At 55.8% G+C, this 57671-nt stretch carries 50 protein-coding genes and 2 pseudogenes (2 of these 52 running past the window's edge); 26 read left to right on the forward strand and 26 right to left on the reverse strand.

Annotated elements, in window-relative coordinates; genetic code table 11:
* The 4 genes from ACT2B1_RS20485 to ACT2B1_RS20500 form a co-directional block, all read right to left on the reverse strand.
* Positions 1 to 296 carry the start of an ABC transporter permease subunit gene (locus ACT2B1_RS20485; protein ID WP_170389022.1) on the reverse strand. 634 nt of this gene lie to the left of the window's left edge, so 296 of the gene's 930 nt are visible here — the first part of the coding sequence; its start codon is at positions 294 to 296; the stop codon falls past the left edge of the window.
* A gap of 10 nt (positions 297 to 306) precedes the next feature.
* Positions 307 to 1230: an oligopeptide ABC transporter permease OppB gene (oppB, locus tag ACT2B1_RS20490; protein ID WP_171212408.1), complete on the reverse strand. Its 924-nt coding sequence runs from the start codon at positions 1228 to 1230 to the stop codon at positions 307 to 309.
* A gap of 66 nt (positions 1231 to 1296) precedes the next feature.
* Positions 1297 to 2925: a peptide ABC transporter substrate-binding protein gene (locus ACT2B1_RS20495; protein ID WP_171123430.1), complete on the reverse strand. Its 1629-nt coding sequence runs from the start codon at positions 2923 to 2925 to the stop codon at positions 1297 to 1299.
* Between the two features lie 398 nt (positions 2926 to 3323).
* Entirely contained in the window at positions 3324 to 4565 is a 1242-nt protein-coding gene (locus tag ACT2B1_RS20500; protein WP_481669072.1) for a lytic murein transglycosylase, read from the reverse strand.
* 179 nt (positions 4566 to 4744) lie between these two features.
* Between ACT2B1_RS20500 and ACT2B1_RS20505 the strand changes: the two genes are divergently transcribed.
* Genes ACT2B1_RS20505 through ACT2B1_RS20530 form a run of 6 tightly spaced genes read left to right on the forward strand, consistent with a single transcriptional unit; the run spans position 4745 to position 11278 of the window.
* Entirely contained in the window at positions 4745 to 5707 is a 963-nt protein-coding gene (locus ACT2B1_RS20505; RefSeq protein WP_254428835.1) for a cytochrome ubiquinol oxidase subunit II family protein, read from the forward strand.
* On the forward strand, positions 5704 to 7794 hold the full coding sequence (locus ACT2B1_RS20510) for a cbb3-type cytochrome c oxidase subunit I (RefSeq protein ID WP_171239269.1): 2091 nt from the start codon (positions 5704 to 5706) through the stop codon (positions 7792 to 7794). Before ACT2B1_RS20505 ends, ACT2B1_RS20510 begins: the two co-directional genes overlap by 4 nt.
* On the forward strand, positions 7791 to 8423 hold the full coding sequence (locus ACT2B1_RS20515) for a cytochrome c oxidase subunit 3 (protein WP_171212404.1): 633 nt from the start codon (positions 7791 to 7793) through the stop codon (positions 8421 to 8423). The genes ACT2B1_RS20510 and ACT2B1_RS20515 overlap by 4 nt, the downstream gene beginning before the upstream one ends.
* Positions 8416 to 8742, forward strand: a complete 327-nt coding sequence (locus tag ACT2B1_RS20520; RefSeq protein ID WP_171125178.1) for a cytochrome o ubiquinol oxidase subunit IV — start codon at positions 8416 to 8418, stop codon at positions 8740 to 8742. Before ACT2B1_RS20515 ends, ACT2B1_RS20520 begins: the two co-directional genes overlap by 8 nt.
* A gap of 32 nt (positions 8743 to 8774) precedes the next feature.
* On the forward strand, positions 8775 to 9758 hold the full coding sequence (locus ACT2B1_RS20525; protein WP_171125175.1) for an HlyD family secretion protein: 984 nt from the start codon (positions 8775 to 8777) through the stop codon (positions 9756 to 9758).
* Positions 9755 to 11278, forward strand: a complete 1524-nt coding sequence (locus tag ACT2B1_RS20530) for a DHA2 family efflux MFS transporter permease subunit (protein WP_481669073.1) — start codon at positions 9755 to 9757, stop codon at positions 11276 to 11278. Before ACT2B1_RS20525 ends, ACT2B1_RS20530 begins: the two co-directional genes overlap by 4 nt.
* Here ACT2B1_RS20530 and ACT2B1_RS20535 read toward each other — a convergent pair.
* Together ACT2B1_RS20535 and ACT2B1_RS20540 are read right to left on the reverse strand one after the other, a co-directional pair.
* The gene (locus tag ACT2B1_RS20535) at positions 11275 to 11637 is read right to left on the reverse strand and encodes a fluoride efflux transporter FluC (protein WP_481669074.1); all 363 of its coding nucleotides are present in this window, start codon (positions 11635 to 11637) and stop codon (positions 11275 to 11277) included. The genes ACT2B1_RS20530 and ACT2B1_RS20535 overlap by 4 nt on opposite strands.
* Positions 11634 to 12002 (reverse strand): fluoride efflux transporter FluC, encoded by a 369-nt coding sequence (locus ACT2B1_RS20540; protein WP_171125170.1) that lies wholly within the window; start codon positions 12000 to 12002, stop codon positions 11634 to 11636. Before ACT2B1_RS20540 ends, ACT2B1_RS20535 begins: the two co-directional genes overlap by 4 nt.
* 218 nt (positions 12003 to 12220) lie before the next feature.
* On the opposite strand from ACT2B1_RS20540, the gene ACT2B1_RS20545 reads away from it, so the two are divergent.
* From ACT2B1_RS20545 to ACT2B1_RS20555, 3 genes are read left to right on the forward strand one after another with little or no spacing between them, the layout of a single operon-like run.
* Positions 12221 to 13801 (forward strand): FMN-binding glutamate synthase family protein, encoded by a 1581-nt coding sequence (locus tag ACT2B1_RS20545; protein ID WP_481669075.1) that lies wholly within the window; start codon positions 12221 to 12223, stop codon positions 13799 to 13801.
* A gap of 59 nt (positions 13802 to 13860) precedes the next feature.
* The gene (locus ACT2B1_RS20550) at positions 13861 to 14406 is read left to right on the forward strand and encodes an RNA polymerase sigma factor (RefSeq protein WP_481669076.1); all 546 of its coding nucleotides are present in this window, start codon (positions 13861 to 13863) and stop codon (positions 14404 to 14406) included.
* Positions 14396 to 16333: a vWA domain-containing protein gene (locus ACT2B1_RS20555; protein ID WP_481669077.1), complete on the forward strand. Its 1938-nt coding sequence runs from the start codon at positions 14396 to 14398 to the stop codon at positions 16331 to 16333. The genes ACT2B1_RS20550 and ACT2B1_RS20555 overlap by 11 nt, the downstream gene beginning before the upstream one ends.
* 43 nt (positions 16334 to 16376) lie before the next feature.
* Here the strand turns inward: ACT2B1_RS20555 and ACT2B1_RS20560 are convergent, their stop codons facing one another.
* The 4 genes from ACT2B1_RS20560 to ACT2B1_RS20575 are packed head-to-tail and all read right to left on the reverse strand — an operon-like array spanning position 16377 to position 20287.
* Positions 16377 to 17027, reverse strand: a complete 651-nt coding sequence (locus ACT2B1_RS20560; protein WP_171123408.1) for an ABC-type transport auxiliary lipoprotein family protein — start codon at positions 17025 to 17027, stop codon at positions 16377 to 16379.
* Complete coding sequence (locus ACT2B1_RS20565) at positions 17024 to 18340, reverse strand: MlaD family protein (RefSeq protein WP_171125162.1); 1317 nt, start codon at positions 18338 to 18340, stop codon at positions 17024 to 17026. The genes ACT2B1_RS20560 and ACT2B1_RS20565 overlap by 4 nt, the downstream gene beginning before the upstream one ends.
* A gap of 5 nt (positions 18341 to 18345) precedes the next feature.
* On the reverse strand, positions 18346 to 19161 hold the full coding sequence (locus tag ACT2B1_RS20570) for an ABC transporter ATP-binding protein (protein WP_171123405.1): 816 nt from the start codon (positions 19159 to 19161) through the stop codon (positions 18346 to 18348).
* A 1-nt stretch (position 19162) separates the two neighbouring features.
* Positions 19163 to 20287 (reverse strand): MlaE family lipid ABC transporter permease subunit, encoded by a 1125-nt coding sequence (locus ACT2B1_RS20575; RefSeq protein WP_481669078.1) that lies wholly within the window; start codon positions 20285 to 20287, stop codon positions 19163 to 19165.
* A 239-nt stretch (positions 20288 to 20526) separates the two neighbouring features.
* Here ACT2B1_RS20575 and ACT2B1_RS20580 point away from each other — a divergent pair, with 239 nt between their 5' ends.
* From ACT2B1_RS20580 to ACT2B1_RS20595, 4 genes are all read left to right on the forward strand, one after another.
* Positions 20527 to 22059 carry a sulfatase-like hydrolase/transferase gene (locus ACT2B1_RS20580; RefSeq protein WP_171125157.1) on the forward strand — a complete coding sequence of 511 codons (1533 nt, stop codon included), beginning with the start codon at positions 20527 to 20529 and terminating at the stop codon, positions 22057 to 22059.
* A 111-nt stretch (positions 22060 to 22170) separates the two neighbouring features.
* Positions 22171 to 24036: a PAS-domain containing protein gene (locus tag ACT2B1_RS20585; protein ID WP_481669258.1), complete on the forward strand. Its 1866-nt coding sequence runs from the start codon at positions 22171 to 22173 to the stop codon at positions 24034 to 24036.
* The gene (locus tag ACT2B1_RS20590; protein ID WP_171125153.1) at positions 24036 to 24737 is read left to right on the forward strand and encodes a response regulator transcription factor; all 702 of its coding nucleotides are present in this window, start codon (positions 24036 to 24038) and stop codon (positions 24735 to 24737) included. Before ACT2B1_RS20585 ends, ACT2B1_RS20590 begins: the two co-directional genes overlap by 1 nt.
* A gap of 229 nt (positions 24738 to 24966) precedes the next feature.
* Entirely contained in the window at positions 24967 to 26433 is a 1467-nt protein-coding gene (locus ACT2B1_RS20595) for a M10 family metallopeptidase C-terminal domain-containing protein (protein WP_481669079.1), read from the forward strand.
* Between the two features lie 54 nt (positions 26434 to 26487).
* Here ACT2B1_RS20595 and ACT2B1_RS20600 read toward each other — a convergent pair whose 3' ends face one another.
* The 4 genes from ACT2B1_RS20600 to ACT2B1_RS20615 all read right to left on the reverse strand — a co-directional run bounded on the left by ACT2B1_RS20600 (position 26488) and on the right by ACT2B1_RS20615 (position 30074).
* Complete coding sequence (locus ACT2B1_RS20600; protein WP_481669080.1) at positions 26488 to 27501, reverse strand: DUF2955 domain-containing protein; 1014 nt, start codon at positions 27499 to 27501, stop codon at positions 26488 to 26490.
* Entirely contained in the window at positions 27491 to 28555 is a 1065-nt protein-coding gene (locus ACT2B1_RS20605; protein ID WP_171123361.1) for an HlyD family secretion protein, read from the reverse strand. Before ACT2B1_RS20605 ends, ACT2B1_RS20600 begins: the two co-directional genes overlap by 11 nt.
* Complete coding sequence (locus tag ACT2B1_RS20610) at positions 28552 to 29631, reverse strand: AI-2E family transporter (protein ID WP_171125145.1); 1080 nt, start codon at positions 29629 to 29631, stop codon at positions 28552 to 28554. Before ACT2B1_RS20610 ends, ACT2B1_RS20605 begins: the two co-directional genes overlap by 4 nt.
* 173 nt (positions 29632 to 29804) lie before the next feature.
* Entirely contained in the window at positions 29805 to 30074 is a 270-nt protein-coding gene (locus tag ACT2B1_RS20615) for a potassium channel family protein (protein WP_371808189.1), read from the reverse strand.
* 233 nt (positions 30075 to 30307) lie between these two features.
* Between ACT2B1_RS20615 and ACT2B1_RS20620 the strand changes: the two genes are divergently transcribed.
* Genes ACT2B1_RS20620 through ACT2B1_RS20635 form a run of 4 tightly spaced genes read left to right on the forward strand, consistent with a single transcriptional unit; the run spans position 30308 to position 35570 of the window.
* Positions 30308 to 30634: a hypothetical protein gene (locus ACT2B1_RS20620; RefSeq protein WP_171125143.1), complete on the forward strand. Its 327-nt coding sequence runs from the start codon at positions 30308 to 30310 to the stop codon at positions 30632 to 30634.
* Complete coding sequence (locus ACT2B1_RS20625; RefSeq protein ID WP_481669081.1) at positions 30591 to 33014, forward strand: DUF3141 domain-containing protein; 2424 nt, start codon at positions 30591 to 30593, stop codon at positions 33012 to 33014. Before ACT2B1_RS20620 ends, ACT2B1_RS20625 begins: the two co-directional genes overlap by 44 nt.
* Positions 33011 to 34405: a bifunctional enoyl-CoA hydratase/phosphate acetyltransferase gene (locus tag ACT2B1_RS20630; RefSeq protein WP_481669082.1), complete on the forward strand. Its 1395-nt coding sequence runs from the start codon at positions 33011 to 33013 to the stop codon at positions 34403 to 34405. Before ACT2B1_RS20625 ends, ACT2B1_RS20630 begins: the two co-directional genes overlap by 4 nt.
* Positions 34398 to 35570: an acetate/propionate family kinase gene (locus tag ACT2B1_RS20635; RefSeq protein WP_481669083.1), complete on the forward strand. Its 1173-nt coding sequence runs from the start codon at positions 34398 to 34400 to the stop codon at positions 35568 to 35570. Before ACT2B1_RS20630 ends, ACT2B1_RS20635 begins: the two co-directional genes overlap by 8 nt.
* A 2-nt stretch (positions 35571 to 35572) precedes the next feature.
* Here ACT2B1_RS20635 and ACT2B1_RS20640 read toward each other — a convergent pair whose 3' ends face one another.
* The 12 genes and pseudogenes from ACT2B1_RS20640 to ACT2B1_RS20695 form a co-directional block, all read right to left on the reverse strand.
* Complete coding sequence (locus tag ACT2B1_RS20640) at positions 35573 to 36043, reverse strand: phage holin family protein (RefSeq protein ID WP_481669084.1); 471 nt, start codon at positions 36041 to 36043, stop codon at positions 35573 to 35575.
* Between the two features lie 10 nt (positions 36044 to 36053).
* On the reverse strand, positions 36054 to 36299 hold the full coding sequence (locus ACT2B1_RS20645; RefSeq protein ID WP_171123346.1) for a hypothetical protein: 246 nt from the start codon (positions 36297 to 36299) through the stop codon (positions 36054 to 36056).
* Between the two features lie 105 nt (positions 36300 to 36404).
* Positions 36405 to 37400, reverse strand: coding sequence for an endonuclease/exonuclease/phosphatase family protein (locus tag ACT2B1_RS20650; RefSeq protein WP_171123597.1), 996 nt, complete (start codon positions 37398 to 37400; stop codon positions 36405 to 36407).
* Positions 37400 to 38446: an ABC transporter ATP-binding protein gene (locus tag ACT2B1_RS20655; protein WP_171239282.1), complete on the reverse strand. Its 1047-nt coding sequence runs from the start codon at positions 38444 to 38446 to the stop codon at positions 37400 to 37402. The genes ACT2B1_RS20650 and ACT2B1_RS20655 overlap by 1 nt, the downstream gene beginning before the upstream one ends.
* Positions 38447 to 38457: 11 nt before the next feature.
* Positions 38458 to 39351 (reverse strand): annotated as a pseudogene (locus tag ACT2B1_RS20660) (ABC transporter permease subunit).
* Positions 39352 to 39362: 11 nt separating this feature from the next.
* Positions 39363 to 40244 (reverse strand): ABC transporter permease subunit, encoded by an 882-nt coding sequence (locus ACT2B1_RS20665; protein ID WP_481669085.1) that lies wholly within the window; start codon positions 40242 to 40244, stop codon positions 39363 to 39365.
* A 73-nt stretch (positions 40245 to 40317) separates the two neighbouring features.
* A complete protein-coding gene (locus ACT2B1_RS20670; RefSeq protein WP_481669086.1) occupies positions 40318 to 41622 on the reverse strand; it encodes an extracellular solute-binding protein in 1305 nt (434 codons plus the stop codon).
* Positions 41623 to 42028: 406 nt separating this feature from the next.
* Entirely contained in the window at positions 42029 to 42694 is a 666-nt protein-coding gene (locus ACT2B1_RS20675; protein ID WP_171125127.1) for a D-lyxose/D-mannose family sugar isomerase, read from the reverse strand.
* A 17-nt stretch (positions 42695 to 42711) separates the two neighbouring features.
* Positions 42712 to 43638 carry a carbohydrate kinase family protein gene (locus ACT2B1_RS20680; protein ID WP_481669259.1) on the reverse strand — a complete coding sequence of 309 codons (927 nt, stop codon included), beginning with the start codon at positions 43636 to 43638 and terminating at the stop codon, positions 42712 to 42714.
* A gap of 38 nt (positions 43639 to 43676) precedes the next feature.
* Positions 43677 to 44657, reverse strand: a complete 981-nt coding sequence (locus tag ACT2B1_RS20685) for a glucokinase (RefSeq protein ID WP_254428840.1) — start codon at positions 44655 to 44657, stop codon at positions 43677 to 43679.
* 42 nt (positions 44658 to 44699) lie between these two features.
* A pseudogene (locus ACT2B1_RS20690) lies at positions 44700 to 46001 on the reverse strand (GH1 family beta-glucosidase); the annotation flags it as partial.
* A gap of 2 nt (positions 46002 to 46003) precedes the next feature.
* On the reverse strand, positions 46004 to 47035 hold the full coding sequence (locus ACT2B1_RS20695; RefSeq protein ID WP_481669087.1) for a LacI family DNA-binding transcriptional regulator: 1032 nt from the start codon (positions 47033 to 47035) through the stop codon (positions 46004 to 46006).
* 219 nt (positions 47036 to 47254) lie between these two features.
* Here ACT2B1_RS20695 and ACT2B1_RS20700 point away from each other — a divergent pair, with 219 nt between their 5' ends.
* The 9 genes from ACT2B1_RS20700 to ACT2B1_RS20740 all read left to right on the forward strand — a co-directional run.
* Positions 47255 to 48523 (forward strand): ABC transporter substrate-binding protein, encoded by a 1269-nt coding sequence (locus ACT2B1_RS20700; protein WP_171125121.1) that lies wholly within the window; start codon positions 47255 to 47257, stop codon positions 48521 to 48523.
* Between the two features lie 63 nt (positions 48524 to 48586).
* The gene (locus ACT2B1_RS20705; protein ID WP_481669088.1) at positions 48587 to 49594 is read left to right on the forward strand and encodes a carbohydrate ABC transporter permease; all 1008 of its coding nucleotides are present in this window, start codon (positions 48587 to 48589) and stop codon (positions 49592 to 49594) included.
* Between the two features lie 4 nt (positions 49595 to 49598).
* Entirely contained in the window at positions 49599 to 50747 is a 1149-nt protein-coding gene (locus tag ACT2B1_RS20710) for a carbohydrate ABC transporter permease (RefSeq protein ID WP_481669089.1), read from the forward strand.
* Positions 50748 to 50756: 9 nt separating this feature from the next.
* Entirely contained in the window at positions 50757 to 52412 is a 1656-nt protein-coding gene (locus tag ACT2B1_RS20715) for an alpha-glucosidase (RefSeq protein ID WP_481669090.1), read from the forward strand.
* A 3-nt stretch (positions 52413 to 52415) separates the two neighbouring features.
* Entirely contained in the window at positions 52416 to 53504 is a 1089-nt protein-coding gene (locus ACT2B1_RS20720; RefSeq protein ID WP_481669091.1) for an ABC transporter ATP-binding protein, read from the forward strand.
* A gap of 317 nt (positions 53505 to 53821) precedes the next feature.
* Positions 53822 to 54946, forward strand: a complete 1125-nt coding sequence (locus ACT2B1_RS20725; RefSeq protein WP_481669092.1) for an extracellular solute-binding protein — start codon at positions 53822 to 53824, stop codon at positions 54944 to 54946.
* A 118-nt stretch (positions 54947 to 55064) separates the two neighbouring features.
* On the forward strand, positions 55065 to 56177 hold the full coding sequence (locus ACT2B1_RS20730) for an ABC transporter ATP-binding protein (protein ID WP_171125113.1): 1113 nt from the start codon (positions 55065 to 55067) through the stop codon (positions 56175 to 56177).
* 12 nt (positions 56178 to 56189) lie between these two features.
* Positions 56190 to 57110, forward strand: coding sequence for an ABC transporter permease (locus ACT2B1_RS20735; RefSeq protein ID WP_171125111.1), 921 nt, complete (start codon positions 56190 to 56192; stop codon positions 57108 to 57110).
* On the forward strand, positions 57107 to 57671 hold the start of the coding sequence (locus ACT2B1_RS20740; RefSeq protein WP_171123311.1) for an ABC transporter permease. It continues 695 nt past the right edge of the window; the window shows 565 of its 1260 coding nt (coding positions 1–565); it begins with the start codon at positions 57107 to 57109; its stop codon lies beyond the right edge, outside the window. The genes ACT2B1_RS20735 and ACT2B1_RS20740 overlap by 4 nt, the downstream gene beginning before the upstream one ends.

The raw sequence follows: 57671 nt of genomic DNA on the forward strand, positions 1-57671 counted from the left end.
AGGTCGCGCCCCAGATCATCGACGCCAAAGAAATGCCCGGTCTCGACCGAAGGCATCCCCATGCCCCGGACGTCACCCATGACATTCCAGTCGATTTCTTCGTTGTTCCACACAGCAAAATAAGGCCCGATAAGAGTGAACAGAACGATCAGACCCAGAATGAACAGACTGGCCATTGCAGCCTTGTTCCGGACAAACCGCATACGCGCGTCCTGCCAGAGCGAGCGGCCCTGAATGACCGTATAGTCGGTGATATCCTCGGCCAGATGCGCAGCTTTTTGTGATTTTCCAAGCATTGCCGGCCCCTCAGTAACGAATTTTCGGATCGAACCAGGCATAGGCCAGGTCGGTCAGCAGGTTCACCAGCACGGTCAGAACGCCATACAGGATCGTGACGCCCAGAAGCACGGCATAGTCTCGTGATAGGGCGGACCCCACATAGGCTTGTCCCAACCCACCGGTTGAAAAGTAGATGTCGACAAAGACCGAACCGGTCAGAACGTAAACAAAAACTGGCCCAAGATAGGATACGACCGGTAGAAGCGTGGGTTTCAGAGCGTGCCGCCAAATGACGGTTCTTGTCGGCAAGCCCTTGGCGCGCGCGGTGCGGATAAAGTTCGAGTTCAGAACTTCCAGCATCGAAGACCGGGTGATCCGGGCGATCGACCCCATGTAAGAGGTCGCCAGAGCGATCACCGGCATGATCAGGTAAGGCCATTGCCCGCCGTTCCATCCGCCCCCGGGCAACCAACCCAGCCAAAGGGTGAATGTCAGTATCAGGATCGGCCCCATGATGAAGTTCGGCAGCGCCTGTGCCGCTATCCCCAGACCAACTGCGAAATAGTCGATCCAACTGTTGTGTTTGATCGCAGCAGCGATCCCAAGGCTGACACCCACGGCCGTCGCGACAAGGAAAGACAGCGAGCCATAGGTCAACGAAATCGGAAAGCCCTGAGCGATGATGTCATTCACGTCGCGGTCCTTGAACTTGAAGGACGGGCCGAAATCGAAATGTACGACGATGTTGTACAGATAGTCCCAAAGCTGTTTCCACAACGGCTGGTCCAGTCCGTACCGCGCCTCGATATTAGCCAGAACCGCCGGCGGCAGGGGCCGCTCTGACGTGAAGGGTCCGCCGGGTGCGAAGTGCATCAAAAAGAAACTTGCAACGATCAGCAAAAGGATCGTTGGGACGGCGATTAGCAACCGCCGGACGATATAGGCAAGCATTTCATGCCCCCAATTATTGGCTTTGCCCCAAAGAACTCTCCGGGGCAAAGCGTGATCAACAGATGATTATTCAGCGATTTTGTAGAGGTTCTTGGAGTACCAGTTCTGCTCTACGTTATTGACCGGCCAGTTCCCAACGTCGCTGTCCATCATGTAGACGCCAGCATAGTGATAGATCGGGATTACAGGGGTCTCTTGTGCGATGATCCGCTCGACCTCGGTATACAGAGGCGCGGCATCGTCCGATGTTTTGGCTTGGGCCAAAAGCTCGTCAACTTTGGCATTGTTATACTTGCCGTCGTTGTAGCCTGAGTCCGATTGCAGCAGGTCCAGGAAGGTTGAGGCTTCGTTATAGTCGCCGCACCAAGCGCCACGGGCCAGATCGAAGTTCTGGTTGCCGCGCTCTTCCAGGAAGATCTTCCATTCCATGTTGGCGAGTTCGGCGTTTACACCCAGCTTCTGCTTCCACATCTGGCTCAGCGCCACCGCGACCTTCTTATGAGCTTCCGAGGTGTTGTAGACCATCTCAAAGCTCAGTGGATTGTCAGGACCGTAACCTGCGGCAGCCAGCAATTCCTTGGCCAATTCGTCGCGTTCCTGCTGAGACATCGAGGCCATTTCTACTTCGGGAACCGTGAACCCGGCGGTCGCCTCAGGAGCAAAGGTGTAAGCCTGAGGCTGGCCACCTGCCATGATGTTTTCCGTGATGATCTTGCGATCTACTGCCAGCGACAGCGCTTGGCGGACATTCGGGTCTTTGAACGCTTCGGGGCCGCCGTCGGAAAGGTTGAACGTGTAGTAATAGTTGCACAGGCGCGGGAAGCTGATGGCCTCTTCCGGGTGCTCTTTCTGCAGGCGTGGGAACTGACCTGCGGGAACCTCGGTGCGGTCCAGTTCACCAGCCAGATAACGGGTCAGGGCGACGTTTTCGTCGTTGATGACCAATGCGACAACCTTGTCGACGATGGTGTTGTCGTTGTCCCAGTACATCTCGTTACGCTCACGAACCGAGCGTTCCTGCGGCAGGTGTTCGGTCAGAACATAAGCCCCGTTCGAGACGATGTTTTCAGGCTTGGTCCACGCGTCGCCAAACTCTTCGATGACTTTCTGCGGGGCAGGGAAGGTCGTGGAATGCGTGGTCATCTGCGCGAAATAAGGCAGAGGGGCGCTCAGTTTGACCTCAAGCGTGTGGTCGTCAATGGCGGTGACGCCCAGCTCATCCACAGGTTTATCGCCTGCAATGATTTCAGCCGCGTTTTCAATCGACATCAGTTCCATGAACCAGGCGTAGGGCGACGACAGCGCTGGATCGACCGCGCGTTTCCATGCGAAGACAAAGTCGCCAGCGGTTACCGGGTCGCCGTTGGACCACTTGGCGTCATCGCGAAGGGTAAACGTATAGACGTCTTTGGTATCGTTGGTGGTGAATTCGGTGGCGACGCCAGGAACCAGATTACCGTCTTCGTCCTGGTTCATCAGCCCTTCAAACAGGTCGCGCACAATCTCGGCACCCGATACGTCCTCGACGACCTGCGGGTCGACCGAGCTGTGTTCGTCCAGAATACGATAGGTGAATGTCTGATCATCCGCCAATGCTTCGCCGGTTTCAGGGTGCGTTCCGGCGGCCAGTGCCGCGCCGGTGATCATGGTCGAGGTCAGCAGCCCCGCCAGCGTTGTCCGAATATGTTTGTTCATATTTTTACTCCCGTTTTTTGGCGGCATTGTTGGCCATCCCAACAAGATGGCAGAGAGCCGCCTTGTTTGCCCGACTGCGAAAGCGCGTGTACAGGTCCGAAAATTGCTGAATTGGTTCGCAAAATGGGCTGCGCCGCAGTCTTTCGGTTTTCAGTCGGGAACGTGGTTGCAAAAGTCGCCTTTCACTGAAGCCGACGTTGGCATTATTTAAAAAAAGGTTAAAGCCTCTGCCCGCAAATTAGGCAGTTGTATGCGAATTGTGAAGGAAACGGCGTGGCGCCGGAAATATTATGATGAAACTAGATGCGTTCTTAACATTTTCGTGAACGGTGGCAGCGCAGGGTGACGCTTGACGCAGCGTAAGCCTTTTAGCAAACAGCCTCTCAAATCGCGAATCGCTAACGGCTTAGGGTTGTTTTCATATGTGCAGCAGGGAAACAGGTGGGCACCTGACCGGTCGCTTCCTGCCAGCGCCCGATCGAACGACGGGTTTTGAATCCCGCAAGGCCGTCCGCACCGCCAACGTCATGCCCCTTATGTTCAAGGGCGCGCTGCATAGCTGCGATGTCCGAACGATAGAGATCACCCACTTTGCCCCACTGACCTTGGAAGTTGCCGACACCGTATTCAATCCGGTCCCCGACATGGCCGACGAAAAGGGCATAAAGATCGCTTTTGTTGTATTCCTTCAGAACATAGAAATTCGGCGTCACCAGAAAGGCCGGGCCACTTCGTCCTGCGGGCATCATCAGGAATCCTTCGTCAGAAAGCTCATGTTGCGGGAAAGGTTTGCCCGAAACTCTGGAAACCCCCATCTCTGCCCAGTCCTGTATTGGGCGTCCCTGATCCGGCCCTTCAAGGGCGCAGGATATGGACTTTGGCACAGAAACCTCGAATCCCCAGTCGCGACCGGACACCCAGCCATGTTGCGCCAGATAGTTCGCAATAGATGCCATCGTATCCTCGGGCGATGTCCAAATATCGGATCGTCCGTCGCCATTGCCGTCCGCCGCAAAGGTCAAAAAGCTTGACGGCATGAACTGTGGTTGCCCCAGCGCACCGGCCCAACTGCTTTTCATTTCACCCGGCGGCGCATGCCCTACTTCGGCGATTTGCAATGCCGAGATGAGCTCGCCCGCGAAGTATTCTGACCTGGTACTCATGAACCCCTTTGTTCCTAGCACTTCAAAGACATTGTGCCGGATCGGGACCTGACCATATCCGCTTTCCTGCCCCCAGATGGCCAGAATGATGTGTGATGGAACGCCGGTTCTGACCTCAATCTGGGCGAGGGTTGTCGAGTGGCGCTGTGCCATCTTTCGGCCAACGGATGTTGCGCCCTGCACCGTGTTGGCCTTGAAATACCGTGCAGGTGAGCCGAATTCGGCCTGTTTCTGCTGTTTAGGTACTTTTTGTGTCCCACCCGGAGGGACCAGATCCGGCAGTTTCCAATTAAGAGTGACGCCGTTAAAGGCGCGCTCCATTGTGCGTCGGGAAACACCTTTGGCTTTGGCTTGCGGCCAAACGGTTTCCCATAACCACGTCTGGAATTGCTGCTCGACCGCTCCGCGGTCCAGTGCGGTTGCGTTTGTGGGAAGACACCAGAGGCCAAATATCACGATAAGCCAACGCATGTGCATAAGGTGTCGCCCGAGGATTGCGGCAAGTCAACACTGACGTCTGACGGCAATTGTCTGCGCGTAATTCCGCGGTTGATCATACCGGGTGCAGGACAATCCCCGGTTACGAAAAACCTTGAGAAAACTCGGAAGTCTGCCGATAGTTGCCTGTAAACAAAGGCAGGAAAGGACAGACAGGAGTGGCCACTATCAGGTTCACAAACGTGTGGCAGACACTTGGGATTGCGATCACAGTTTTCGCTCTTTGCTCGCACGCAGCCTGGGCGAGTGACAGTTTCCTGAATCCACGTGGCCCAATCGCCGAGGTTCAGAGGCTTCACCTGCTGCGCGCGACGGTCCTGATCATGCTGGCGGTTTTGCCTGTTCTGGTTCTGGTACCCTTGATTGCCGTGCGTTACCGGCGACGCAAAGAAGGTGCCGCCGCGTATCGGCCAAACTGGGACTTCTCGTCCCCTCTTGAATTCGTCATGTGGGGTATTCCGGTTCTGATCGTGGCCTTATTGTCCTTCTATCTTTGGAAAGCCACCCATCGCTTGGATCCGTACACCGCGCCCTTTGGTGAAACACCTGCCTTAAATGTGCAGGTCGTGGGATTGGATTGGAAATGGCTGTTTATCTACCCGGACCTAGGCATCGCCAGCGTCGGCGAGATGGGGATACCCGTCAAACAGCAGATTGCGATGACGTTGACCACGGACACCGTGATGCAATCTTTCATGATTCCCGCTCTGGCAGGCCAGATCTATGCCATGCCGGGAATGACAACCAAACTGCATGTTGTGGCTGACGCCCCGGCGACCATGCAGGGTGAAAATACGCAATATAATGGCCGGGGCTTCACCAAGCAGAAGTTTCAGACCCTGGCCATGCAGCCAGACGCATTCTCCGATTGGGTGGACACCGTTCGGGCCAACGGGATTCCCCTGAACGCAGACACATACCGAACATTGGCCATGCGCACGGACCGGGATGAGGTGCAGGCCGCTTTGGGTACATCTGATATGCCGGATAATGCGCTGTATTTCACCACAGAAGGCGCGGATTTGTTTCAGACAATCCTGCACCGATACCACCACGAAGAACCGTTGCCCGCAGATCAACAGCCGGGAACGGCAGAATACGGGCAGGAGGCGCAGCAATGAGTTCTGCGGATACGGGTTTCTTTGGCCGGCTAAGCTGGGAGTCGTTCCCTCTGGCGGGCCTTATTCAGACTCCGAACGCGAACGAAATCGTCGCCAATGCCGCTGCGGGTGTTGTGATCGTCGGTATTCTGGTTGTTGTCGGCGCCCTGACATGGTTCCGCCTTTGGGGACCGCTTTGGCGCGATTGGCTGACAAGCGCAGACCACAAGAAAATCGGCATCATGTATATTGTCTTCGCGATCGTGATGCTGGCGCGCGGGGTCCTTGAAGGCGTGGTCATGCGCGCGCAACAAGCAGCGGGTCCCGGCGACGGGTTTCTTGAAGCCGAACACTTTGCCGAATTGTTCAGCACGCATGGCACCATCATGATCTTTTTCGTGGCGGTGCCCTTTGTCTTTGGATTGGCGAACTTTCTGGTTCCCCTGATGATTGGTGCGCGTGACGTCGCATTTCCTGTAATGAACCAGATCAGTCTTGGCCTGACGGTCTCGGCCGGGATGATGCTGATGGTTTCTTTGCTTGTCGGTGAATTCTCGACCGGGGGCTGGACGGCTTACCCGCCCTATACGGGTGCCGCTTTCAATCCCGGAGTTGGGCCGGACTACTGGATTTGGGCAATCGTTGTTTCCGGGATCGGGACGACGCTGACCGGGATCAATTTCGCGGTGACGATTTACAAACTGCGTGCGCCGGGCATGAAATTCATGCGTTTGCCGATGTATTGCTGGACGATTATCTGCAGCTCGATCCTGATCGTTTTTGCGATGCCGCCGCTGGGTGTCGCGGCCTTGATGCTGGCCGCCGACCGGTATCTGGATTTTCATTTCTTCACCAATGACCTTGGCGGCAACATGATGAACTATGCCAACCTGTTCTGGCTGTTCGGGCACCCCGAGGTTTATTTGCTGGTTCTTCCCGCATACGGAATTTATTCCGAGGTATTCGCGACATTCTCGGCCAAGCGGCTTTACGGCTACAATTCCTTGGTCATCGCGACGATGTCCATTGCGGTGCTGTCCTTCACCGTCTGGCTACACCACTTTTTCACAATGGGTCAAAGTGCGCTGATCAATGCGGTCTTTGGTATTGCGACCATGCTGATCGCTATCCCCACCGGGGTAAAAGTGTATGACTGGATGGCGACCCTGTTCCGGGGCCGTATTCGGTTTTCGGTGCCGATGCTCTATGGTTTGGCGTTCCTTATGCTCTTTGTCATCGGGGGGCTTTCAGGCGTGATCCTTGCAAACCCGACCGTGGATTATCAGGTTCACAACACCCTGTTTCTGGTTGCCCATTTCCACAACGTCCTGCTGCCCGGGGTTCTGTTTGGCCTGCTGGCAGGGTACAATTACTGGTTCCCCAAAGCCTTCGGGTTCCGCCTGAACGAAACCTGGGGTCGTATCACGGTTGTCCTGTGGACAGTTGGCTTCATGCTGACATTCCTGCCCCTGTACTTTGTCGGCCTGATGGGAATGCCGCGCCGGTCTTTCAGTTGGGAAGACCCGAGTTTTCACCCATATATGATCGTGGCCGTTTTGGGGTCTCTGGTTATTTTGTCCGCCCTGCTTGCTGTGGTGGTTCAATTGTGGGTCAGCATTCGGGACCGCGAGAAAACCCGCGTCCCAGTTGGCGACCCGTGGGATGCCCGCACGCTGGAATGGTCAATTCCCGCACCCCCTCCGCCATACAACTTTGCCATTATTCCGCATGTCACCGACCGCGACGACTTTGCCGCCGCAAAGGAAAGGGGCACGGCTTATCCGGCGCCGGGCGCTTATGAGGACATCACCCTTCCACGTAATACGCGGATCGGATTCATACTCTGCGTTCTCAGCGGCGTTTGGATGTTTGCCTTGGTTTGGTGGATCTGGTGGTTGGCGGCGTTGGTCACCATTCTGATGTTGTTGTCTTTCGTTGCGTGGACGTTCAAAACGGACATCGAAGAGGTTATTCCAGCCGCGCAGGTTCAACAGGAGCATGAGGCCTGGCTGGATCTTGTCCACGCCTCTGCCCCCATCAATCGTGACTTTGAAATCTCTTCGGAAAATCGGGGGCGTGCTGGCCCGGACCTGGAGGTCGCCACATGAAGCGCGCACCGACACACAGTTATCCCGGCCTGAACCTTGGTCGTCGGCATCCGGGTGCTGACAAGGCCAGCGAAGTTGTCACCTTCGGCTTTTGGGTCTTCCTGATGAGCGATCTGGTCTATTTCGGGCTGATGTTCGCCATATATATCACCATGATCGACGCGCAGGCGGGCGGGCCGGGGCCACACGAACTGTTCGATCTCAAAAGCATCTTTGCGCAGACCCTGATCCTGTTGACCAGCAGCCTGACGGTCGGGCTGGCAATGTTGGCACTGAAATACAACCTGCCGCGTTCACGCATCGTGCTGTGGTTTGGCGTGACCTTGGCTCTGGGGCTCGGCTTTCTGGTGCTGGAAATCCGGGACTTTGTCGCCATGGCGGAAAAAGGCGGCATCCCGCAGCGCAGCGGGTTTCTGTCCGCGTTTTATGGTCTTGTACCGCTGCACGGTCTGCACGTCGCCGCCGGGTGTCTGTGGCTGATTGTTTTGGGCATCCAATTGCGACTGATGGGACTGACAGATTTGCTGATGTCGCGCGTAGTTCGGCTGGCGCTGTTTTGGCATTTCCTTGATCTGATCTGGATCGGGATCATTACGATCGTTTATTTCGGAGGTCTGACCTATGGATAGACGCAGCGAAATGCACAGGCGCGAGCGGCGGCGTTACGTCATTGGTTACGGCGGTTCCCTTTTTCTGACGATAGCCGTCTTTTCTATCGCCTATGTTTTTGGGATCGAAACAAAAGGGGTCTATCTGGCAATCGGCCTTCTTGGGCTGGCGCAACTTGTCGTTCAACTGGTTTATTTTCTTCATATCGACCGTCGGCGCAGTAGCCGCGAAGACCTTGACCTGGTGCTGTTTTCAACGCTGGTCCTTCTGATCATCATCGTTGGAACAGTCTGGATCATGGGCAACCTGGCGGTCCGTATGCATACCATTCCAATGTGACCAAACCGCGATCAAAAACGGAGACCGTCAAAATGAAATCCTTTAAAGCCGTCGCGGCGGTGGCAATGCTGATTGCAGTGGGCGTTGGCCTGCTACTGTTCTGGCGCCATCAAGAACGGTACCCGTCAACCAAGGATGCCTATGTGGGGGCCAATATCGTGAATGTGGCCGCTCAGGTCACGGGGCGGGTGGACGAGGTTGCGGTCGTAGAAAATCAAGCAGTCAAGGTCGGCGACTTGCTGTTTACAATTGACGACACCCAGTTCAGCGCGTCGGTGGATCAATCCAGGGCAAATCTTGGCAGCGCCGAACAACAGGCGGAATCCTACGCCACTCAGATCGTTGCAGCCGAAGCTTTGGTTGCGTCTGCACAGTCGGCCTTGGAAACATCCAAGAAAAATCTTGAACGTTCCAAGGCCCTTTTTGCGACCGGCGATCTGGCGCAGGCGTCCTTGGATCAGGCGACATCGGATTTCGCGCAAGTCTCTGCCCGGCTGACAACCAGTCAATCAAGTCTGTTGGCATTGCAAAGCGGTTTGCAGGCCAAACAGGACGATGTTCTGTCCGCTCGGGCTCAGTTGGAGATTGACGAGGCCAATCTTGCCTGGACCAAAGTTTTTGCAACTGCGGATGGATGGATCGCGAACCTGACATTGCGCCCCGGCTCCGCCGTGCCCGCAAACGCGCCTCAGTTTTCGATTGTTGAATCCTCAGAATGGTGGGTGGACGCGAATTTCAAGGAAACGTCTCTGTCACGTATCAAGTCCGGACAGCCTGTAACAATTCAAATCGACATGCTCCCGGGGGTGACACTTAGCGGGACAGTTGAATCCATTGGCCGCGGATCTGGAGATACGTTTTCATTACTGCCTTCCGAGAATGCCACTGGTAACTGGGTCAAGGTCACGCGCCGCTTTCCAGTGCGGGTCAAACTTGATCCAACAGAGGCCCCCTTGCGCGCAGGAGGCAGCACAAAGGTCACGGTAGATACGACTTCGGATCAGGTCGAGGAATGACACCTTCGACCGCAGGCCACGTCAATCGGGTGATCGTCGTCGCCGTGGTGCTGAGCGCCATTCTCGAGGTGTTGGACAGCACGATCGTCAATGTCGCGCTGCCTCATATTCAAGCAGCTTTCGGCGCAACCACCGATCAGGCAACGTGGATTCTGACCAGCTATATTGTCTCGGCCGTTATTGTCATGCCCCTGACTGGGTTCGTAGCCCGCAGGGTAGGACGGCGGCGATTGATACTGTCGGCTGTGATCGGTTTTGCCTCCATGTCGGTCATGTGTGGGCTGTCCTGGAGCTTGGAAACGATTGTGGCCTTCCGGTTGGCACAAGGCATGTTCGGGGCTTTCCTAATTCCCTTGTCGCAGTCCATCTTGTTCGATGCCTTCCCGCGCGAGAAACGAGGACAGGCCATGGCCGTCTTTGGGCTTGGGGTTGTCGTTGCACCGGTACTTGGTCCAACGATTGGCGCGATATTGACCGAGTATTTCTCGTGGCGAATGGTGTTTTTCGTAAATCTGCCGGTTGCGGCGATGGCGTTGTTGCTATTGGCCGGAGAATTGCCTGACGACGAAACCGAAGATGTGCGGATCGATTGGAAAGGTCTTGCGTTGTTGGCGATTGGGATCGGTTGCTTGCAATTTGTTCTGGATCAAGGGGAAACCAAGGACTGGCTGTCCTCGCGCGTCATTCAGATTGCACTGATTGCTTCGGTTCTGGGCGCGCTTGGGTTCCTTGTTCACGGCCTGTCCTCGAAAACGCCGGTTGTCGACCTTCGCCTTTTTGCAGACCGAAACTTTGCCCTTTGCAATCTGGTAATCGCAGGATTTGCTATCTCGCTGTTTGGTGGCATTGCCATATCGCCAACCCTTGTACAGAACTTGTTGGACTATCCGGTTATCGAGTCCGGCCATCTGTTCATCCCCCGAGGCATTGCGGCGGGCGCTTCAATGGTTTTGACGGGCGCTGTTTTGTCATCCCGGTTCGATCCACGTGTTCTGGCCGGGCTTGGTATGCTCTTGACCGCTATTGGGAATTTCATGCTTGGTGCGCTTAATCTGGACGCGGGGTTCTGGCAGTTGGCCTGGCCAGGCGCGGTAAGCGGGTTGGGCATGGGTCTTGTGTTTGTCCCCATGTCTATTCTGGCGTTTGAGAGCATTTCGCAAGCGCGCCAAGACGAGGCTTCGGGTCTGTTCAATGTCACACGACAGCTTGGATCATCGGTTGGAATTTCTTTGGTTGGAACATGGGTCGTTCGCGGATTGCAGACCAATACATCGGTGCTGGGCCAAAACGTAACGCCGTACAGTACTGCTGCGCAAAACTATCTGGAACCGCTTGGTTTGACGCCGGACAGCGCAGAGGGCGCGGCAATTCTCGGTCAGGAGGTTTCTCGGCAGGCCGAGTTGATTTCTTATCTGACCGTATTCAACAATTTGGGTTTGTTGGCGTTGGCGACGATACCATTGCTGTTGTTCTGCAGGGCTCCCAAGCCGGGGGCGCAGGCCGCTGTGCACGCCCATTAGCGGGTGATGACAAGCCCCAGCCAAAGGGCTGACCAACACAGTATGATGCTTAGGAAGATGTTGCCTGCGGCCAATGCAATCGTGCGCTCTCGTCTCAGTTCCAGTGATTGATAGGCGAAACTGGAAAACGTCGTGAACCCGCCACAAAAGCCAAAGACCAATCGCCTTTCGTGTTCGCCCATATCGGCGGGACCCCCAAGATAGCCGATCCACAAACCCAAAATTAGGCTTCCCAGCACATTGACGATCAGCGTCGAAACTGGAAGATTGTGCCGGATTATCAATGCGATTGCATGGCGCAAAACAGCACCCAACCCTCCGCCCAGACCAAACATCGCGTGAAGGAACAGGTCGCTCATTCACCTGACCTCTGGTCAAGGGTGTGCCGTCCGATCCATTCGCCAAGGATGGCCGCTGTGATACCGATGACGACTTCTAGCCCGGCGGCGGTTGCTGCGTTCGCGACGCTGGTTTCCGCCAGACGCTCGAGCTCTTGGACAAAAGACGAGAAGGTGGACAACCCGCCGCAGAACCCGACGGCGCCAAAATGCAGGACATGAGCATGAACGCGATGTCGGATCGAATAAAGCCAACCCAGAACGAAACACGCCGCGACATTGATCCCGAAGGTCGCGGTAAAAACCGGGGCACCCGGGATCGTCGTTGAAAGGCTTTCTCGCAACAGCGAACCAGCGGCCCCGCCGACAAATACGGCCAAAAACATAAGGGCCCAAGTCCGAAACGCTGGTCGCGTCTTTTTTACAGCCAATGATCCCGCCCAAATTTACCTGTCTTTCCAGATACAGACAGCAAACAACCTGATCAACAGAAGACCCGACTTCACAATGAAGCCCTTTTTTGTGAAGTGCGGTGTAAACTCTTGCAAGCAAACGTGGATCTGCTCAACGATTGGGTAAGACTATGGCGGTATCGGAGAGCAAGATGATTGTACGCAGACTCTATTACATCCTCAGCTATGTTTGCTTGCCGTTAACTCTGCTCTGGGGTTACTTCTGGCCGCCTGCCTATTGGTTGCTGGTGATACTGGTGCCTTATGCGGTGATCGGGCTTTACGACATGCTGACTACCAAGCACAACGTCCTGAACAATTACCCTGTTCTGGGCCACTTCCGTTACATGTTGGAATTTGTAAGCCCTGAAATCCGCCAGTATTTTGTTGAGACCAATGAAAGCGGTCGACCCTTCAACCGAATTATCCGGGGTCTGGTGTATTCACGGGCGAAAGGTCAGGTCGATACTCAGGCCTTCGGCACCCAATATGACATCATGACCGTCGGTTATCACCGGGCAAATCATTCTCTAGCCCCCAAAGACGTACCGGAAAGCGAAGAGCGCGTTACATTGGGCGGTCCGCAATGCAAACAACCTTATAGTGCGTCCCGCCTGAATGTCTCGGCCATGAGTTTCGGGGCGCTTAGTGCGAATGCAATTCGGGCACTGAATGGCGGTGCCAAGGACGGTGGGTTCGCTCATAACACGGGTGAAGGGGGGTTGTCGCCGCATCACTTGGCCGAAGGTGGAGACATCATCTGGCAGATCGGTACTGGCTATTTTGGGTGCCGGACTCATGAGGGTGCTTTCGACAAAGACAAATTCGCTGAAAAGGCCCGAAATCCCGTTGTCAAAGCGATTGAGATCAAGCTGTCTCAGGGGGCGAAGCCGTCGCACGGCGGCGTATTGCCTGCGGCAAAAGTAGATCAGGAAATCGCTGATATTCGCGGCGTTCCGCTGCATCAGGACGTAATCTCTCCGCCCATTCATTCTGCCTTTGACGGACCGACCGGGCTGTTGGAGTTTGTTCAGCACCTGCGGGACATGTCGGATGGCAAGCCTATCGGGTTCAAGCTATGCATTGGTCGCCCTTCAGAATTCATGGCGATTTGCAAGGCGATGCTGGAAACTGAAATCCTGCCGGATTTTATCACGATTGACGGGTCCGAGGGGGGTACGGGCGCAGCCCCTGTTGAGTTTACCAACAGGTTGGGGATGCCGTTGAACGAAGCGCTGATCTTCGTGAACAACTGCCTGCGCGGCGTCGGATTGCGAGATAAAATACGGATTATCTGCTCGGGCAAAGTGGCCACCGGGTATGATATGGTGGAAAAATTCGCTCTCGGAGCAGACATGTGCAACGCCGCCCGTGCAATGATGTTTGCAGTCGGATGCATTCAGGCCCTGCACTGTAATACCAATCGCTGCCCGTCCGGTGTGGCAACGCAGGATCCGGTGCGGGGGCGTGCGGTGAATGTTCCTCAGAAACGCCAACGCGTGCACAGGTATCATGACGCCACGCTCGAGAGCTTCCGAGAGCTGTTGGGCGCCATGGGCAAAAGCACGGTGTCAGAATTGCGCCCGTCGGACATTCGACGCCGAACCGCAGATGAGCGAGAGCATTCGTATGGGGAACTCTACACATTTCTGGAGGAGGGGGCGCTGCTGACGGAGTCGATCCCTGCCGAGTTCAAGGCTGATTGGGACTTGGCACAGGCATCCCGGTTCTGATTTTTTCAAGAACCGCCAAGGATTGACCTTTGTGATCCGTCTTACCATTCGTGATGCGCATGAGTACTTCGGATGAGGATCTGGCAATGGCCGCCGCCAACGGTGACGCGAACGCGTTTGCCGCCCTGTTAGAGCGCCATTACGACCGGATATTCCGGCTGGCGTTTCGCCTGTCCGGACGCGCCGACCAAGCCGAGGATTTGACGCAGGACATCTGCCTGACACTACCAGCCAAGATCACGGGATTGCGCGGGGATGCGCGATTTACGACTTGGCTCTATCGAGTGGTCGTAAACGCTGCTGAAGACGCGAGGCGAAAGCGTGCCAGCCGTAGCCGCGCTGCAGATGGCTGGGGGGATGTCGAACAGATGCGACGGGCCGAGGCAGCCGAGACCGCAGAGGCCGTCGACTGGTTGCAGCGCGCAATGCGGGCGTTGCCGACGGAGTTACAAGACACTTTGGCGTTAACGCTGGAAGACGAACTGACCCATGCTCAGGCCGCTGATGTGCTGGGTGTCTCTGAAGGCACTGTGTCCTGGCGGATGTCTGAAATCCGAAGACGTCTCCGCGCCATGCGAGATGAGGAGCTGGCCGATGACAGATGATTTGGACCAGCTGATATCCATGATGGATGCGGCCACCCCAACGCCCGACGCCAATCGGCGGGCCGCAAATGTGGCTTTGGCTCAGGAAAACTTCGTGGCAGCCCAAGGAACGGGCGCCACGAAACGTCCCACTGTCAAGCGAGGCCCGTTGGTCCGCCTGTCAGAAGGAGCTAAATTGATGTTGAATGCCCTGTCTCACCGTGGAGTTCTAACGGCGACAACGGCCATCGCCGCTGTCGCATTGGTCGTCATCCTGCCCCAGACGCGGGACACTGTCGTCCAGCCCAGTTTTCGGGTTGAAGACCACCTACCGCAACCTGTCGCCGAATTGGATCGTGAAGAAGTCGCTCCGTCGCAATCACCAGAAGTCTTGTTAGATGAAGCATCCGAACCTGTCGCGACAAGCAAACGACAGGAAACTGCTTTGTCGCAAGCAGACCAGTCGACCATCAGGATCGGTAGGGGTGCGGTGATGGAAGCGCCAGCAATCGTCGCTGTGCCGGCAGAGCGCTCGCTCAGTACCCGGATTGAACAGAACACCGAAGCGTTTTCGAACGGGGAGACAAATCCACTTAAGGTTACGTTGGAAGATCCTGTTTCCACGTTTTCGATCGACGTCGATACGGCCTCCTATTCGATTGTGCGCTCGTCGCTTCTGAATGGTCACCTGCCGCCGCCTGAAGCCGTTCGGGTCGAAGAAATGGTGAATTATTTCCCGTATAGCTATCCTGTGCCCAAAGGGGACGCCCCATTTCGTCCGTCCATTACCGTCAGCCCGACACCTTGGAACGAGGCGACGCAATTGGTTCATATCGGTATCCAAGGGGCATTGCCCGAAATTGCTGATCGTCCCCCTCTGAATTTGGTCTTTCTGATCGACACATCGGGTTCGATGCAGGATCCAAACAAGCTGCCTTTGCTGAAGCAATCGTTCCGTCTGTTGCTGGCGGAATTGCGGCCCGAAGACCAGGTCTCGATCGTCACTTATGCAGGCAGTGCGGGGCAGGTTCTTGAGCCGACCAGCGCAACAAAGAAATCTAAAATTCTGAACGCGTTGGACAGGCTTCAGGCAGGTGGATCAACCGCGGGGCAGGCAGGATTACAGCAGGCTTACCAAGTTGCTGAAACCATGGGTTCAGAGGGCGAGGTTACGCGCGTTCTTTTGGCCACGGATGGCGATTTCAATGTCGGTTTGTCCGATCCCGAAGCACTGAAGGATTTTATTGCCCGCAAGCGCGACAGCGGCACATATCTCAGCGTTTTGGGTTTTGGCAGAGGAAATCTGGATGATGCAACGATGCAGGCATTGGCGCAAAACGGCAACGGGCAGGCGGTTTACATAGATACATTGGGTGAGGCGCGGAAGGTTCTGGTTGATCAGTTGACCGGCGCATTATTCCCGATCGCAAATGACGTGAAAATTCAGGTTGAATTCAACCCCGCGCAAATCGCCGAATACCGCCTGATCGGGTATGAAACCCGCGCTTTGCGGCGTGAGGATTTTTCGAATGACAAGGTAGATGCCGGTGATATTGGCGCAGGCCACAGCGTGACCGCAATCTACGAAGTCACCCCGGTGGGCTCTGACGCGATCCGGAACGGCCAGTTGCGGTATGGCGAGCAAGCTGTTTCCAACGGGTCAGAAGAAATTGGGTTCTTCAAGATGCGCTACAAGGAACCCGGTGCGCAACAAAGCCGTTTGATCGAACAGCCCATTCTTTCTGAGCAGGGAGAGATCACGGACGATGTGCGGTTCTCATACGCAATTGCTGGCTTTGGACAATTGCTGAGGGCTGGGGCGTATCTTGGGGGTTGGACCTTTGATGATGCAATCCGCCTGGCCAATACTGCGCGCGGCGAAGACCCTTTTGGCTACAGAGCCGAAGCCGTTACGCTGATGCGCCTTGCACAATCATTGGGTCGGTGAACTGGGACGGGCGCTGTCGGACAGCGCCCATTTTCGATCGCGTCTAGAACGACCTTGGATTGTTTGCGGCGTGGGTGTGTATCTTACGGATACTCCACTCGACCGCGTCGCGCATGGTCTTGCCCAGGGCGACATCGAAAGCTGTGACCAAGTCTTCAGTTTGATCACTGGCGGCAACGACGTTTTCCTGGAACGAGCTAGATGCGATGATCTTGTCCTCAAACTCATCGATGATCTTGATGTTCATCCGAACCTCGACCCGCACGGTCGAGGAATTGTCGGTCTCGCTTACGACTATACCTTGGAATTCGCGCAGGTCGGGAACAACAACATAGTCTGCTCTTAGGCCAACAGTTGATCTGCCGACGGCGGCCACTTTGCCGCTGTTTTCAAAACTCTCAACCAACAAAGTTTGAACGATCAGCGGCGCGCGATCTACCCATCGGGCCCTAGATAAGTACTGCACCTGCAAGGGGGTGGGCTGAATTGCGATCTGATCCGTGTTGACTGCGGCAGTCGCCGAAGGCTCTTCGACAACGATCTGCCTTTGGACGCGCGGCAGGGACGAGGAAAAGGTGCTTTTTGGTGTCAAAAGATAAAGATCGTTTGGCTTGGATGCCTGCTGAAGCGTGCCCAGCCCGGTGCAACCGGCCAACGAAACGATCGCCAGAGCGGTAAGAAATGACCTGATCATTGGCGAAACTCCGATGCTTGGGTCCCCAGTAAGAAGCGAGCGGGGTCCCGTTCGACCCTGTCCACCAACCGATCCAAGCTGACGACCAAACGCTGAGACTCTTCGATGAAGCGCGTGAATTGGGGCAAGCCAACTCGCAAAAAGTCGGACAGTTGACGCCGGTTGTCCTGCACGATTCCGTCGATAGTTCCTAAAAGTTCCGAGGCGGATTGTGACGCACTTAAGATATCGTCTGAGATTTCGTCCAAACGCTCGGTGACGTTGGTAACGGTCGAAGCCACCTGATTGGCCGCATTTCGGATATCTGCCATCACCTGACCGACATCCTCGTCAATTATGCGATTGGCCGAGTCAAATGCGCGTTCCGCCGAGGTCAGAGTTTTCTGAGCGGTATCCATCGCACCCGTAACGGAGCCCAGTGTTTCGTTCGCGTTGAGGAATGTTTCCGTCGCCGTCGCCAGCGCCACAGAGCCTTCGTTAGAAAGACCGGTCAGATTTTCAGCCAGGGTCGACGCCCGGTCAAGAAACGGTTTGAGGTCCTGTTGAATGACCCGGTCAGCGGACTCGATGGTGTTTTTCGCGCTTTGCAGGGTCTCAGTTGCCGATTCAGACGCGGTTTTCACGCTGTTGAGCGTATCCGTTCCCGTCGTCAGAGTGGTTTCCGCAGTATCGGCGAGTTCATCCAGACGTTTCGAGAATGCCGAAATTTCTTTGGCGGCGCCACCAAGGTCCGAGGAAAGTGATTCAAAGTCTGAAAGTGTCTTGTCCAACTGGCCCGTTGCCTGTGCCACGTTTTCCAGAATATCCGATACGGCCGCGCGGTTTTTCTCATCCACGATCTTGTTGACGTCCTCAAGCAGTGTGATCGCTTTTTCCAGCAGCAGCGGCGCGCCTTCGAACAAGGATTGAATCGCACTTCGCTTGCTTTTGATCAGGCTGTCTTGCGGAAGACGTTCTGCAGTCGGAGAGCCCCCCGTTAGTTCCACGTAACTGACTCCTGTGACTCCCAGCGACTGAAGTTGCGCAATTGTTTCGTTCGTGACAGGGATTTCTGCGTCAATTTCAATGCGGACCCGCACTTTGGATGGGTCTTCTTCATCCAGATCCAACGAGATCACCTGACCCACGGGAAGACCATTGAAACTGACCCCGCCGGCCGCCGACAGGCCCGATACGTTGTCGAATAGCACGTCGTAGTAGGCGTATTGGCGCGACACTTCGAATTTTGCCAGCCACAGGAAGAACCCAAACGCTCCGAGAATACCCGCAAGGGTAAATGCGCCGATCAGGATATAGTTCGCTCGGGTTTCCATAACGTCTACCTGTCTTGCCCCTTCTCTTGCGCAGCACGCGCGCGGGGGCCCGTAAAGTATTCCTGAACCCAAGGATGATCGACTTTGGTCATTTCTTCAATCGGGCCTTCAACAAGCACGCGTTTTTCTGCAAGAACTGCGACGCGATCGCAAATGGCATAGAGGCTGTCCAGATCATGTGTGACCATAAAGACCGTTAAGCCGAGAGCGTGTTGCAATTCGCCGATCAACTCGTCATAGGCCGCGGCACCAATCGGATCCAGACCGGCTGTCGGTTCATCAAGAAAAACGATTTCCGGGTCCAGCGCGAGCGCCCGCGCAAGTGCAGCGCGTTTACGCATCCCCCCCGACAGTTCGGACGGAAATTTGCCGCAGCTCAATTGCGGCAGCCCTACCAGACTGATTTTTAGCCCACCAAGCGCGGTCATCAGGCTTTCGCTCAGCCCTGTATGTTCTCGCATCGGGGCCATCACGTTTTGAAGGACAGTCAGCGACGAAAAGAGCGCGCCGTCCTGAAACGCCACCCCCCAACGTTGTTCGATACGCTGTCGTTCCTGTTCGGGGCCGTTCAAAACGTCGACCCCCAGCACGTCGATGCTGCCGGCTGCCGGTTTGTTCAGCCCGACGATTGTACGCAACAGAACCGATTTGCCCGTGCCAGAGCCTCCGACGATGCCCAGAACCTCGCCGCGCCAGACATCTAGGTTTAGATCCTGATGTACAACTTGCGGGCCGAATTGATTGGTCAGATTGCGAACGCGAATTACGGCCTCGCGTTTTGTGTCGGTCTTTGCGGTATTCTCAAGGGGTGTCCCGTCCATTTCAGACCCCCATGACAGAGAAAAAGATTGAAAACAGGGCGTCCAGCGCAATGACCATGAAGATGGATTGAACGACCGAAGCGGTCGTGCGCTGCCCAACGCTCTGGGCCGAGCCTTTGACCTGCATTGCCTGCCAACAGGCGACGACTCCGATGACCAGTGCAAAGAATGGCGCTTTGATCATCCCAATGGCAAAGTGCCAGATGCCGGTGTTCTCCTTCAGCCGGGTCGCAAACATGCCCGGGCTGACATCAAGGTCGATCCAGCTCATCAACCCTCCGCCAAACAGGGCGGCCATGTCAGCTATGAAGCCCAGGATCGGCAGCATGATCAGCAGGGCGACAACGCGAGGGATCACCAGTACTTCGATGGGATCCAACCCCAAGGTTCGCATCGCGTCAATCTCTTCCTGCACTTTCATCGAACCTATCGAGGCCGTGAATGCCGATCCAGACCGACCCGCCACAATAATGGCCGTCAGCAGAATGCCCAATTCCCGCAGGACTGAAATTGAGATCAGTTCGACGACAAAAATTTCGGCGCCAAACTGCTTGAGTTGCGTTGCGCCTTGAAAAGCCAGAACAACGCCGATCAGAAAACCCATCAAGGCCACAATCGGGATCGCCTTGAATCCGACCTCCTCCATCTGCGACACCAATGCGGCACGGCGCAGCCGGCGCGGCATCAGGACAGTTCTGAACAGCCGATGTAAGGTCAGGCCCAGAAACCCCAGAATCGACAGGCTGTCGTTCCAGCCTCCAACAGTGCGTTTGCCGATACTCGCAACCCAGTCGGCAAAGGTGCGATGATGTGCTGCGGCACCCGGTTCGTCGGGGATGTTTTTGGAAACCGTGTCAATCAGGTCGGAATATGCAGGTGTCACACCCTGAAACTGAACATCTGCCCCCGTTGCCTGAACACGGCGCGCAAGGTCGGCGACAAGCCAGGCGCCGCCGGTGTCCAGGGCCTGCACATTCGTTAAATCCAGTACGACCGAGGTCCCGTCAGGTTTGAAAGAAGAAAAAGCGTTTTCAACGCTGCTGAGTGACTGCGTCACCAATTCACCTGATACCTTGAGGTAAACGCCGTCGGCGTTCCAGTCAGATTGAATCGCTGGTTGTGTCATGGGCGTATGTGATGTGAAACCGCGTTGCGCTGCAATGCATTTTTGCAGGCCATCCGGGGAATGTGGCTTAACAACAGCGCGTTCGCGTCGGTTCCTTTGGCCTTGTTTGTCAGGGCCATGAACTTGCTTAGGGCCGGGCAAGGGGCGTTTGGATCTCCGCGCGACAATCTTGTTGCCCGCGACCGCGAACCAAGACAGAGTTTGCCCGGACCCACGTCTACGGAATCATGGAGAATGGAATGCGGCGCGCGGGAAATGTCCTGTTCATCATCATAGATCAATTGCGGGCCGATTGTCTGAACGGAGCGTTGGCCGCGCATGTCGACTTGCCGAACCTGCGGGAGTTCATGACGGATGCCGTTACATTTGACCGCCATTATTCCGTGACGAATCCGTGCGGACCGTCCAGAGCGTCGATTTTGACAGGCCAATACGCGATGAACCATCGTTCAGTGCGCAATGGAACGCCTTTGCGGCATGACACACCAAACATTGCCACCGAGGTGCGAAAGGCTGGGTACGTGCCGTTGCTGTTCGGCTATACCGACACTACGGCAGACCCAAGGGTTCACGACCCCAATGACCCGATCTTGCGATCCTATGAAAACCCGATGTCCGGGTTCGAAGAAGTTGTCGAAATGCGGTTGGAGGAATCTTACCCTTGGCGATCCCATCTTTTGCAAAAGGGTTATGAATTCGACGATTACTGGGACGTCCATAAACCCGTAGCCCCAGACGCAAGCAAAGCTCGCCTTAATGACCCAGCCATGTACGCGGCGCAAGACAGTGATACCGCGTTCCTGACAGACGTATTCCTGAACAGCATGGCGTCGCGCGTAGGTGAGGGTTGGTTCGCACACTTGACCTATATCCGACCACATCCGCCGCTGGTGGCCCCCGCGCCTTATAACAACATGTATGATCCGACGGCTTTGCCCCGGCCTGTTGGCTTTGCCGACGCAGACAGCGAGCGTGCTTTGCATCCTTTCTTTGGGCCGACGATGGCCAAACAAACTCCTGCCGATTTTGTTTTGGGTTTCGACCAGGTCGACCCGACACCCGAGAACATCCAGACGCTAAGAGCCGTGTACCTGGGGCTGGCCACCGAGGTAGATCATCACGTGGGTCGTGTTCTCCGGTTTCTCAAGGACAGCGGCCAGTACGACGACACTTTGGTAGTCATCACCGCCGATCACGGTGAGATGCTGGGGGACCGACATAGTTGGGGCAAAATGACTGTCTATGATGCGGCCTACCACACGCCTCTGATGATCCGCTTACCTGGAAATCAGGCTCGGGCAGGCGCGGTTGTATCAGAACCAACCGAGTCCATAGATATCACCCCAACCATTCTGGAATGGGTTGGACAAACGATCCCAAACTCGATGGACGGGCGATCCCTTATGCCGGTCCTGCACGGGCAGGTCCCGGATGATTGGCGCAGCTATACGTTCAGCGAATTGGATTTTTCCCAACCAGAAAGACCAACCATCTGGCAGAGAGAACTGGGAACCGGCCACAGCGACTCATGCCTTGGAATACTGCGCGACGCCCGGTTTACACTGGTTGAATTCGCCGCGGACGTGGCGCCCATGCTGTTTGATCACGCTGCTCAGGGAGAGATGGAGAACGTCGCTGAAAAGCCAGAATACGGGACTGAACTTGCACGCCTGACGCGCCTTATGTTGCGCCATCGGATGCGAAATATGGACCATACTTTGTCCCTTCACTCGATCACGCCAGATGGGCCTATGTCGAAAGACCGGTTTTGAAGTTCACCCAACCTGTCACGCCGAACCCCCCTACACCTGCGATAATTCCGGTGTTACGCATGAGGGGTGCGGAGGGCGGATTTGAACATTACTGAAGAACAGATCAAGACTATGACAACCGCGGGCCTTAACCTGATTGGGCAGGGTTTGTCTATATATGACAATCAGTTACGGCTGGTTGTCAGCAATCGCCCGTTCCAGGCCATGTTTAACCTGCCTGATCACCTTGTCGAACCCGGTTCGCTGTTTCGCGATACAATCCAATACCTTGCTGAAAACGGCGAGTATGGAGATGACGCCAGTGTCGTGGAAATTGTCGAAACGCGCGTCGCTCAGGCCCTGACATTCGAGCCGCATTACCTGGAGCGGGTACGTTCTAACGGTCAGGTTATTTCCGTTGAAGGCGCCCCATTGCCAAATGGCGGCTGGGTGGCCGTTTATACAGACATAACCAATACTAAACAGGCTGAGGCATTGCTGCGTTCTCGATCGGTTGAGCTGTCCAGTCAGCTTCTGGACCGCGCTGAAGAGCTGTCCGCAACCAATCGAAAACTGGCGGCGACAAACGCAGCTTTGGAAGAGGCCAAGCGTCAGTTGACCGAGATCGAAGCCCGCACGCGCATGACGACCGAGATGATGCCAGCTCATATCGCGCATTTGGATGCCGAGGGGCGGTACGATTATTCCAACCGACGGCTTAATTCCGTCATGCCCGGACGCCCATCCGAGATTTTGGGAATGCATATCGAACGGGCATTGGGCGCGGCCTCTTACGCGCGTGTCCAGCCGCACCTGAAAAAAGCCTATGAGGGTGAAACCTCGGTTTTTGAATTCACCGAAGATCAGGGATCCAGACGTATCCGCGTGTCCTTTACGCCAGACAGTGTGGGCGGCGTCTATGTCATGTCAGTCGACATTACCGAAGAGACACAGGCGCGGGTTGCTCTGCAGCAGACACGCAGACGGGCCATGGCGGCACAAATGACAAGCGGGCTGGCGCATGACTTTTCCAACCTGTTGACAATCATCCTTGGCATGCAATCCCGGTTGGACAAGATGGATCTGCCGGAACCTGCGCGCGAATTGGTGGCAGCGACACAACAGACTGCCCGGCGGGGTGGGCAACTGCTCAACCGTATCGCCGATATGACGGGTAGCCGGACACCTCAGCCAAAGGCGACCGATATGCGTGGTTTGCTGGAAGACCTGCGCATTCTGGCGTCACCCTCTTTGCCGCGAGGGGTCGGTTTGTCGGTGGTAAACACTCTTCCGGACGAAGCTTTGATGCTGGATCCCGGAATGCTGCAGGATGCGCTACTGAATCTTGTTCTCAATGCTAGAGATGCGTGTGGCGAAACGGGTCAGATTACGATCAGCGCCCATACAGTGGGTTCGATTTGGGTCGAAGTCACAGTGTCGGACACTGGTCCGGGGTTCTCTGCCGATGCCTTGAAGAAAGCATTGAACCCGTTTTTTACCACCAAGGGCAGCGAAGGGTCAGGTCTGGGTTTGCCGATGGTGTATGACACGGTGAAACTGGCCGGTGGTGATCTGAACTTGCGCAATACTCCGTCGGGGGCTTCGGTTGTTTTGCGATTGCCCTATCGACCGGCGCCACCTGTTCAGGAAGGTATGGTTCTTTTGGTCGAAGACAGTGACGACCTGCGCAGTCAGTTCCGTGACATGCTGGTTGATCTTGGTTTTTCGGTGATCGAGGCGACATCGGTGGATGAAGCTCTGGCGCTTGCGTCAGATATCGAGGATATCGTGCTGGTGCTTTCTGATATCCGTCTTGAAGGGGAAGGCACCGGGTTGGATTTGCTGGATCGGTTAAAGGCCAAGTTGCCATGTATCCTGATGACGTCCTTACCTTACTCCGACCCCTTGCATCGAAAGGCGCTGACGCTTGCGCCGGTTCTGCGTAAACCCTTTACGAGGGCTCAATTGTCCGCCCTGATCCGCGCGGAGGCTGCGTGATGACTCAACCTTTGGTAACCATCGTCGATGACGAACCTGAAATCCGCCGGATTTTAACTGATGCGCTCGAAGATGCGGGGTTCAAGACACAAAGTTTTTCACGGGCCCGCGAATTTGAGGCATCGCTGAAGCGTGTCACGCCGGATGTCTGTCTTGTGGATTTGTCCTTGCCCGATACCGATGGCCTTGCGTTGGTTCACAGGCTTGCGCTGGAACAGGGTGCGGCGGTGATAATCATTTCCGGCCGGGCGCAAGTGCAGGACCGAGTAACAGGGCTGGAGCTTGGCGCGGATGACTATATCACCAAGCCCTTTGATCCGGCAGAAGTCGTTGCACGCGTCCGGGCAAGGCTGCGGTCGCCACGGTCCCAAATCACACAGTCGGACGCAGCACGGTTTAACGGATGGACGGCTTATTTCGACCGCTACATCCTTGAGAATAAGGCCGGGCAAGAGACACCGTTCAGTCACGCCGAGGGTGAGGTTTTGCGGCTGTTTCTGGAAAGCCCAAAAAGGCTGATAAGCCGCGCCCAAATGCAAGAAGCGTTAGGCGGAGCGGCGGGTGAAAGTTTTGACAGGGCGATGGATGTTAGAATTTCCCGTTTGCGTACAAAGTTGGGTGAAGACCCAAAAAACCCTCGCCTGATCAAAACAATCTATGGTGCCGGCTACATATTCCTTGGGGATGTGGATTGGCTGTAGCGCGGCGGGCGATGGTCTTGAAACTCGCAGAAAGACCAATCGTCTTGCTGAGCCTCCCCCACTGAACTGGTCCACCGTTATGTTTAGGAAACGGAGGACCACGAATGGCAAACAAGAGACCAAAGCCCGAAGAGATTGTCTCGAAGTTACGGCAGGTTGAAGTTCTGATGGGGCAAATCACGTTGTCGTCGCGTCCGATTCAACCTCAAGTTCCGTAAAGACATTTAGCGTGGATGACACGACCGGTGGTCTCAGTGCAGTCGACAATAGCGAGGTCTTGGCGACACTGGGAATTGCAGTACCGACTAAGATCGAGGTCGTTCAGGCCTATAACCAGTCCTGGGTGATCGTGGCTGGGTCGGAGAGCAACTCGCTGAGTGTGATGAAGCTGACCAGCGATGGACGCCTAGACCCTACAGACCATGTCTTGGATTCCCGGCACACGCGGTTCGAAACTGTTCAGGACATTTCCGTTGTCAATTTAGATGGGCACGTGTTTGTCGTGGCAGGGGGTGGGGATGACGGGGTCTCGTTATTCACCCTGATTCCGAACGGGCAATTGGTCTATCTGGACAGCTTTGCGGATACGGTAGAAAGCGGTCTGCAAAATATCGAAGCGTTGAGTCTTGCGCATGTCGGGGATGAGTTGCAGGTGCTTGTCTCTTCGCAACAGGATGCTGGGTTAACACAACTGTCCGTTGATCTGCCGGATTTGGGTGCGGTGCGCAAAGGGTTCGGAACCGTCCATGGCACAGCCGGGGCGGACAAGCTGAGCGGCGGCATTCTGGACACAGAATTGTTGGGGGGCGCGGGAGACGACATTCTGATAGCTGGCACGGGATCGACGACCATGACCGGCGGGTCAGGCGCGGATATCTTTGTCATGCAATTCGGAAGCGATCCCACGACAATTACCGATTTTCAGGTTGGTCTCGACCGTCTTGATATGTACGATTTCCCGCTTCTCCGAACTCCGGGACAACTGACGTTCACTTCTACGCATCATGGCGCCAGGATCGGTTACCTTAACGAAAAGGTCGAGTTGATCTCTGCGTCGGGGGGCGGATTGTCAGCGGATCAAGTCTTTGGTGCGGGCTTTGGCGGGCCTGACCACATACCAGTCGATTTCGGAGATTTCGGCGGTCTAGACCCCGGAAGCTCGGACGGTGTTCTGGGGCCCGTCACCATTAATTCCCAAACCGAAAACCCCGCATTGGGACAGGCTGAAGTCAGGTTTTCTCTGGATGGCGGCGGCACGGTCAGTGTGCGCACGGATGAGGATGGACGGTTTGATTTGGGTTTGCCGCCTGGAGTGTTCTCGGGCGATTTGGATATCGTAAAGACCTATTCCACGGCGAGTTCAGATATTGATGCGTTGGACGCATTGCAGGTCTTGCGAATGTCCGTCGGGTTGAACCCGACATGGGGAGCTCCAGCACCGGAAAACATCATTGCTGCCGACATAACACGGGATGGAACAGTCAATGCGCTAGATGCCCTGGCCATTTTGCAAACAGCCGTTGGTCAAACGTCCCAGCACAAGCCTCAATGGGTGTTTCTGGATGATGACGCGGACCTTTCGGGTATTACCAGATCGAATGTCGACTACGAGACAGGCGTGGGTGTCACGATTGATGGCGGCGGTTTCGTGACGGATATGACATCTATATTGCTTGGTAATCTGGAGCCTGTTTAAACCGTCGTAACGCTAAGGCACGTTAAAATGCTGCCCCGATATCGTGCAGCCGTTCTAACCAAGCGCGTTGCGCTGTTTTCGTTCGGGCCAGAATTCATCCACCACCACATACGCTGTGATAACAAAGAATGCGGCACTTGCGACCTGCAGCACGCGCGTGATGCTTTTGACATCCGCTTCATCCGAAAATGGGGCGACTGATCCACCGTAGACGATCAAAGCAGTTGTGATCGCCGATCCTGCTGCTGCCGCCAATGGAGTTTGCGATTTTCCAAGAGCCCCAAGAACAATGCAGAAGAAAAAGCACAGCAGTACGGGTGTCAGAATAACAGGCGCGACGACGTTGATTTCATAGCAGATGATTGAAACTGCCGCGCCCAGCAAGTTCGCGGTCAGCATCGCCTTGGCAACGGTTTTCCCGGCCGCAGGCATCGCTGCAAGCTGTTGGCTGAGAAGCGCGACAAAGAACAGAACAAGCAGCGCTGACGCTCCGTAAAGGAAGAAAGCAATCGCAAACGGCACTGTCACCAGAGACATTCTGAAAATGCGCCGGTTTGGATCAAAATCCTGATCAGCAACAGCTTTCTTTTGCGCCTCGGCGGGTGGGGCGGCTGGGATAAGTACGAACATCAGAGTGGATACAAAACCCGCAAAGAACAGGTTCATAGGAATCCAGAACACCAATACCAGCGCCAGATCCTGCGATTGAAGAACAAGATTTGGGATCATCAACGCTCCCATTAGCGCGATGACACCCGGCAATACCCCGGCCCCGGAAACAGACCACGTAAAGGACAGTATGATTCCGATCGCCATTAAGACCAAGAAAACAACCGGATAAGGCGCAAAGACTGACGACAGCGAAAACGAGATGAACATCAGTCCAATGGAAAACACGAAGAGCTTCCCAAACGCGGCCAATGGCAAAGCTGCGGGTGCTTGCAGGAACAGAGCTGTGAACACCGCGCCGACAACCGCCAGCGGCCATCCAAGAAATAAACCTAGGGCGAAAACGCCCGTTACCCCAAGCGCCAGACGGAGTACTGCGTGTTTGTCTTCAATACGCATAAGACAGGATCGAAACCAAGCGGATATAAGTACGACCCACCAAGTTCAGAGGCGCATTGTCGCTGAGGTACATGATCACATCCGCTTGCCCGTTGAGCTGGAACCGAAGGTCATCTTCGGCGTTTCCGGCCTCATAGCCCGGCAACACGATCCGAACCGGGAACCGTTCGGGTTCGCGCAGGAATCCCTTGGTACTGGGTGGGCTAGCAAGCTGGCCGGGTTCATCAGCGCCGCTTAGGGAAACAGCCGCGCTAAAGCTTTCGACCTTGCCTGACACGATCTGACCGGGATGCATGTCCAGAACAACCTCGACAGGAGAACCGACAACGGCGCGGCCAAGGTTGTTTTCGGTGAAATAGGCTTCGATCCAGACATCGGTTGCATCAAGGAACGTCAAAAGATCCTGACCCGAGCGGGCATATGTCCCGGGGGCAATAAGCAAGTTCGAAATCACGCCCGTTGCAGGTGCGCGCAATTCTGTCCATTCCAGATTCAGCTCTGCATCGGCCAAAGCAGCAAGTGCACGTTGAATTTTAGGGTTCTCCAGCCCCTCATCCCCAAGGCGTTGCTTTGCTTTTTCCAGATCAGCCTTGGCATTTTCCAGATTGGCTTCGGATTCGGCCAATTGCCCGCGCGCATCGTCGGCGCGCGAGACAGCAATCAGCCCTTTCTTTTCCAAGGCAAAGACGCGCTCGGTCTGAATGCGCATCGTATCAAGGTCGCTCTGGGCCCGCGCCAATTTTGCCTGTGCCGCGCTGACTTCAGCCGACGATGCGCCCACTTCCTGAGTGGCCGCTTCCAGATCGGCTTCGGCCTTGGCCCGTTCGATTTCATACGGCCTGCGATCAATGCGTACCAGAACGTCCCCGGCTGAAACGACCTGACCGTTTTCCACCAGAACCTCGGTCACCGTTCCGGTGACCTGAGGAACAATCTGGGTTGCAACGGCCTTGACCCTGGCATTGCCGGTAAACGGAGTTTGGCGATCAGCGACCAGATACCAGACCAGAAACAGAAGAATAACCGCAAGCGTTGTCCAAATCGTTTTCCTCATTCCGCCGCACCTTCGGTCGAATCCGAGGTTCCTGGCGACGCATCGATCCAGACCTTGAACAGTTCATAGAAAACCGCAAACAGGACGGGCCCCATGAAAATTCCGATCAAGCCATAAGCCATCATGCCACCCAGAACGCCGATCAAAATAACCAGCATCGGGGTTTCCAACCCCTTCGAGATAAAGACCGGGCGAAGGAAACTGTCCATGATACTGACCGGAATGGCGAGAACGGTGAAGATCAATGCAGCGCCGCCTGACATGGAACTCCAAGCGTAAATGATCACGGGCAGTAGAACCAGGCCCGGGCCGATCTGAATGATCGACAGGATAAGGCTCACGAAGGCCAGAGTTGCCGCCGAAGAAATCCCGAAGACAGCCAAAAGTACCCACACAACAATCGCCTGAATCGCGGCGACTCCGATAACTCCTTTGGTGACATTTCGGATCGTTGCCCCCGCCAGGGTGACAAACTCACCACCACGTGGGGCAAAGACACGGTTGGCGAACCGTTGAAGCCCCTCAACCATTTGCGGCCCCGGCTTGAATAGCGCCCCCATGATGATGACTGAAAGTGCAAGTCCCAGAAGGCCAATGCCGATACCCAGAACCTTTCCAAACAGGGACTTTGTGACTTCAAGGATTTGAGCACCGTATTTGGCAAGTGCGCCATCCAGGTTTCGCTCAAACATGGTCCAGACTTCGCCAAGCTTGTTTCCGATCAAGGGCAATTCCTTGATGCCTTCGGGAGCAGGTGGAATTTTAAGTTCTCCGCGGTCTGCTTGTTCAGCGAAGTCGGAGCCAAGTTCAGCCGCCCCTGAAACGGCGGTGGCGACAGGCCCCAGGGTCAACAACAGACCCAACAGAACCAAGATTGTAGCCGCTAGCGACTTTCTTCCGCCCAATTTGCCTTGGAGCCAGTCGAAAACAGGATAGAGCGCAACGCACAGAATTGCCGCCCAGATCACAACGCTTGCAAGCGGGGCTACCATTATCAGCGCGCTATATAGAAACAGTCCTAAGAACAGCAGGCGAATTGCCAGATCGACGATCTTGGCGTCTTGAGTCTTTTCCATTCCATCCCTCCCAAATATTTTTTTATCTGAATATTAGCCTCAAAAAATTGGATATGTACACTTTTTTAGTTCTGGAGGTGCTGTATCGGCTTGATTGAAAACTCAAAAATTCGGGTCGCGAGTGGCGCCCGGGCTGAGATTGCGTTGAGTTCAATGAAGAGGATTCCGGCTGTCTACCCGTCTTTTTCGTCGTCGTCCTGTGAAAGAATTGTGTCTGCCACTGTGGTCGCTGCGGTAACGAATACACCCAAGCCGACGATGATATACGCCATCGTGAATATTTTTCCGGCGGCTGTTTCCGGCGAAAAATCCCCAAACCCAACGGTCGAGATGGTCACGACCGAGAAGTAGATGGAATCAAGCCAGCTCCAGCCTTCGACGAAGTGATAAAAAACCGAAGCCCAAAGGATCATGCCAACCGTGAAGGCCAATATACCCTTCACTCTGCCATCTTTGAATGCGACGCCAATTCCCCGAGTTATTCTGGTAAGTGAGTTCATTGTGCCCTCGTTATGTGTTTTGTGCCGGCATAGTAATCAGATTTTTGAATATTTCAAAAAGTCCCTATTTGCTGCTGTTTCGCGGGTTTCTTCATTGCCTAGGCCCAATCTCCTTTCCCGATCACCCAACAAGGGCGCGCGATTTCGTCAAAGTTTCATATCGCCGTGGAAAGTTTGTGGTAAACATCAAAACAGGCTATGCTGCACCGCAGAAAGATGCGAGAGAATCGACCGTGTTCCGTTTTGAAGGAGCGAAATCGCTGGTTGCCGGTATTGCTAACGATCAGCCAACAATCTGGGCAGTTGGAAACACTCGTCCTATCGTTGCTCTTGCCCCAAAGAAAGGTTTGCACCAGCGAGATGTCGTTACATCTGTCGAGGGGTTTCACCTGGCTATGGATGTCTTGGTTCATGCTCTGCCGTCGGCAGATTCAGCACCGTCTGAAAGAGGATATTCACATGATTACGAATGCTCATTCGAAATCCCTGCAGTTTGGCTCTGATATGGCCAGGGACGCGGTTGCCGTGAATGAACGGACTGTCGGGGCCGTAGCTAACGCGTTGGAACAGTCCGGAGTTCAGTGGAACTTGCTGTCAAAATCAATGGCGCTGCAGTCCGGCAGGATCGTGCAGGACCACACGGACCGGACCCGTCAGTTGGTTCAGAACATGGCAGAATGTTCCGAACGGCTTGTGGCATCCCGATCAATTGTCAAAGACTGGGGGGAATACCTGAAAGACGCAGGCCAACGGGTTGCCCTGACCATGGATGCCTTGCGCGAACGCGGAGATGTCTTCCTCGAGCACGAAGCTGCAGGCTGCCCGCCCGTTCTTATCTATGATTACGAGGTAATCACCGACGGTAGGCACCTGAAACGGCCCTGCAACTATCAGTTGTTGCGCATCCTTCCGCCCGAGGGTGTGACCGTTGAAGATAACAAGCGCCCATATATCATCATCGACCCACGCGCGGGTCATGGCGGCGGCATCGGCGGCTTCAAGCATGACAGTCAGGTTGGTGTTGCTCTGGCCAAGGGCCACCCGGTCTATTTCGTCAGCTTTGGGCGCGATCCTGTTCCCGGTCAGACTCTGGCGGATGTCATGCATGCCGAGGCAGGGTTTGTCCGAACCGTGCGTGCACGCCATCCAAACAGCCCGCACCCTGTTGTCACCGGAAATTGTCAGGGCGGGTGGGCGACGTTGCTAATGGCTGCGTGCAATCCCGATTTAAACGGTCCGTTGGTTCTGAACGGCGCGCCTGTTGCGCCTTGGGCTGGGGCGGTTGGGGAAAACCCGATGCGCTATAATGCCGGGGTTCTGGGTGGGACGTGGCAGCCGATGTTCTGGTCGGACTTGGGGGCAGGTCAATTTGACGGCGCCAATCTGGTTATGAACTTTGAGCAGCTAAATCCCAGCCGAAACTACTTTGGCAAATACTTTGATCTCTACAGGGATCCTGACGGGGGTCGACAGCGCTTTATAGATTTCGAACGCTGGTGGGGCGGATATTTCATCCTGAATGAGGCCGAAATCCATTGGATCGTCGAACAGCTTTTCGTCGGTAACCGTTTGGTCAAGAACACGGCTCAGCTCGAACCCGGTGTCCCGGTCGATATCAAGGCCATCAAAGGGCCGATCTTTGTGTTTGCTAGTCAGGGTGACAACATCACACCACCGCAGCAAGCCCTGAACTGGATTTCTGAGACTTATTCCGACGAAGAGGAAATCCGCGTCCGTGGGCAGCGCATCGTCTATATGCTGCACGACGAGGTGGGTCATCTGGGCATCTTTGTTTCGTCAAAAGTGGCACGGAAAGAACATCGAGAGCTTACCTCTACGCTGGAAACCGTCGAGTCAATGGCACCCGGCCTGTACGAAATGCAGATCGAAAACATCGAGGGTGAAGGCACCGACAAGGAATTCGAAGTTCGTTTTCACGAGCGTACATTGGCAGATCTCGCCGTTCTGGATGATGGCCAGCAGGATGAAATGAGCTTTGCCGCCGTTGCCCATATGTCAGAAACTCAGGCCAATTTATACGAGACATTTGGCCGTCCGATCGTACGATCCTTGTCGACGCCCGCTTCGGCAAACGCGCTTCGTGACTTACACCCCCTGCGCGTGCAACGCGCTGCATTGTCTTCGGCCCAACCTGCCACATTGGGAATAAAATTCTGGGCGGACATGGCGCGGGAACACCGCAAACCCGCCGCGCCGGAAAATCCATTTTTGGAACTCGAGAAGATTACGGCGGACTGGATAGAGCAGGTGATGGATTATGGCCGCGACTTTCGCGATGCGTGGTACGAGCTGACATTCTTTTCTCTTTGGAGCGGGCCTTTGGCAGCGTGGTTCGGTCGGAAGAACGCCGCGCACAGAACATTGGTAAATCCTGAAAGTCTGAAGTCATTGCCCGAGGTCGAAGCGGCACTTGCGCACATAAAACAGGGGTCACTGGCTGAAGCTGTTGTTCGGATGCTGATCCTTCTGGTCGACAGCAATCAAAGCTTTCGGGCTGAAATTCTGGACCGGTGGGCCCAAGTCTTCAAACATGATGAACCATTCAAAGGGCTTACGGTTGATCAACGTCATCGCCTGCTGCATGAACAGTCGCTTATAGTGACCTTTGATAAGCAAGAAGCGATAAACACGTTGCCTGATTTGCTTCCCCTAAAGAAAGACCGTATGCAGGCGGTTAACCTTCTCCGGCGGATCGCCGGAAAAGTGCAAAAGCCCACTCCTGAACTGTTCGAGATGGTTGATGAATTGTGTGACATTCTTGACCTGCCAAAGCCTCAGGATGAAGCGGCACCGGCGCCTGCGAATAACTCTGAGACGCTGCCTGCGCGATCCCCTGCTGATAGAAAAGCCCGCTCAAAATGAAAATCTATGAGAACCGAACATTTGCCCAATTGAATGTAGGTGACGAAGCCAAACTGACGCGTCTTTGCACGGTTGATGACCTCTATGCGTTTGCCTCCGCATCGGGGGACCACAATCCCCTGCACTTGGCGGCCTATGACGGTGACGGCGATGGGCAGCCCGAGGCGGTGGCACCGGCTTTGTGGCCCGCTGGTCTGGTTGCCGCTGTGCTGGGTAACGTATTGCCGGGGGCGGGGACTCAAACCCGTCGGGCGGACCTGTCCTTCCACATTCCCGTTCTTGCCGGTGACGAATTAACGGCGTTTGTTTCGGTTGCCGAAAAGCGCGATGATGGCGATCTGATCTGCAGCGCCGAAGTGCGCCGCGTCGGAGATAACGCCTTGGTCCTGAGCGGTACAGTTCAGGTCACGCCCCCGGCCCAGCACATGGAGTTCAACTCGATCGAAGTTCCGGGCCTTGTCGTCCAGCGCCATCGTCATTTCGACGCGTTGCTTGAAAAGGCAAGACCTTTAGACCCTATGCCAACGGCAGTGGTTGCGCCCGAGGATGGCAATTCGCTGAGTGGTGCGCTGCTGGGTCATGCCAACAGCATCATCACGCCGATCCTTGTTGGGGATCCTGACAAGATCAAGGCCGCAGCAGCAGAGATAGGTGCGGATATCTCCGGTTTCGAGATCGTCAAGGCTCGGGGTCACGGGCTTGCCGCACATCGCGCGGTAGATTTGGTGGTTGAAGGGAAAGCACAGACCCTGATGAAGGGGTATCTGCATACGGATGAGCTGTTGCATGCCGTCTTGCGCCGGGAAAACGGATTGCGAACTGGTCGGCGTTTGTCTCATGTCTTTGTGATGGACGTCCCGGGGATGCCAAGACCTATCATGGTGACGGACGCGGCGGTGAATATCGCGCCGGACCTCGAAACCAAAGCCGACATCGTTCAGAACGCAATTCATCTGGCACAATCCATTGGGATCGAAACGCCGAAGGTCGGTGTTTTGTCAGCCGTTGAAACCGTAAACCCGCATATGCCCTCATCTGTGGATGCGGCGCTGCTGTCTAAAATGGCTGAACGCGGACAGATTACCGGCGGGTTGGTCGATGGCCCACTTGCGATGGACAACGCGGTTGATCTGAAGGCTGCCCGCACCAAGGGCATCACGTCCGAGGTTGCCGGATCAGCAGATATTCTGGTCGCCCCGAATATCGAGGCGGGCAATATGGTTGCGAAACAGCTAACCTTTATTTCTCATGCCGAGGCTGCGGGCATCGTGGTGGGGGCGGGCGCCCCGATCATCTTGACTTCGCGGTCTGATGATGATGCCTCGCGCTTGGCGTCCTGTGCGGTTGCGGCGCTGCATGCTTATGCAAGCAAAGGTAAGCTCTATGGCTGATCATGTATTGGCGCTGAACGCCGGGTCTTCGTCACTGAAATTCGCGTTGTACGAAGTCATCGAGGAAAACCGCCCCAGCATGCGATGGCGAGGTCAGATCGAGCGTTTGGGGGATGCCCCTAGATTGCTGGCTCAGTCTGCCGGAGGTCGGTCGATCAACCGCCCGCTGTCGAATACCCAGAGCCACGATGAAGCTATCCACGCTTTTCTGGAAATGGCGCGGGAATATCTTCCGGATATCCATGTGAAAGCAATCGGCCATCGTGTTGTCCACGGTGGCACCGTCTATTCTGAACCGGTTCTTATTGATGAAACGGTTATAGATACATTGACGGGGTTTGTTCCTTTCGCCCCTTTGCATCAACCTTATTCTCTGGCTGGGATCCGGGCCGCCAGCGCTGCATTCCCGGATACCATTCAGGTGGCGTGTTTTGATACGGCCTTTCACCGAACGCACCCTTGGGTCAACGATACTTTTGCCTTACCGCAAAGTTACTATGAAAAAGGGGTCCGTCGGTACGGATTCCACGGGCTGAGCTACGACTATATCTCTGGGAAACTGAAAGAGATCGCACCGGGTCTGTACGATGGCCGCGTGGTGATTGCGCATCTGGGGAATGGTGCATCCATGTGTGCGGTCTCGGGTGGGCGCGCGATTGCCTCGACGATGGGATTCTCGGCGTTGGACGGTCTGCCGATGGGGACGCGCAGCGGCCAACTCGATCCTGGTGTGGTGTTGTACATGATGCAGCAGGATGGAATGTCGGCAGATGAAATCGCCGAAGTTCTTTATCGCAAGTCCGGTCTTCTCGGCCTGTCTGGTGTTTCGTCTGATATGCGTACGCTTTTGGCTGCTGATACGCCGGATGCCCGCAAGGCCATCGACTATTACGTGTTCCGCATCCGCCGGGAACTGGGAGCGCTGTCCGCCGCGTTGGAAGGTATTGACGCGCTGATCTTTACGGGTGGCGTTGGCGAGAATTCGGCCCCGATTCGGCAGATGGTGTGCGACGGAATGCGCTGGATCGGAATCGAATTGGACCACGCGCGAAACGCGGATGGCGGCACAGTCTTGTCGACGGATTTTAGCCGCGTCCGCATCCTGTCGATACCAACCAACGAAGAAATGGTAATTGCGCGCGCCGCGGTCAAACTGATGCAATAAGGTTAATCGCCAGACTTTTTTCGAGATTTGGAGAGTTTGATCAAAGCGCCCAACAGGGCGCTGACAATCTCGGGGGTCACGGCCCCAAGTGGGTCGCGCCGAAAACCTGTAACGGCGTCGCGTGCCTCGGCCAAGTTGTCCTTGATCTCGGTCTCAATGTCTTGCAGCGCCAGGTCCCGAAGCTCAACCACAGCAGAGATGTCGGTTTGTGATGACATGGAGTTGGCGAACAGTGCCAATAACAGAGCCACCACCAGATCGACGCCGGCCATGATCAGTGCCGCGACCGCGTTTGACACAAACTCAGACAGCCAGAAAAAGCCTGCGACGTTCAGCATTACGACCGCTAGGCCAATAGCCAGCCCCGCAGCGCCATAAAAACCGGTGCGTTTGGCCGCTACTGCGACTTGTCTTTGAGCAATCAGCCTTTCGGCACGCAGGATGATTGAAAGATTGCGGGATATGCGGCTCATGTGCGGGCTCCTACCGGGAACGGCCGACCAGATAGCCAAGCGCGAAAACGCCTAGCGCAAACAGGATCGGCTTTTTGTGCGGCAACTCCCCAAGTTCGGTCAGAACGTCGTCCATCTGGTCTGACCAGTTTTCGATCGTGTCGATCAGATTGTCGGAATGGTCTTCCTTTGGATCGGCCTTCTCGGCCTTGGTTTGTTGGGCAAGTTGGCGGCGAAGTTCGGCAACTTCGGCTTCCAGCTCTGCTTTTGTTACCATCGTTCAGGTCCCTCTACCGCGTTGTACCGCATGTTAGTCGGTTTTTCCGTTTTGGCAAAAGGGGCTTATCGGACGGTAAGACAGATCGCTGCAGGAAAAGCGGGATCAGCCAGCCCGGCACCAAACGCAGTCGTGGTCGGACAGGGGCGTTCCGTCGTCAGCAATCGAAGGCAGAATACCAGTGCCATGGCATTCGAGACCCCGGCCCGCCAACCAGTCCAGCTTCATAACCCGGTCGGGGTGGGGCGTGATCAGGCTGGGGCGGGTCGTATTGCCTTGCGCCGTGAAAGACCAAGAATAACCGTGGGCCTCGGCCAGTTCGAATAAGGTTTCTCGCCGCCAGTCAAAGTCCGGGGGTAGGTGATTGCCGGTGTTCAGGTCCCCGCCAACTATGACCGGTAGATTCGGCGCGAAATCGTCAATCACCTGTAGCAGCCGTTCGAATTGTTGATGTCGGTGAATGGCGTTTGCGTTGCTTTCCAGATGAGTGGAGACGACGCAGACCGGTCCGCTGGCCCCCGGTACAATAGCGGCTATGGCGTTGCGGCCCCCGATGCGTGGCTGGTCAGGATCGCTCGCCCCGGCATCTGCCGCAAACCAATGGCCGTGATCGTCCAGCCGAACCAGGACGGTGCGTTCAAACGGAACCGACGACAGGATCGCATTCCCGTGCCAGCCCAAAGAGTTGAAGTCATCCGTGCAGAACTTGCGCTCGGTCGGGCCGCCCAAATCAAGTTCATGAAACTCAACGCCAAAAGCGTAAGCCATTCCAAGGGCGTCGGCCATCGCTTCGGTTGTGTGTCGCTGTGCAGTACGGGCCATTCCGTGATCAACTTCGGACAGCAGAACAATATCCGGGGCGACTTTCCCGAGATGCGCAGCCGTCTCTTCAGGGAAAAGACATCGTTCTACATTCCAGGCGGCCACGGTGAATTCACTGGGCAGGTGAGCGGATTGAGCCTTTCCTCCGACCTGAACGGCATTCATCGCTTCTATATTGGCCAATATCCTGCGATGCGCGTCGGCAGTGCGTGGGGCCGACAGGATTGCGCTCCGCTGGGTTTCGGATACAGCCGGAAGGGTCACTAGCGTTTGAGTGATCACAGCCTCAGCCCCGTTTCCCTGTCGAACAGGCGCAGGGCCTCGGGCTTTAGGTTGATCTTGGTTTCACCAACCTGCGCCGCGTCATCCTTGCCTAGCATGACCGAGAAGGGCTGATTTGCGAGCCGCCCATGTAGCAGCCGATGCGCGCCCAGTTCTTCAAGGATATCGACATGGAATACGACCTGACCCTGTTCATCCATTTCAACGTCTTCAGGGCGAATGCCCAGTGTCACAGGTCCGTCAAAGGACTGGGGTGCTTGTATCTGGTTGCCGAAGCCATTGATCCGAACACTTTGCTGATCAACTTCAGCTTCGATCAGGTTCATTGGCGGTGCCCCCATGAACGAGGCCACAAAGGTCGAGGCCGGGTTGTGATAAATTTCTGACGGGGTGCCAATCTGCTCGATCCGACCTTCGTTCAGGACGATGATACGATCGGCCATCGTCATCGCCTCGACCTGATCATGGGTCACGTAGACGGCGGTGGTTCTAAGGCGGCGTTGCAAAGCTTTGATTTCGATCCGCATCTGGTTGCGCAGCTTGGCATCCAAGTTCGACAGCGGCTCATCAAACAGAAACAGCGCCGGATCGCGCACCACAGCGCGGCCCATGGCAACGCGCTGGCGCTGACCACCCGAAAGCTGCGCTGGCTTGCGGTCCAGATACTCGGACAGGTTCAGCATCTTTGCCGCGTCTTCCACTTTGGATGCGATATCGGCGGCGGGGGTGCCTCTGTTCTTGAGGCCATAGCCGATATTCTTGCGCACCGTCATATGCGGATATAGGGCATAGTTCTGGAACACCATCGCGATGTCCCGATCCGCTGGGTCCACGTCATTGACCACGCGGTCGCCGATTTTCAGCACCCCTTCGGTGATGTCTTCCAACCCCGCGATCATCCGCAGCAGTGTGGACTTGCCGCAACCCGACGGGCCGACCAGCACAACAAATTCGCCGTCCTGAATGGTGAAACTGGTGGTCTGAACGGCCTGGAAGCCATTGGGATAGACTTTGCGGATGCCCTCTAATGTAACCTGAGCCATGCGCGTATTCCTTATTTATCGGATTCTGTGAGGCCCTTGACGAACCAGTTCTGGAAAAAGACCACCACCAACACCGGAGGGATCATCGCCACGATGGCCAGCGCCAATGCCTGCCCGTGTTCGGGGATTTGACTGTCGGTGTACGACAACACGATCTGCTTGATGCCGCGGACCAGCGTGAAAAAGCCTTCATCCGTGGTGATCAGCGTGGGCCACAGGTACTGGTTCCAGCCAAAGACAAACATGATAATGAAGATCGCCGCGATCATCGTTTTGCTCAGTGGGATGAGGATATCGACGAAGAATTTCCACGGACCTGCGCCGTCGATCCGGGCGGCTTCGGCCAATTCCTCGGGCACGGACATGAAGAACTGCCGGAAAAAGAACGTGCCTGTGGCCGAGGCGATCAGCGGCACGATCAGACCGGTATAGGTGTTGGTCAGGCCCAGTTTCTGGATTGCTTCGTAAGAGGGCAGGATGCGCACCTCAAGCGGCAGCAGCAGGGTGGTGAAGATTACCTAGAAGGCCAGCGTGGCAAAGCGCAGGCGGAAATAGACGATGGCGTAGGCCGCCATCATCGAAATCACGATCTTACCCACGGCAAAGCCGATGCCAAGGATGAACGAGTTCATCAGCATCAGCATCCCGTCGACCGTTTGGGTAAAGCCGCCCCTTTCGAACATGGCGGCGCGAAAGTTCTTACCCAGATCGTCGCCCAGTGTCAGTTGCAGCCCTTCGCGGTGGATTGTCACTGCATCATGGCTGGCCGTAGTCAACGCCAGCAGCGGCGGCAGCATCATCAGCAGCGCGCCCAGGATCAGAATGATGTGGTCTCCAATCGCTTCCCATTTGATGCGACGGGGGCGATGGGTCTCAGCGGGGGTGTCGAGTGTTGTCTCAGCCATGTCCAAAGCCCTCAAGTGTAGTGAATCCGGCGTTCCACCAGCCGGAACTGAAACACGGTCAGCAACAGGACCAGCGCCATAAGGATTACTGATTGCGCCGATGATCCGCCTAAGTCGTTGCCTCGAAAGCCGTCCAGGTAGACCTTGTAGACCAACGTCATCGGATTGTTGCCCGGCTCGCCCTTCATCAGTGCGTCAATGATGCCGAACGTGTCGAACAGCGCATAGGTGACGTTGATGATCAGTAGGAAAAACGCGGTTGGGGCCAGCAGCGGGAAGGTGACCTGCCAGAACCGTCCGGTGGCGGATCGGTTGTCGATCATCGCTGCCTCGCGCACGGACCTTGGGATGGATTGCAGGCCGGACAGGAAAAAGATGAAATTGACGGGGACCTGCTTCCACACGGCCACGATAACCATGGCTGTTGCGGTCGCGTTGTAATCCACACCCAGTTTGAAATCCCAGCCGAACACCTGGAAGAACTTGGTCAGCGGTCCGGTGCTTTGGTCAAAGAACAGAATGCCCAGAAACCCGGCCACGGGCGGCGCAATGGCATAGACCCACATCAGCAGCGTGCGATAGGTCTTGGCCCCCTTGATCACCTTGTCGGCCTTGACCGCCAGCAGCAGCGCGATAGCCAGCGAGAAAATAGTCACCAGCACCGAGTAAAGGATCGTGAACCCGGCAACGCGTTTGTACTGATCATTGCCCAGCAGCGACGTATAGTTCTCAGCCCCCACGAAGGTCGAACCGAACCCAAACGGGTCTTGCAAAAAGAATGAGGATTGCAGCGCCCAGCCCGCAGGCCAGTAGAAAAAGATGGCGATGATCATCAACTGCGGCAACAGCAGCGCCACAGGAAGCCAGATCGTGTCAAAGCCCGCGCGTTTCATAGAAGGATTCCGTCTTGAACAGGGGATGGCCGCGCCATGACAGCGCGGCCATCCCTGGGGGTGATCCAGGGCGTTAACCTTGGGTCTTGGCGAAGCGGGCCAGCAGCGCGTTGGCTTCGGCTTCGATAGTCTTGAACGCGGTTTCGACGTCGGTTTCACCGGTCAGGACACGGCCATATTCGCGGTTCATGATGTCGCGGATCTGGACGTAAAAGCCCATGCGGTAGCCCTTGGTGTTGTCGCCCGCTTTGGCCTGCAACTGGTTCACACCAACTTCGGCAGCCGGAAAACGGTCATAGTGGCCGTCTTTCTTGGCGACGTCATAAGCGGCTTCGGTGATTGGCACATAGCCGGTTTCCTGATGCCAGAAATACTGGGTCTCGGGCGCGGTCAGAAAGCGGAAGAATTCAGCCGTGGCCTTGTTTTCCGCGTCGGATTTACCCGACATGGCGAACAGGGCGGCACCACCGATAAAGGTTTGGGTGGGCTCAGTGGTGACGGCTTCCCAATAGGGCAGCTCGGTCGCGCTGAATTCGAACGGCAGGTCTTTTTGCAGCAGGCCGCCGAACGAGCCGGACGAACCCAGCCACATGGCAACTTTGCCTTCTTCGAACGGTTTGGCATTGTCGCCCCAGCCGGTACCGTACCATTCGAACAGTCCGTCGTCTTTCCATGCGGTCACGGCGGTGAAATGCGCTTTGATCGCGTCGTTGTTAACCAGAATCTGCGTGTCAGTGCCGTCATAGCCGTTGTTGTTGGTGGCAAAAGGCAGGTTGTGGCGCGACATGAAGTTTTCGGTGAAGATCCAGGGCAGGTGCGACTGACTGAGCGCGATATAGCCTGCGTCTTTCAGTGCGGGTGCGGTGGTCGACTGGAACTCTTCCCAGGTTTTCGGCGGGGTGACGCCTGCGGCCTCCAACGCGTCCATGTTGTAATACAGGATCGGCGTGGACGAGTTGAAGGGCATCCCGATCATTTTGCCGTCGCTGTCGACATAGAAGTACCGCACACCGGCGATGTAATCGTTAATGTCGAATTCAACGCCATTGTCTGCCAGCAGATCCTGAACCGGAATGGTCGCGCCCTTGGCCCCGATCACGGTGGCGGCGCCTGCGTCGAACACCTGCATGACGTTGGGCTGTTCGCCCGCGCGGAAGGCGGCAATACCTGCGGTCAGGGTTTCTTCGTAGCTGCCTTTATAGACCGGAGTGATCTTGTAGCTGTTTTGCGAGGCATTGAAATCTTCGGCGATCTTGTTGACTGTTTCACCAAGCTGACCACCCATGGCGTGCCACCAGGTGATCTCGGTTTCTGCAAAAGTCGCAGTCGCGCTAAAGGCTATGGCAGCAGCGGTTGCGCAGAGCTTCAGATTGGTCATGTATTAACTCCGGTTCAGCAGCGGCCTTTGACAAAAAGGCTCGCCAAATTCAGAGGCATTTGCCCCTTGGGGTAATAGAATGGCAGCGCTATCAGGGAAGGCCCCGAACGCTGTACACGGTATGCGTACTCAGCGTTAGGTACGTGGGTCGTATGACAGTCAGGTGAATGTTTTTTAAAGCAATTTTGACATATTTCCCCAAAGGGAATGCCGACTTCAAAGTGTCAGTTGCACGCGCATCGCGGCCGAAAACCAACGCTAAGCCGTTGTTTCAACGAAGGTCGGGACGTCGGCGCCAATCAATAAGCGAACGCGACTTGTCTGCATGGCAATCCAGCAGATCGTTGGGAACGCACGGCACTATTTCATTTGCTTGATGCGTCCAGATTGCGAGCGGATTATTGTTTCAATAATCCGCAACCAAAAGGAATTCCTGTGCCGCGTCTTCTTCGATTGTGGCGAAACGCGGAATTGGGTCCTCGAATACGTTGTCGGTACGATCATCGTTTACAGTTGACACTTCACCAATCAGGCAATCGCCCTTTTCGGCCCAGAAAGCGTGCCAGATGCCCGGCATTAAGGTTACGCTTTGACCCGGTCCGAGCCGCAAAAGCTCGCCGGGTTGGATCGACACCGGGCACCCGTCGCTGGGCACTGTCACAGCGTTTTCCCGGTCGATCCCGCCCACGGAATCCGAAGCGTAGATTTCCATCACCAGATCGCCACCGCCTCGGTTGATAATGTCTTCGGCCTTTATGATATGACGATGCATTGGCGAAAGCTGTTTGTCCCGCGAGACAAGCACTTTCTCTGCGTACAGCATGCCGCGCCCTTGGTTCAGATCGGCGACATCGCCATTGCGCAACGTGAACAGGAACAGCCCTAGTTCATCGAACCGTCCCTGTCCGTAGTCGGTGATATCCCACCCCAATCCACGTTCGCGAATAACTGTTGCCTGATCGCTTCTCATCTGATCTGGCGTCCAGTTGGCAAAAGGGGGCAAAACCGCTCCGAAAGACCGAATGAAAGCTTCGGCTTCGGTTTTGATTGCGTTGATATCTGATCGTTTCATCGGTGTCCCTTTCGGGGTCAGAGTTCGTTTGCCCAAGGTGGGTTTGCCCCTGCGCGAGAAACCGTCACGGCAGCGACTTGTGCACCCTTGGCAAGAGCATCTTTCAGTTGGTCTGGGTTGAGGGAACGAAGCCCTTGTTTGTTCAGGTGGCCTGCACGTTCCAACTCGGCCAATACGCCAGCGTTGAACGTGTCTCCGGCGCCGACGGTGTCCACAACTACGACCCTTTTGACAGGCACCGAGGTTGACCTGCCATCCGGCAGATATCCGGATGCCCCCTCGCTGCCTTTGGTGACGATGACAATGGCGGGGCCTTCTTTCAGCAACAGCGAAACTTTGTCAGTCAGGCTTTCTGGCCCGGGAATGATCCAATCCAGATCTTCATCGGAAACCTTTACGATATCGGCCTGAGCGATCATCGCGTTGAGCCGGGTGCGATAACGGGTTTGATCATTGATAAAACCGGGACGGATGTTTGGATCCAGCATAACGGCCTTTTCCGAGCCGTGTTGATCCAACAAGGATGCATAGGCGTCGGCACAGGGTTCGCAGGCAAGGCTGATACCGCCGAAATACAAAGCCGATACCGCTGGCAACTGGTTGGGCATGTCCTCGGGCGTCAACATGCGACCTGCCGAGTTTTCGTCCAGAAAACTGTAGGTAGCGTGCCCGTCCTTTAGCTGCACAAACGCCAAAGTTGTCGGGCGGTCGGTTTCAATGACATGGCTGGTGTCCACATGGCTGGCCTTTAAAGACCTGCCGAGTTGCTGCCCAAACATGTCTGAGGAAAGGCCCGTCAGCATTCCGGATGGAACGCCAAGTCGAGCAAGCGCAATCGCCGTGTTGAAAATCGCGCCTCCGGAATGGGGCACAAATCCCTGTTCGCCCGTAACGGTGGGCGAGGCGATCATGTCGATCAGGGCTTCACCGCAGCACAGGATCATGCCGGGTCCTTTCTGTATCATTGGGTCAGGCGGTCAGTTTATCGCGCAAGCGCACTTTTACAGAAGTTGTTAGCGCCAACAATGCCAAATTCGTCCTGTTCTGAAACGTACAGGTTCATTGACCGCCGCAATTCGCTGAAACGCCCACCAGCGTTGAAGGCATCCTTGAAAGCGTCGGCGAAAAGCCAGCGGTTCTTTTCTGCCACCCCGCCGACGAGGAAAACACCGCCCGTAGGCATCATGACCACGGCCAAGTCGCCCATTACGGCACCTAGATGCGAGGTGAACATCTGCGCTGCCCTGACCGCGAGCGGGTCCGAGGCACCGCGGGCGTCATCCAGAATGTCCTTGGCGCTGCGCGTTTCGGCAGTCGCCTGTCCTGTCGCCAATTGAATTGCCTGATACAGGATCGGCAGTCCCGTGCCGCTTAGGAACATTTCGGCTTCAAGCGTCAGGGTGTCGTCAAAAAAACAGTCCGGAGCAACTTGGCGCGCGGCGCGGAAAATTTCGACCTCGTCCTCGTGACGGGGCGACAATCCAACGTGGCCGCCTTCACCAGACGCGGTGTGAAACCGACCGTCGGAATAGAGCAGAGAGCCGACGCCCAGCCCGGTTCCCGGTCCGACAACCAACCGTGTTCCCATCGGTGGCGTTTCGGCGCCTTGCAGAACTTCGACGTTATCGCCGGTGATTTCGGCAACCGACCATGCGGCGGCGGTGAAGTCGTTGATGACAAATGTGTGCTGCGCGCCCGTCGCGCGCGCGATGTCAGCCTCGGACAGATCTAGCTGCGCGTTTGTAAGCCGGATCATACCGTTCTGCACTGGTCCCGCACCGGCCGCGACGACGGCGCGCGGATCGGTTCCGATTTCATCCCGCAAACTGTGAAACGCTTCGAGCAATTGCGGAAGTGACCCCGTGGGGTATTTACGCAGGTCGGTGAGTTTACCGTTTGAGACCACACCCAATCGCGTATTGGTGCCGCCGATATCGGCAACCAAGTTCCAGTGGTCGTGCATACATCCCGCAGGTTGCGCCAAAGGCAGCGAAACTGTGCTGCCGGACAGTGCAGTTTTCACTGCATTGTAAGACGCTTTGGGCCGACGCTCCATCGTCTCGAAATCGACGTCCACAAGACCAAAGCGTTTTTCATACCCCAAGGCCCATTCGTAATTATCCAGCAAGGACCAGATAAAATACCCTTTGACCGGCACGCCTTGGTCCACCGCGTCATGCACGGCCGCAAGGTGCTGGTTCAAATAGTCGATCCGGTCATCATCCTGCTGTCGTTCCGGGCTGGCCATGCCGTTTTCCGTTACATAGATAGGAAGATCACCGGTATGGTCGCGCATTGTACGGGTCAGGAAACGTGTCAAGGCGCTGGGTTCGATTTCCCAACCCATCTGGGTTTTTGGTAAGGGGCCGGGGACTTCTTTTAGGCTGGGCCAAGCAATATCTGCGGGCGCGATCAGCTTGCGGGTGTAGTAATTTAAGCCACACCAGTCGACCGGGGTGCCAATCGTGTCGAAGTCGTTTTGCCAATCGCTTGGCAGATGAGGTTCCAGTCCGTCCAGAACGACCTGGGGGTATGTTTTGTTGAATACGCCACTCAGGAAGAAGCGGTTGTAGATACCGTCGTACAGGTCAGCGGCGCGGCGTGCCTCGGGGCTGTCATCCGCAGGTTCTGCCCACTCCAGATTGAACACTGCACCCAAGTTGGACATGCCCAGACCGCGCATCGCCTCGATAGCCCGTCCATGTGCAAGTAGGACGTGATGCATCGCGCGCGCCGTGGCACGGATGTCGCGCAGACCGGGGGCGTGGTGGCCGTCAAAGTGGCTGAGCCAGCTTACGCACCAAGGTTCGTTGATCGGCGCGACACTGAACATGCGGTCACCGATGCGGCCCATGATAATCTCGGTAAAATCGGCAAACCAGTTGGCTATGTCCCGATTGCGCCAGCCACCCAGATCGGCCAACGGCGAGGGAAGCTCCCAGTGATAAAGCGTCGCGCAGGGGCGTATTCCACGCTCCAATAACGCATCGGCAAGGCGGTCGTAGTAGTCCAGCCCTTCCTGGTTAATAGGTCCGCGCCCTTCGGGCAGAACGCGCGCCCAGCTTGTTGAGAACCGATAGCAGTCAAATCCTGCGTCGCGCACAAGCTCAAAGTCTTCGTCAAAGCGGTTCAAATGATCACAGGCGCGGTCACCGTTTTCATTGCGCACCACGTTACCGGGTGTCGCGGCGAACGTGTCCCAATGTGTTTGGCCAGCGCCGCCTTGTCCGTGACCTTCGATCTGATAGGCAGAGGTTGCAACGCCAAAGAGGAAATCTTTGGGGAAATCAGTGCGGGCATATTTCATGTTCAGAACCTGTCAGGAGCGGGGCCGGTCGAGCCGCCAACTACCAGTTCGGCCTCCAGCAATCTAGTTTGAACCGGGCCCTCTGGCGACTTTATTCGCTCGATCAACATTTCGGCTGCTATTTCGCCAGCTTGCCGGACAGATGAGCGAGTTGCGGTAAAGATCGGCACGTCCTGCCCGTTTTTCAGGTAAGATAGATCGTCGTCATGGGCGATGACGGATACATCGCGTCCCATCTTCAGCCCAGCCTCGTTCAGCGCGCGCCTTACGCCAATCGCCGAAATCATGGATGAGATCAGAATGGCTGTGGGCGGATTATCCATCTGTATCATGGCGCGCGCTTCGTGGTGGCCGTAGACCTCGGTCATCTCGGCGCTGCGCATCAAGGACGGGTCAGGCGTTATCCCAGCCTCATGCAAAGCCTCCAGATATCCGGCGCGGCGACGCTGGGCAAAGTCCATATCTTCCAACCCGTTGATCAGTGCGATGCGCCGGTGCCCTAGGTCGATCAGAAATTTGGTGGCCCTTTGGAATGAACTTTTGTTGTTCACGTCGATCCAATCGTAGGGCCCATCAACTCCGGTCGCACGACCATGAACGATGAAAGGAACCCCCATGCGGGAAAGTACGCCGATCCGAGGTTCGTTAACCTTCGGACCCTGCAGGACAACTCCATCAACGGCGCCGCGTTGAAACAGGTCGCGATACGCCCGTTCGATCGACGTATCGTCTGCATTCGTGAACATCATGTCATAGCCATGCTCCGCATATTTTCGCGCAGCACCTGCAACGAAATCGCCGAAAATAGGGTTGACCATTTCATGCTGCGAGGAACTGGGAATCACGTGCCCAATGACCATGGACCGACCTGTGGCCAACCCTTTTGCGCGGCTGTTTGGCCGGTAACCATGTTTCGTGGCAGCGGCCTGCACACGTAGGCGCGTATCCTCGTTCACCTCGGGATAGCCGTTCAGCGCACGGCTGACAGTTGTTTGGGACAAGCCAAGAATTTCTGAGAGCTGCTTTAGGTTCATATTCGATTCAAAGCGCCTTCAAATTGGGACTGCTATCTGTATTGTGGGGAATTAACCTTTGCGTCAATAAGATTCAAACATATGCCTACAAATATTAATAACTTGGGTAAACGGCAAACCAAACATTGACAGAGCTTGAATGTTAGCGGATAAGGTTCGTCATCCAAAGCGCTTTGAAAATACGATTCCAAGGCGAGAGATGATACGGGAGGAGATTTCATGAAACACTCGCTTTACGCAGGTGCGGCCACGTTCGCCCTGATGTCAGGCGCTGCACAGGCGGACAAGGTTACCGTGTTCGGTCCGTGGTTGGGGCCGGATCAGGAAAATGTCGAAAAGGTTCTGGACGGCTTTGCTGCAGCAACCGGGCATGAATACGCCTATGTCGGGTCAGACAGTTTTGAACAACAAATCCGAATTGATGCCGAGGCGGGTTCAGCACCGAATGTCGCCGTATTCCCGCAGCCGGGCCTGGCGGCAGATATGGCTAAGTCCGGCTTTCTGACGCCGCTTGCCGATGGAACGGGAGATTGGATTCGCGACAACTATGCCGCGGGGCAGTCTTGGGTTGACTTGGGCACATATGGCGGACCGGACGGCGCGGACAATCTGTACGGCTTTTTCTACAAGGTCGATGTAAAGTCCCTGGTTTGGTACGTGCCTGAGAATTTCGAAGATGCGGGTTACGAAGTACCGACCACGATGGAAGAACTCAAGGCGCTGACGGATCAGATCGTGGCTGATGGTGAGACACCTTGGTGTATCGGTCTGGGTTCTGGTGGTGCAACCGGGTGGCCCGCAACCGACTGGGTTGAGGATATGATGCTGCGCACACAATCGCCGGCTGATTATGACGCCTGGGTCGCCAATGAGATGAAGTTCAACGATCCCAAGGTCATCGCTGCGATCGAGGAGTTCGGCGCGTTTGCCCGCAATGACGACTATGTTGCCGGCGGCTCAGGGGCTGTGGCTACGACGGACTTCCGCGATAGTCCCAAGGGAATGTTCAGCTCACCTCCGCAATGCTACATGCACCGTCAGGCCTCGTTCATTCCAGCGTTTTTTCCGGAAGGAACTGTTGTAGGTGAAGACGCAGATTTCTTCTATTTCCCGGCTTATGAAGGCAAGGACCTCGGCAGCCCGGTTCTGGGCGCGGGTACCCTGTGGGCGATCACCAATGACAGCCCCGGCGCGCATGCGTTGATCGAGTATCTGCAAACCCCCGAGGCTCATGAGACCTGGATGCAACTGACCGGGTTCCTGACACCGCATAAGGGCGTTGATACCTCGCTGTTCTCGGACCCGACGCTGAAGAAGATGAACGACATTCTTCTTGGTGCGACTACCTTCCGGTTTGACGGCTCTGACCTGATGCCGGGCGGTGTTGGCGCAGGGACGTTCTGGACCGGCATGGTCGACTATGCTGGTGGGGCCTCGGCGGAAGAGGTTGCCAACGAAATCCAGTCCTCCTGGGACGCGCTGGACTAAGCGTTCCTGATCGGGCAACCCGCCAGTTCGGGTTGCCTGCCACCGTCGCAAGGGAGACGCGGCATGCATCCGGCATTACAGGGCCTGCTGACCATCGCCATCGGCGTGTCAGGGTGTGTGGGCTATTTCTACCTTTCGAACCAGTTTCTGGACAAAGTGCTGTTCCCGGCACGCGGTCCGAATGCAGGGCGCAATATCAATCGCGCGAACATGATCCGGCCTTGGCTGTTCTTGTTTCCGGCGTTGGCGGCGTTGGGCCTGTATCTGGCCTATCCGGTGGTGGAAACCCTGCGTCTTTCGCTGACCGATCGTGTCCCCGGCGGCGGGTATGAATGGGTTGGGTTGGAAAACTACATCCAGATGGCCAACGAACCCAAATTCTGGGAAGCCATGCGCAACAACATGTTCTGGCTGATCATCGTGCCCGCCATGTCGACCGCGTTTGGACTGCTGGTGGCGCAACTGACGGACCGCATCCGTTGGGGTAACGTCGCCAAATCTCTGATTTTCATGCCGATGGCGATCTCTTTCGTCGGGGCCTCGGTGATCTGGAAATTGGTCTACGACACCCGTCCGGCCGAGCAGGACCAGATCGGGATGCTGAATGCGCTTTACATCTTCTTTGGTGAGACCGAGCCGCAGACCTGGCTGACTATTCCGCTCTGGAACAGTTTCTTTCTGATGGTGGTGCTGATCTGGATTCAGACCGGCTTTGCCATGGTGATCCTGTCCGCTGCCCTTCGAGGCATTCCTGAAGAAACGATCGAGGCCGCCATTCTGGACGGAGCCAACCCGTTCCAGATTTTTTTCAAGATCAAGGTGCCGCAGATTAAAACCACCATTCTGGTGGTCTGGACCACGATCACTATCACGGTGCTAAAGGTCTTTGACATCGTCTTTGCCATGACCAACGGCCAGTGGGAGACACAGGTTCTGGCCAACTACATGTATGACAAACTGTTCCGCGCCAACGACTGGGGCGTAGGGTCAGCCTCGGCGATGGTGATTATGCTGCTGGTAACACCGATCCTGATCTGGAACGTGCGCAACGCGCGCAAAGAGATGGAGTGAGGCGATGAGCGATATTGCAGGAACCAAACCGGCGCTACGCTGGGTCGTGCATGCCTCGGTCCTGTTTCTGGTGGTGCTATGGGTGGTCCCGACACTGGGACTGTTGATTTCATCCTTTCGAACGGCAGACCAGATTGCGACCAGCGGCTGGTGGAAATCCCTTTTCCCGTCCGAACAGAACCTGACTCTGCGGTCCGCCGCGCCGGACACACAAGTTCTGGAAAACGGGATTTACGTGATCGAAGGCAACCTGTTCGACGCGGGGACGTCGGCTACGATCTCTCAATGGGGGGTCAGCTCCCGGGCCGTGGATGCGTTTGTTCCGGGCGATACGGCGGAACTACGTCGGGGCGGTACGATCACTGTGGATGCGCAAGGTATCTACAGGATGGAGAATTCGGAAGAATTTACCGGCACCCGGGGCGCCCGTGTATTCGTGACCGCAGAATTGCCGCCCGAGTTCACGCTGGCCAATTATCACAAGGTTTTGTTGGCTGAAGATTCCTCTGACAGCATGGGGCGGGCCTTTTTCAACACATTGACTGTGACCATCCCGGCGACGATCATTCCCATTTTGGTGGCGGCCTTTGCGGCCTATGCGCTGGCGTGGATGGACTTCCCGGGCCGCGCCCTGCTGATCGCAGCGGTCGTTGGTTTGTTGGTTGTTCCGCTGCAACTGGCACTGATCCCGCTGCTTAAGTTCCATCTGAATATTGGCATCGGCAAAGGATATCTGGGCGTCTGGATGGCCCATACCGGGTTCGGGATGCCCTTGGCGATTTATCTGCTACGGAACTACATGGCTGGTCTTCCACGTGATCTGATCGAGAACGCGCGGGTCGATGGCGCGACCGAGTTCCAGATCTTCACCAAACTGATCCTGCCGCTCAGTTTCCCGGCGCTGGCCTCTTTCGCGATCTTCCAATTCCTGTGGACATGGAACGACCTGCTGGTCGCCAAGGTCTTTTTGATCGACGCGTCGGGTCAGACCACCGTCATGACCAATCAGATCGTCGAGTTGTTGGGCACGCGGGGTGGCAACTGGGAAATTCTGGCCACGGCGGCGTTTGTGTCGATTGCCGTGCCGCTGATCGTTTTCTTTGCAATGCAAAAATATCTGGTCCGGGGCCTGCTGGCCGGATCCGTCAAATAGAGGCGACTGATGAACGTGCAGAACACTGTAGATACAACAAAAGCAACCCAAACACCGGCCGACTGGTGGCGCGGCGGCGTGATTTACCAAATCTATCCCCGCAGCTTTCAGGACAGCAATGGCGACGGTATTGGCGACCTCAAGGGGATCACGCAACGGCTGGGGTACATCGCCTCGCTTGGCGTCGACGCAATCTGGATTTCACCGTTCTTCAAATCTCCGATGAAGGACTTCGGGTACGATGTCAGTGATTACCGCGATGTCGATCCAATGTTCGGCACGATGGAGGATTTCAAAGACCTGTTGGATCACGCGCATGGTCAAGGTTTGAAAGTGATGATCGACCTTGTGTTGTCACATACCTCGGATCAGCATCCATGGTTTAGCGAAAGCCGCGCAAGCCGCGAGAACGCTAAGTCAGACTGGTATGTTTGGGCTGACCCGAAGCCGGACGGAACGCCCCCAAATAACTGGCTGTCGATCTTTGGTGGCTCGGCTTGGCAATGGGATTCGCGACGGTTGCAGTACTACCTGCATAACTTCCTGACCTCACAGCCGGATTTGAACTTCCATTGCCCGGACGTACAGGACGCCTTGCTGGACGTGGCCCGGTTCTGGCTGGATTTGGGGGTCGATGGGTTCCGGCTGGACACGATCAATTTCTACTTTCACGACCAGCAGTTGCGCGACAATCCCGGTCTGCCGATGGATCAGCGCAACGCCTCGATCGCGCCGATGGTTAATCCGTATAACCATCAGGATCACCTTTTCTCCAAGAGCCAGCCCGAGAATATCACCTTCCTCGAACGGCTGCGCGCGCTGACTGATGAATATGACGGCCGCGCCTGTCTGGGCGAGGTTGGTGACGCGCAGCGCGGGCTTGAGATCATGGGCGAATACACCACCGGCGATAAGCGGATGCACATGTGCTATGCCTTCGAGTTTCTGGAAAAGCGCGCCCTGACCGCGTCATACGCCAAACAGGTCTTTGACCAGTTACAGGACAAGGCCTGCGATGCATGGCCCTGTTGGGCCTTTTCGAATCACGACGTGCAGCGGCACGCCTCGCGCTGGGGGCTAAGCGACGCGGCCATCCGGCAACACGCGGTTCTCATGATGTGCCTGCGGGGCTCGGCCTGCCTGTATCAGGGTGAGGAACTGGGCCTGCCCGAGGCGGATGTGGCATTTGATGATCTGCAAGATCCCTATGGCATCGAATTCTGGCCCGAATTCAAAGGCCGCGACGGGTGCCGTACGCCGATGGTCTGGGCTGCGCAGGACGAACACTCTGGGTTCAGCAAAGGGCGCCCCTGGCTTCCGGTCAGCTCGTCGCAAGCCGAGCGCGCCGTGGACCGGTTGGAGCAGGACCCCAAGTCAATGTTGCACCACTACCGTATGGCGATTGCGCTGCGCCACGCGCATTCGGCTTTGATGTCGGGGGCGCAAGTTCAGATGGTCCAGTCCGGCTCGGTTCTTACTTTCGTGCGTGAAGACCAAGCGGAACAGGTGTTCTGTGCCTTCAATCTGGGCGCAGACTCCGCAGAGGTCGTCACGCCCGAAGGCCAATGGCGCGTTATCGGGGAGGAGTTGGGCGGCGTCGGCGGGTCGGGAAATCTGACTCTCGGCGCTGCTCAATTCTGTCTGATGGCTCGGGAAAAGGGGTAGGTCATGTCAGAACTCAATCTCACGGATGTCGCAAAGACCTATGGCACTGTTGATGTCCTGAAGGATATTAATCTCGACATCGAGCGCGGCGAGTTGATTGTTTTCGTAGGACCGTCTGGATGCGGCAAGTCCACCTTGTTGCGCATGATTGCGGGGCTGGAGAAAATCTCGGGCGGAACGCTCGAGATCGAAGGTCAGGTCATGAACGATGTGCCGCCGGCACAACGTGGTATTGCGATGGTGTTCCAAAGCTATGCCCTCTATCCCCATATGACCGTGCGCGAGAATATGGCCTTTGCCCTCAAGATCGCGAAACTGCCAGCCGACGAAGTCAATGCCGCCGTCGAGCGCGCCGCGCGAATTCTTCAGCTTGAACCGTTTTTGGATCGTTTGCCCAAGGCGCTGTCGGGTGGGCAGCGTCAGCGGGTCGCCATCGGCCGGGCCATTGTGCGTGACCCCAAGGTTTATTTGTTTGACGAACCGCTTTCCAACCTTGATGCGGCCTTACGCGTGGCGACGCGGATCGAAATTGCGCGTCTGAAAGAGGCGATGCCCGACAGTACGATGATCTATGTGACGCATGATCAGGTCGAAGCGATGACGCTTGCCAGCCGGATCGTGGTTTTGGCCAACAAGGGTATTGCTCAGGTCGGCACTCCGTTGGAACTGTATGAGACCCCGGAAAACGAATTTGTCGCACAGTTTATTGGTTCGCCCTCGATGAACCTGCTGCCGGGGGTTATTGCACAAACGGGCGAAACAACTGTTGTCGAGTTGGAGGCTGGGGGAACCATCACCAGCAGTATTGCGACCGAAGCCGGGGATCAGGGCAAACATGTGAATGTTGGTATCCGGCCCGAGGATTTTGTTCCAAGCGACACGGATGCCGCCTTTCAGGGGGTGGTGGATTTCACCGAAGCCTTGGGAGAGGTCACTTTGCTGTATTTCGAAAACCGTACAGGGGCCGAGTCCGTAATTGCAAAATTGCAAGGCATTCAGCGCAACATGCGGGGGCAGATCGTCGCCCTTTCAGCCGATCCTGACAAGGTGCATCTTTTCCACAATGGTACAACCATGCGGAAAAAGCCCTGATATCTTTACCTGTTATAGAATCGCACCTGCGAACGGAGCGCGGTTCAATCCCGTTCAAGCAGTCACCAGAACCGTCGTCGCCAAAATAAGTGGCAAACACGCGGTGCGCCCATTTTGGGGGCGCATCACGCTATTTTAGTTAATCTGCATCAGCCCCTTTGTTTCATTGCGATACACCACATGTGAGAGGCACATCGTTTTCAAACTGGACTTATGAAAACTGGGAACTGTCACTTTTGGACTGACAGCCGGATCGCAAAGGTCTAGCCTGTATCCACAAAAACAAAAAAAACGGATCTACAACGGGAGATATGACGATGACTAAACACCAAAACCTGTCCCGTCGGACGGTACTGAAAGGTGCGGGCGCGGCGGCGCTGGCGGCACCTCTTTACAACAAAAGCGCGCTTGCCTCATCGGGTGAGATCAACATTCTGATGTGGTCTGACTACCTGCCGCCCAGTTTCCTGGAAGAGTTTGAAACTCTGACCGGGATCAAGGTGAACTATACCGGTATCGGGTCGAACGAAGAAATCATCAACAAGATGAAGGCGACCAAAGGTCAGGGCTTTGACATTGTCTCGCCCACCAACAACCGGTCCCTGCAGTGGGAGCCACTGGAGCTGTTGCAGCCCTTTGACATGAACAAGGTGCCGATTGATCTGGTAAACCCGGCGATGGCTGCGATAGGCACGGATGCCTGGAACTTTGCGGACAGCGGCGTTCATTGGTTGCCGCATATCTGGGGCACCGAAGGGATCGCATATCGCACCGATCTGTGGCTGCCCGAAGGGGACGCGCCGTCCTATGGCGACGTCTGGTCCGAAGAAAACGCCGGCAAGACCATGGGCCGCGCACACTCCATGATGTTGGGTGCGGGTCTGTATATGGAGCGCGCTGGCGAGATGGAGCCGGGTTCTGTCTGGGCGGCCTATGGTGACGAAGACACCATGCGTAAAGTCTGGGGTCAGATCACCGACTGGTGTGTTGAGCGTAAGAACCGGATCAAATTGATCTGGAATGACGCGGATACCCAGAAAAATGGTCTGCTGAACGAAGGCGTTGTGGTTGGTCAAACTTGGGATGGTCCACCGCTGGCGCTGAAATCGGCGGGTGAGCCGGTGCACTATCAGGCTCCGGTCGAAGGTGCGATGGCTTGGGTTGACGGGATGGCAATGCCGACCGGTGCGACCAATATCGAACAGGTTTACGCCTTTATCGACTTTGCGTACCAGGCAAAACCGGCCGGTGTCGCGATTGACAGCCATGGCTATAACTCGCCTGTTCTGGGTGCCGATCAGTATTCCGGCGACACCTACAAGAAGAACTTTGCGGAAGCATATCCGGGCGACTCCTTGGCCAATCTGAACCCATGGCCGGCCGAGGCCCCATGGTACGCGGAAACCCGGACCGAGTTCGTCAACAAGTTCAAAAGCGCCTGATCGCGATGAACCCATACCCTTCGCCACCTGGCGAAGGGTAATCAAACCGCGCACAGTCAAGGTGCAGCGGACGTTAATTGGGTGCGCATAGCAAACGCACCAGACGGAGATACCAAAAATGAGTGCTGGGGTCGGTGTAGATCTTGAGAACCTTTGGATCCGCTTCGGTGACTTCGTCGCCGTTAGGGATGCCAATGTGAATATCAACGGTGGCGATTTCTTTTCGTTCCTCGGGCCGTCTGGTTGTGGCAAAACGACGATTTTGCGCGCCGTGTCGGGCTTTCTGGACCCAAGCGAAGGCAAGGTCCTGATCGGTGGCAACGACATGCAGGGCATCGGGCCGAACAAACGCCCAACCGCACTGATCTTTCAGAACCTTGCGCTGTTTCCCTTGATGAAGGTCTGGGAGAACATAACATTTTCGATGGAGATAAAAGGCGCTAGCGCTGCTCAACGCCGCAAGCGTGCGGACGAGTTGCTAGACATGATCGCTCTGCCCGGTCAGGGCGACAAGCTACCCAGCGAATTGTCAGGTGGACAACGTCAGCGTGTGGCGATTGCGCGCGCGTTGTGCGCCGAACCTGATGTTTTGTTGTTGGACGAACCCCTTTCGGCGCTTGATCTCAAACTGCGTCAACACATGCGGACGGAACTGCGAGAGATTCAGCAACGGGTCGGTATCACGTTTATCTATATTACTCACGATCAGGGCGAAGCTCTGACCATGTCGGACAACATTGCTGTCATGCGGGCTGGAGTGATTGACCAGATCGCTGACGGTAAGACGATTTACAACGATCCTAACACGGCATTTGCAGCTTCGTTTGTCGGTGAAAACAATGTGTTCCGAGGAAAGATCAAACAGATCATGGGGGCCGAGGCCCTGATCGCCACTAACCGTTCTGGAGATCTGGTGGCGCGGATATCCTCCGCCAATCAAGGCAAGATGAAAGAAGGCGATGAGGCGATGATGTTCATTCGCCCCGAGGCTTTTGCCATTGCGGCCGAAGGTGCATCTGGCAACCATTTCGTGACGGCGCGGGTCAATCACGAAGAGTTCGAGGGCAACGTGTTCAACATCTTCACTGAAGGTGAAGGCGGCAAAGAGATCAAAGTGTCGATCCCGAACCACGGACAGTCCTTCCAAGACCACACCGGACAGAACATCACGCTGGAATACGAGACCCACAACGCGGTTCTTGTCCCGGCGGGTGAACTGGCTGCGGAATAGAGGGTCGGACACATGCCCAAGTTCCTCAAGGAGTTTTTCAATCGCAACGGCACCGGGATGGGGCTGGCGATATTGGGGCTGGTCCTGTTCTGGACCATCGGCCTGATTATCCTGCCTCAATTGTCGATGCTCGACTTTTCGTTCCGCCCGAACCTGCCACCGCCGGAAATTGGCGGACCAAAGGACGTCTATACGCTCGAAAACTATAAATACCTGATTTACGGCCCCGAAGGGGGTTCTCAGGACTACAACTCGGTCGATCTCAGGGTGTTCTTCAGAACGCTGCTCGCGGCGGTTTGCGTGACTATATTCAACCTGATTATCTGCTATCCGATCGCATACTATCTGGGGCAATCCAAAGGCAGCCACATCCGCATTTTCGCGATTATGCTGATCATCCCTTACTGGATCAACGAAATCCTGCGCGCCTTCGCATTGCGGATCATCTTTGGTGAGACCGGAGTTCTGAACACCTTGTTCATGGGGCTGGGGATCTGGGATACTCCCTTTGATTTTATCCGCAATGACATCGCGCTCTATGCGGGTCTCGGATATGCCTACATCCTGTTGATGATCTTCCCGATCTACAACGTGATCGAAAGCCTTGATCACAACCAGATCGAGGCGGCGCGCGATCTGGGCGCGCCTTGGTGGAGGATTCACTGGCGCGTGGTTATTCCCTACGCCAAGCCGGGTATCAGTTCGGGCTGCACGATGGTCTTCATGCTATCCGCCGGTGCCCTTGCAGCGCCGCAGATTCTGGGCGGCCCGTCCAGCCTGTGGTTCACGCAACTGATCTATCAGCAGTTCAATGACAACAATGACTGGCCGCAAGGTGCCGCCTACGCGATCGTTCTGCTTGTGACCTGTATCTTGTTCGTTCTGGCGGTCATGCGTCTGTTCAAGGTGAACATGGGGGATATCGGGAAATGAACCTCTCTTTCCTCCGTGTAAGCATCTGGGTCTACCTGGCCCTTTTCTTCCTCTACCTGCTTGGTCCGCTTGTGATCATGTCGGTTACCGCGTTCAATTCCTCGGCTTTCCCGCGGATGACTCCGTGGGAGTGTCTGACCTTTCAGTGGTTCGGGGATCTGTTTCAGGACCAGCGTATCCTGAACGGGATCAAGAACTCGCTGATCATCGGTGCAGGAACGGTCGTTCTGTCGGTGGCGATGGGGCTGGCGGGTGCGCTGATGCTGACTCAGATATGGCCCAAGCTGCGTGCGACCTACTACACGATCATCATTGCCCCGATCCTGATACCGGGCGTGGTTCTGGGTATCTCGACGCTTGTATTCTGGGACCGGATCAATCGGATGCTGGGGCTGGGCGCAGATAGCGTTTTGTCAAACGGGGTTTTCCTGACAGTGATCGGTCAGTCCACCTTTATCGCAAGCTACTGCATGCTGGTTCTGGTGGCGCGATTACAACGCTATGACATGGCGTTAACCGAGGCCGCTCTGGACCTTGGTGCGACCCATGCACAGGCGTTTC

The sequence above is a fragment of the Ruegeria sp. S263 genome (genome assembly GCF_056780525.1).

Excerpts from the sequence above, each read along its gene's own strand:
- oppB (WP_171212408.1), bottom strand. The coding sequence starts at position 1,230 with ATGCTTGCCTATATCGTCCGGCGGTTGCTAATCGCCGTCCCAACGATC.
- ACT2B1_RS20495 (WP_171123430.1), bottom strand. The coding sequence starts at position 2,925 with ATGAACAAACATATTCGGACAACGCTGGCGGGGCTGCTGACCTCGACC.
- ACT2B1_RS20500 (WP_481669072.1), bottom strand. The coding sequence starts at position 4,565 with ATGCACATGCGTTGGCTTATCGTGATATTTGGCCTCTGGTGTCTTCCC.
- ACT2B1_RS20510 (WP_171239269.1), top strand. The coding sequence starts at position 5,704 with ATGAGTTCTGCGGATACGGGTTTCTTTGGCCGGCTAAGCTGGGAGTCG.
- ACT2B1_RS20515 (WP_171212404.1), top strand. The coding sequence starts at position 7,791 with ATGAAGCGCGCACCGACACACAGTTATCCCGGCCTGAACCTTGGTCGT.
- ACT2B1_RS20520 (WP_171125178.1), top strand. The coding sequence starts at position 8,416 with ATGGATAGACGCAGCGAAATGCACAGGCGCGAGCGGCGGCGTTACGTC.
- ACT2B1_RS20525 (WP_171125175.1), top strand. The coding sequence starts at position 8,775 with ATGAAATCCTTTAAAGCCGTCGCGGCGGTGGCAATGCTGATTGCAGTG.
- ACT2B1_RS20530 (WP_481669073.1), top strand. The coding sequence starts at position 9,755 with ATGACACCTTCGACCGCAGGCCACGTCAATCGGGTGATCGTCGTCGCC.
- ACT2B1_RS20535 (WP_481669074.1), bottom strand. The coding sequence starts at position 11,637 with ATGAGCGACCTGTTCCTTCACGCGATGTTTGGTCTGGGCGGAGGGTTG.
- ACT2B1_RS20540 (WP_171125170.1), bottom strand. The coding sequence starts at position 12,002 with ATGTTTTTGGCCGTATTTGTCGGCGGGGCCGCTGGTTCGCTGTTGCGA.
- ACT2B1_RS20545 (WP_481669075.1), top strand. The coding sequence starts at position 12,221 with ATGATTGTACGCAGACTCTATTACATCCTCAGCTATGTTTGCTTGCCG.
- ACT2B1_RS20550 (WP_481669076.1), top strand. The coding sequence starts at position 13,861 with ATGAGTACTTCGGATGAGGATCTGGCAATGGCCGCCGCCAACGGTGAC.
- ACT2B1_RS20555 (WP_481669077.1), top strand. The coding sequence starts at position 14,396 with ATGACAGATGATTTGGACCAGCTGATATCCATGATGGATGCGGCCACC.
- ACT2B1_RS20560 (WP_171123408.1), bottom strand. The coding sequence starts at position 17,027 with ATGATCAGGTCATTTCTTACCGCTCTGGCGATCGTTTCGTTGGCCGGT.
- ACT2B1_RS20565 (WP_171125162.1), bottom strand. The coding sequence starts at position 18,340 with ATGGAAACCCGAGCGAACTATATCCTGATCGGCGCATTTACCCTTGCG.
- ACT2B1_RS20570 (WP_171123405.1), bottom strand. The coding sequence starts at position 19,161 with ATGGACGGGACACCCCTTGAGAATACCGCAAAGACCGACACAAAACGC.
- ACT2B1_RS20575 (WP_481669078.1), bottom strand. The coding sequence starts at position 20,287 with ATGACACAACCAGCGATTCAATCTGACTGGAACGCCGACGGCGTTTAC.
- ACT2B1_RS20580 (WP_171125157.1), top strand. The coding sequence starts at position 20,527 with ATGCGGCGCGCGGGAAATGTCCTGTTCATCATCATAGATCAATTGCGG.
- ACT2B1_RS20585 (WP_481669258.1), top strand. The coding sequence starts at position 22,171 with ATGACAACCGCGGGCCTTAACCTGATTGGGCAGGGTTTGTCTATATAT.
- ACT2B1_RS20590 (WP_171125153.1), top strand. The coding sequence starts at position 24,036 with ATGACTCAACCTTTGGTAACCATCGTCGATGACGAACCTGAAATCCGC.
- ACT2B1_RS20600 (WP_481669080.1), bottom strand. The coding sequence starts at position 27,501 with ATGCGTATTGAAGACAAACACGCAGTACTCCGTCTGGCGCTTGGGGTA.
- ACT2B1_RS20605 (WP_171123361.1), bottom strand. The coding sequence starts at position 28,555 with ATGAGGAAAACGATTTGGACAACGCTTGCGGTTATTCTTCTGTTTCTG.
- ACT2B1_RS20610 (WP_171125145.1), bottom strand. The coding sequence starts at position 29,631 with ATGGAAAAGACTCAAGACGCCAAGATCGTCGATCTGGCAATTCGCCTG.
- ACT2B1_RS20625 (WP_481669081.1), top strand. The coding sequence starts at position 30,591 with ATGATTACGAATGCTCATTCGAAATCCCTGCAGTTTGGCTCTGATATG.
- ACT2B1_RS20630 (WP_481669082.1), top strand. The coding sequence starts at position 33,011 with ATGAAAATCTATGAGAACCGAACATTTGCCCAATTGAATGTAGGTGAC.
- ACT2B1_RS20635 (WP_481669083.1), top strand. The coding sequence starts at position 34,398 with ATGGCTGATCATGTATTGGCGCTGAACGCCGGGTCTTCGTCACTGAAA.
- ACT2B1_RS20640 (WP_481669084.1), bottom strand. The coding sequence starts at position 36,043 with ATGAGCCGCATATCCCGCAATCTTTCAATCATCCTGCGTGCCGAAAGG.
- ACT2B1_RS20645 (WP_171123346.1), bottom strand. The coding sequence starts at position 36,299 with ATGGTAACAAAAGCAGAGCTGGAAGCCGAAGTTGCCGAACTTCGCCGC.
- ACT2B1_RS20655 (WP_171239282.1), bottom strand. The coding sequence starts at position 38,446 with ATGGCTCAGGTTACATTAGAGGGCATCCGCAAAGTCTATCCCAATGGC.
- ACT2B1_RS20665 (WP_481669085.1), bottom strand. The coding sequence starts at position 40,244 with ATGAAACGCGCGGGCTTTGACACGATCTGGCTTCCTGTGGCGCTGCTG.
- ACT2B1_RS20670 (WP_481669086.1), bottom strand. The coding sequence starts at position 41,622 with ATGACCAATCTGAAGCTCTGCGCAACCGCTGCTGCCATAGCCTTTAGC.
- ACT2B1_RS20675 (WP_171125127.1), bottom strand. The coding sequence starts at position 42,694 with ATGAAACGATCAGATATCAACGCAATCAAAACCGAAGCCGAAGCTTTC.
- ACT2B1_RS20680 (WP_481669259.1), bottom strand. The coding sequence starts at position 43,638 with ATGATCCTGTGCTGCGGTGAAGCCCTGATCGACATGATCGCCTCGCCC.
- ACT2B1_RS20685 (WP_254428840.1), bottom strand. The coding sequence starts at position 44,657 with ATGCACGACCACTGGAACTTGGTTGCCGATATCGGCGGCACCAATACG.
- ACT2B1_RS20695 (WP_481669087.1), bottom strand. The coding sequence starts at position 47,035 with ATGAACCTAAAGCAGCTCTCAGAAATTCTTGGCTTGTCCCAAACAACT.
- ACT2B1_RS20700 (WP_171125121.1), top strand. The coding sequence starts at position 47,255 with ATGAAACACTCGCTTTACGCAGGTGCGGCCACGTTCGCCCTGATGTCA.
- ACT2B1_RS20705 (WP_481669088.1), top strand. The coding sequence starts at position 48,587 with ATGCATCCGGCATTACAGGGCCTGCTGACCATCGCCATCGGCGTGTCA.
- ACT2B1_RS20710 (WP_481669089.1), top strand. The coding sequence starts at position 49,599 with ATGAGCGATATTGCAGGAACCAAACCGGCGCTACGCTGGGTCGTGCAT.
- ACT2B1_RS20715 (WP_481669090.1), top strand. The coding sequence starts at position 50,757 with ATGAACGTGCAGAACACTGTAGATACAACAAAAGCAACCCAAACACCG.
- ACT2B1_RS20720 (WP_481669091.1), top strand. The coding sequence starts at position 52,416 with ATGTCAGAACTCAATCTCACGGATGTCGCAAAGACCTATGGCACTGTT.
- ACT2B1_RS20725 (WP_481669092.1), top strand. The coding sequence starts at position 53,822 with ATGACTAAACACCAAAACCTGTCCCGTCGGACGGTACTGAAAGGTGCG.
- ACT2B1_RS20730 (WP_171125113.1), top strand. The coding sequence starts at position 55,065 with ATGAGTGCTGGGGTCGGTGTAGATCTTGAGAACCTTTGGATCCGCTTC.
- ACT2B1_RS20735 (WP_171125111.1), top strand. The coding sequence starts at position 56,190 with ATGCCCAAGTTCCTCAAGGAGTTTTTCAATCGCAACGGCACCGGGATG.